Annotated in this window: 45 protein-coding genes and 2 tRNA genes (2 of these 47 cut by a window edge); 16 read left to right on the forward strand and 31 right to left on the reverse strand. The window is 72.4% G+C overall.

The annotated features are described in order from the left end of the window. A protein-coding gene (gene katG, locus ACF1A1_RS14170; RefSeq protein ID WP_391999793.1) for a catalase/peroxidase HPI crosses the window boundary here: on the reverse strand, positions 1 to 1,086 show its 5' end (the start). 1,146 nt of this gene lie to the left of the window's left edge; 1,086 of the gene's 2,232 nt are visible here — the first part of the coding sequence; its start codon is at positions 1,084 to 1,086; the stop codon falls past the left edge of the window. A 248-nt stretch (positions 1,087 to 1,334) separates the two neighbouring features. Here katG and ACF1A1_RS14175 point away from each other — a divergent pair, with 248 nt between their 5' ends. Next, a complete protein-coding gene (locus ACF1A1_RS14175) occupies positions 1,335 to 1,751 on the forward strand; it encodes a Fur family transcriptional regulator (protein WP_391999795.1) in 417 nt (138 codons plus the stop codon). A 474-nt stretch (positions 1,752 to 2,225) separates the two neighbouring features. On the opposite strand, the gene ACF1A1_RS14180 is transcribed toward ACF1A1_RS14175, so the two are convergent. From ACF1A1_RS14180 to ACF1A1_RS14195, 4 genes are all read right to left on the reverse strand, one after another. Beyond that, positions 2,226 to 2,299: transfer RNA gene (locus ACF1A1_RS14180), tRNA-Met, on the reverse strand. 107 nt (positions 2,300 to 2,406) lie between these two features. Next, positions 2,407 to 4,275 (reverse strand): tetratricopeptide repeat protein, encoded by a 1,869-nt coding sequence (locus tag ACF1A1_RS14185; RefSeq protein WP_391999796.1) that lies wholly within the window; start codon positions 4,273 to 4,275, stop codon positions 2,407 to 2,409. 207 nt (positions 4,276 to 4,482) lie between these two features. Beyond that, a tRNA-Met gene (locus ACF1A1_RS14190) sits at positions 4,483 to 4,556 on the reverse strand. Between the two features lie 66 nt (positions 4,557 to 4,622). Further along, entirely contained in the window at positions 4,623 to 7,604 is a 2,982-nt protein-coding gene (locus ACF1A1_RS14195) for a UPF0182 family protein (protein ID WP_392000187.1), read from the reverse strand. Between the two features lie 164 nt (positions 7,605 to 7,768). Between ACF1A1_RS14195 and ACF1A1_RS14200 the strand changes: the two genes are divergently transcribed. After that, positions 7,769 to 8,311 carry a PPA1309 family protein gene (locus ACF1A1_RS14200; protein ID WP_391999797.1) on the forward strand — a complete coding sequence of 181 codons (543 nt, stop codon included), beginning with the start codon at positions 7,769 to 7,771 and terminating at the stop codon, positions 8,309 to 8,311. 33 nt (positions 8,312 to 8,344) lie between these two features. On the opposite strand, the gene ACF1A1_RS14205 is transcribed toward ACF1A1_RS14200, so the two are convergent. The 4 genes from ACF1A1_RS14205 to ACF1A1_RS14220 form a co-directional block, all read right to left on the reverse strand. Further along, positions 8,345 to 9,439 (reverse strand): PDZ domain-containing protein, encoded by a 1,095-nt coding sequence (locus tag ACF1A1_RS14205; RefSeq protein ID WP_391999798.1) that lies wholly within the window; start codon positions 9,437 to 9,439, stop codon positions 8,345 to 8,347. A gap of 81 nt (positions 9,440 to 9,520) precedes the next feature. Continuing rightward, the gene (locus ACF1A1_RS14210) at positions 9,521 to 9,742 is read right to left on the reverse strand and encodes a hypothetical protein (RefSeq protein WP_392000212.1); all 222 of its coding nucleotides are present in this window, start codon (positions 9,740 to 9,742) and stop codon (positions 9,521 to 9,523) included. Between the two features lie 71 nt (positions 9,743 to 9,813). After that, entirely contained in the window at positions 9,814 to 10,275 is a 462-nt protein-coding gene (locus ACF1A1_RS14215) for a molybdenum cofactor biosynthesis protein MoaE (protein ID WP_391999799.1), read from the reverse strand. Positions 10,276 to 10,424: 149 nt separating this feature from the next. Then, positions 10,425 to 11,534, reverse strand: a complete 1,110-nt coding sequence (locus ACF1A1_RS14220) for an SDR family oxidoreductase (RefSeq protein WP_391999800.1) — start codon at positions 11,532 to 11,534, stop codon at positions 10,425 to 10,427. Positions 11,535 to 11,727: 193 nt separating this feature from the next. Between ACF1A1_RS14220 and ACF1A1_RS14225 the strand changes: the two genes are divergently transcribed. Beyond that, complete coding sequence (locus ACF1A1_RS14225) at positions 11,728 to 13,176, forward strand: zinc-dependent metalloprotease (protein WP_391999802.1); 1,449 nt, start codon at positions 11,728 to 11,730, stop codon at positions 13,174 to 13,176. Further along, positions 13,173 to 13,694, forward strand: coding sequence for an NUDIX hydrolase (locus ACF1A1_RS14230; protein ID WP_391999803.1), 522 nt, complete (start codon positions 13,173 to 13,175; stop codon positions 13,692 to 13,694). Before ACF1A1_RS14225 ends, ACF1A1_RS14230 begins: the two co-directional genes overlap by 4 nt. A gap of 72 nt (positions 13,695 to 13,766) precedes the next feature. Here ACF1A1_RS14230 and ACF1A1_RS14235 read toward each other — a convergent pair whose 3' ends face one another. From ACF1A1_RS14235 to ACF1A1_RS14250, 4 genes are all read right to left on the reverse strand, one after another. Next, complete coding sequence (locus ACF1A1_RS14235) at positions 13,767 to 14,522, reverse strand: AIM24 family protein (protein ID WP_391999804.1); 756 nt, start codon at positions 14,520 to 14,522, stop codon at positions 13,767 to 13,769. Between the two features lie 17 nt (positions 14,523 to 14,539). Further along, positions 14,540 to 15,220, reverse strand: a complete 681-nt coding sequence (locus tag ACF1A1_RS14240; RefSeq protein ID WP_365466131.1) for an AIM24 family protein — start codon at positions 15,218 to 15,220, stop codon at positions 14,540 to 14,542. An 11-nt stretch (positions 15,221 to 15,231) separates the two neighbouring features. After that, positions 15,232 to 16,941, reverse strand: coding sequence for a TerD family protein (locus tag ACF1A1_RS14245; protein WP_391999806.1), 1,710 nt, complete (start codon positions 16,939 to 16,941; stop codon positions 15,232 to 15,234). A gap of 136 nt (positions 16,942 to 17,077) precedes the next feature. Continuing rightward, positions 17,078 to 17,674: a M48 family metallopeptidase gene (locus tag ACF1A1_RS14250; protein WP_391999808.1), complete on the reverse strand. Its 597-nt coding sequence runs from the start codon at positions 17,672 to 17,674 to the stop codon at positions 17,078 to 17,080. A gap of 241 nt (positions 17,675 to 17,915) precedes the next feature. On the opposite strand from ACF1A1_RS14250, the gene ACF1A1_RS14255 reads away from it, so the two are divergent. Together ACF1A1_RS14255 and ACF1A1_RS14260 are read left to right on the forward strand one after the other, a co-directional pair. Further along, positions 17,916 to 19,142, forward strand: coding sequence for a TOMM precursor leader peptide-binding protein (locus ACF1A1_RS14255; RefSeq protein ID WP_391999810.1), 1,227 nt, complete (start codon positions 17,916 to 17,918; stop codon positions 19,140 to 19,142). After that, positions 19,135 to 20,505, forward strand: a complete 1,371-nt coding sequence (locus ACF1A1_RS14260) for an ABC1 kinase family protein (protein ID WP_391999811.1) — start codon at positions 19,135 to 19,137, stop codon at positions 20,503 to 20,505. Before ACF1A1_RS14255 ends, ACF1A1_RS14260 begins: the two co-directional genes overlap by 8 nt. Positions 20,506 to 20,587: 82 nt before the next feature. On the opposite strand, the gene ACF1A1_RS14265 is transcribed toward ACF1A1_RS14260, so the two are convergent. The 5 genes from ACF1A1_RS14265 to ACF1A1_RS14285 form a co-directional block, all read right to left on the reverse strand. Further along, complete coding sequence (locus tag ACF1A1_RS14265; protein WP_391999813.1) at positions 20,588 to 20,800, reverse strand: hypothetical protein; 213 nt, start codon at positions 20,798 to 20,800, stop codon at positions 20,588 to 20,590. 135 nt (positions 20,801 to 20,935) lie between these two features. Continuing rightward, positions 20,936 to 21,259, reverse strand: a complete 324-nt coding sequence (locus ACF1A1_RS14270) for a hypothetical protein (RefSeq protein WP_391999815.1) — start codon at positions 21,257 to 21,259, stop codon at positions 20,936 to 20,938. Further along, positions 21,256 to 21,624: a WhiB family transcriptional regulator gene (locus tag ACF1A1_RS14275; protein WP_019072119.1), complete on the reverse strand. Its 369-nt coding sequence runs from the start codon at positions 21,622 to 21,624 to the stop codon at positions 21,256 to 21,258. The genes ACF1A1_RS14270 and ACF1A1_RS14275 overlap by 4 nt, the downstream gene beginning before the upstream one ends. A gap of 176 nt (positions 21,625 to 21,800) precedes the next feature. After that, positions 21,801 to 22,127, reverse strand: a complete 327-nt coding sequence (locus tag ACF1A1_RS14280; protein ID WP_391999816.1) for a hypothetical protein — start codon at positions 22,125 to 22,127, stop codon at positions 21,801 to 21,803. Between the two features lie 167 nt (positions 22,128 to 22,294). Beyond that, on the reverse strand, positions 22,295 to 24,559 hold the full coding sequence (locus tag ACF1A1_RS14285) for an ATP-dependent DNA helicase UvrD2 (RefSeq protein ID WP_391999818.1): 2,265 nt from the start codon (positions 24,557 to 24,559) through the stop codon (positions 22,295 to 22,297). A gap of 171 nt (positions 24,560 to 24,730) precedes the next feature. Here ACF1A1_RS14285 and ACF1A1_RS14290 point away from each other — a divergent pair, with 171 nt between their 5' ends. Beyond that, positions 24,731 to 24,988 (forward strand): mycoredoxin, encoded by a 258-nt coding sequence (locus tag ACF1A1_RS14290; protein ID WP_391999819.1) that lies wholly within the window; start codon positions 24,731 to 24,733, stop codon positions 24,986 to 24,988. 295 nt (positions 24,989 to 25,283) lie between these two features. Further along, positions 25,284 to 25,904, forward strand: a complete 621-nt coding sequence (locus ACF1A1_RS14295) for a LysE family translocator (protein WP_391999820.1) — start codon at positions 25,284 to 25,286, stop codon at positions 25,902 to 25,904. Between the two features lie 285 nt (positions 25,905 to 26,189). Here ACF1A1_RS14295 and nudC read toward each other — a convergent pair whose 3' ends face one another. The 5 genes from nudC to ACF1A1_RS14320 all read right to left on the reverse strand — a co-directional run bounded on the left by nudC (position 26,190) and on the right by ACF1A1_RS14320 (position 36,856). Next, complete coding sequence (nudC, locus tag ACF1A1_RS14300) at positions 26,190 to 27,134, reverse strand: NAD(+) diphosphatase (protein ID WP_391999821.1); 945 nt, start codon at positions 27,132 to 27,134, stop codon at positions 26,190 to 26,192. 155 nt (positions 27,135 to 27,289) lie between these two features. Continuing rightward, positions 27,290 to 28,702: a dipeptidase gene (locus ACF1A1_RS14305; protein WP_391999823.1), complete on the reverse strand. Its 1,413-nt coding sequence runs from the start codon at positions 28,700 to 28,702 to the stop codon at positions 27,290 to 27,292. 10 nt (positions 28,703 to 28,712) lie between these two features. After that, positions 28,713 to 32,414 (reverse strand): UvrD-helicase domain-containing protein, encoded by a 3,702-nt coding sequence (locus ACF1A1_RS14310; RefSeq protein ID WP_391999824.1) that lies wholly within the window; start codon positions 32,412 to 32,414, stop codon positions 28,713 to 28,715. A 108-nt stretch (positions 32,415 to 32,522) separates the two neighbouring features. Then, on the reverse strand, positions 32,523 to 36,203 hold the full coding sequence (locus tag ACF1A1_RS14315; protein ID WP_391999825.1) for a UvrD-helicase domain-containing protein: 3,681 nt from the start codon (positions 36,201 to 36,203) through the stop codon (positions 32,523 to 32,525). Positions 36,204 to 36,469: 266 nt separating this feature from the next. Then, positions 36,470 to 36,856 carry an MGMT family protein gene (locus ACF1A1_RS14320; RefSeq protein ID WP_391999827.1) on the reverse strand — a complete coding sequence of 129 codons (387 nt, stop codon included), beginning with the start codon at positions 36,854 to 36,856 and terminating at the stop codon, positions 36,470 to 36,472. Between the two features lie 185 nt (positions 36,857 to 37,041). Here ACF1A1_RS14320 and ACF1A1_RS14325 point away from each other — a divergent pair, with 185 nt between their 5' ends. The 3 genes from ACF1A1_RS14325 (at position 37,042) to ACF1A1_RS14335 (ending at position 43,299) form a co-directional block, all read left to right on the forward strand. Next, positions 37,042 to 39,747: a YbhN family protein gene (locus ACF1A1_RS14325; RefSeq protein WP_391999829.1), complete on the forward strand. Its 2,706-nt coding sequence runs from the start codon at positions 37,042 to 37,044 to the stop codon at positions 39,745 to 39,747. A gap of 278 nt (positions 39,748 to 40,025) precedes the next feature. Beyond that, a complete protein-coding gene (locus tag ACF1A1_RS14330; RefSeq protein WP_391999830.1) occupies positions 40,026 to 41,570 on the forward strand; it encodes an alpha/beta hydrolase in 1,545 nt (514 codons plus the stop codon). 163 nt (positions 41,571 to 41,733) lie between these two features. Next, the gene (locus tag ACF1A1_RS14335) at positions 41,734 to 43,299 is read left to right on the forward strand and encodes an alpha/beta hydrolase (protein ID WP_391999831.1); all 1,566 of its coding nucleotides are present in this window, start codon (positions 41,734 to 41,736) and stop codon (positions 43,297 to 43,299) included. Positions 43,300 to 43,364: 65 nt separating this feature from the next. Here ACF1A1_RS14335 and moeZ read toward each other — a convergent pair whose 3' ends face one another. From moeZ to ACF1A1_RS14370, 7 genes are all read right to left on the reverse strand, one after another. Further along, positions 43,365 to 44,543 carry an adenylyltransferase/sulfurtransferase MoeZ gene (gene moeZ, locus ACF1A1_RS14340; RefSeq protein ID WP_391999832.1) on the reverse strand — a complete coding sequence of 393 codons (1,179 nt, stop codon included), beginning with the start codon at positions 44,541 to 44,543 and terminating at the stop codon, positions 43,365 to 43,367. A 63-nt stretch (positions 44,544 to 44,606) separates the two neighbouring features. Then, entirely contained in the window at positions 44,607 to 45,365 is a 759-nt protein-coding gene (locus ACF1A1_RS14345; protein ID WP_391999833.1) for a spherulation-specific family 4 protein, read from the reverse strand. After that, on the reverse strand, positions 45,353 to 46,315 hold the full coding sequence (locus tag ACF1A1_RS14350; RefSeq protein ID WP_391999834.1) for an NAD-dependent epimerase/dehydratase family protein: 963 nt from the start codon (positions 46,313 to 46,315) through the stop codon (positions 45,353 to 45,355). Before ACF1A1_RS14350 ends, ACF1A1_RS14345 begins: the two co-directional genes overlap by 13 nt. A 249-nt stretch (positions 46,316 to 46,564) precedes the next feature. Further along, positions 46,565 to 47,884: a hypothetical protein gene (locus ACF1A1_RS14355; RefSeq protein ID WP_391999836.1), complete on the reverse strand. Its 1,320-nt coding sequence runs from the start codon at positions 47,882 to 47,884 to the stop codon at positions 46,565 to 46,567. After that, positions 47,881 to 49,680: a DUF3492 domain-containing protein gene (locus ACF1A1_RS14360; protein WP_391999838.1), complete on the reverse strand. Its 1,800-nt coding sequence runs from the start codon at positions 49,678 to 49,680 to the stop codon at positions 47,881 to 47,883. The genes ACF1A1_RS14355 and ACF1A1_RS14360 overlap by 4 nt, the downstream gene beginning before the upstream one ends. Positions 49,681 to 50,000: 320 nt before the next feature. Continuing rightward, entirely contained in the window at positions 50,001 to 51,212 is a 1,212-nt protein-coding gene (locus ACF1A1_RS14365) for a DUF3152 domain-containing protein (RefSeq protein WP_391999840.1), read from the reverse strand. Between the two features lie 200 nt (positions 51,213 to 51,412). After that, positions 51,413 to 52,444, reverse strand: a complete 1,032-nt coding sequence (locus ACF1A1_RS14370; RefSeq protein WP_391999842.1) for an alpha/beta fold hydrolase — start codon at positions 52,442 to 52,444, stop codon at positions 51,413 to 51,415. 197 nt (positions 52,445 to 52,641) lie between these two features. Here ACF1A1_RS14370 and ACF1A1_RS14375 point away from each other — a divergent pair, with 197 nt between their 5' ends. From ACF1A1_RS14375 to ACF1A1_RS14390, 4 genes are all read left to right on the forward strand, one after another. Next, complete coding sequence (locus ACF1A1_RS14375) at positions 52,642 to 52,857, forward strand: hypothetical protein (protein WP_391999844.1); 216 nt, start codon at positions 52,642 to 52,644, stop codon at positions 52,855 to 52,857. Positions 52,858 to 53,049: 192 nt separating this feature from the next. Then, positions 53,050 to 53,691, forward strand: coding sequence for a TetR/AcrR family transcriptional regulator (locus tag ACF1A1_RS14380; protein ID WP_189934265.1), 642 nt, complete (start codon positions 53,050 to 53,052; stop codon positions 53,689 to 53,691). Between the two features lie 166 nt (positions 53,692 to 53,857). After that, positions 53,858 to 54,085, forward strand: coding sequence for a DUF3107 domain-containing protein (locus tag ACF1A1_RS14385; protein ID WP_030784015.1), 228 nt, complete (start codon positions 53,858 to 53,860; stop codon positions 54,083 to 54,085). Between the two features lie 170 nt (positions 54,086 to 54,255). Further along, positions 54,256 to 54,525: a hypothetical protein gene (locus ACF1A1_RS14390; RefSeq protein WP_391999846.1), complete on the forward strand. Its 270-nt coding sequence runs from the start codon at positions 54,256 to 54,258 to the stop codon at positions 54,523 to 54,525. Positions 54,526 to 54,613: 88 nt separating this feature from the next. Here ACF1A1_RS14390 and ACF1A1_RS14395 read toward each other — a convergent pair whose 3' ends face one another. Then, complete coding sequence (locus ACF1A1_RS14395; protein WP_391999847.1) at positions 54,614 to 55,351, reverse strand: ferritin-like fold-containing protein; 738 nt, start codon at positions 55,349 to 55,351, stop codon at positions 54,614 to 54,616. A 508-nt stretch (positions 55,352 to 55,859) separates the two neighbouring features. On the opposite strand from ACF1A1_RS14395, the gene ACF1A1_RS14400 reads away from it, so the two are divergent. Beyond that, positions 55,860 to 57,671, forward strand: the 5' portion of a protein-coding gene (locus ACF1A1_RS14400) for a DEAD/DEAH box helicase (RefSeq protein WP_391999849.1). Its footprint extends 696 nt past the window's final position; the window shows 1,812 of its 2,508 coding nt (coding positions 1-1,812); the start codon lies at positions 55,860 to 55,862; the stop codon falls past the right edge of the window.

Below are 57,671 nucleotides of genomic sequence, written 5' to 3' on the forward strand. Positions count from 1 at the left end.
GCCGGCCCCGTCCTTCGCCACCCACTGGTGGGCGCCGGCGGGGCTCTTGGTCAGCTCCCACTCGTAGCCGAACAGGTTCTTGAAGAAGCCGTGGCTCCACTGGGCCGGGGTGCTGGTCCACGTCACCTCGAGACCGCTGGTGATCGTGTCACCGCCCTTGCCGGTGCCGTAGGTGCTCTTCCAGCCCAGGCCCTGCTCCTCCATGGAGGCGGCCTCGGGGTCGTTGCCGACGTGGTCAGCCGGGCCCGCGCCGTGGGTCTTGCCGAAGGTGTGACCGCCCGCGATCAGGGCGACCGTCTCCTCGTCGTTCATCGCCATCCGGCGGAAGGTCTCCCGGATGTCGCGGGCCGCGGCCAGCGGGTCCGGGTTGCCGTTCGGACCCTCCGGGTTGACGTAGATGAGGCCCATCTGGACCGCGCCGAGGGGCTCCTCCAGCTCACGGTCGCCCGAGTAACGCTGGTCGTCGAGCCAGGTGGTCTCGGGACCCCAGTACACGTCCTCGTCGGGCTCCCACACGTCCGCGCGACCGCCGGCGAAGCCGAAGGTCTCGAAGCCCATCGTCTCCAGGGCGACGTTGCCGGCGAGGATCATCAGGTCGGCCCAGGACAGGTTCTGGCCGTACTTCTTCTTGACCGGCCACAGCAGACGGCGGGCCTTGTCGAGGTTGGCGTTGTCCGGCCAGCTGTTGAGCGGGGCGAAGCGCTGCTGACCGGCGCCGGCGCCGCCGCGGCCGTCGCTGATCCGGTAGGTGCCCGCGCTGTGCCAGGCCATACGGACCATCAGCGGGCCGTAGTGCCCGAAGTCGGCCGGCCACCAGTCCTGGGAGGTGGTCAGCACCTCCGCGATGTCCCGCTTCACGGCCGGGAGGTCCAGGGACTTGAAGGCCTCGGCGTAGTCGAACTCCTCACCGAGCGGGTTCGCCACGGCGGGGTTCTTGGCGAGGATCTTCAGGTTCAGGCGATCCGGCCACCACTGACGGTTTCCGCCGCCCTGAGTGGGGTGCGGGGCGCGCCCGTGCGCGACCGGGCACTTGCCTGCCTCCGCCGGCTTCTCGTCAGTGACGATCGCGTCATGGTTCTCGGTCATGGGGGAATCCTTTAGGGGGCTGGGCGGATCACGGGGCTCAGGAACTGCGGGCGGGAAGGCCGGGGCGCACACCCCGGCGGGCTCTCGCTGGTGGTGCCGACTCACTTCTGCCAGGTGCTGACTTCTGCCTGTTCCTGTCGCTTGGCCGAAGCCGAGGTCGATCCTACAATGGACAATGTCTAAGTCAAGTGAGACTCCAAAGTCACACCCATTCGGGACCTGGTCCCCCTGCTGTTAGGCTGATTCGTATGAGTGACCTTCTGGAACGGCTGCGCGGTCGCGGATGGCGGATGACCGCGCAGCGGCGCGTCGTGGCCGAGGTCCTCGACGGCGATCACGTCCATCTGACGGCCGACGAGGTGCACGCCCGGGCCGTCGCCAAGCTGCCCGAGATCTCGCGGGCGACCGTCTACAACACGCTGGGTGAGCTGGTCTCGCTCGGCGAGGTGCTCGAGGTCGCCACCGACAAGCGCGCCAAGCGGTACGACCCCAACGCCCACCGCCCGCACCACCACCTGGTCTGCGCCCAGTGCGGCGCGATCCGCGACGTCCACCCGAGCGGCAACCCGCTCGCCGACCTCCCCGACTCCGAGCGCTTCGGCTTCACGGTCTCGGACGTCGAGGTGACGTACCGCGGCCTCTGCCCGAACTGCGCGGCGGCGTGAACCACACGGCGTAGACACCCACGCCCGAAAGCCCCGGCACCCCACAAGGGGGCCGGGGCTTCACGCTGCCACCCGGCGGGACGGGGCACCCGATCCATGGCCGGACATGCATGGATCGCCCGGCGAACGGGCCACGCCGCGGACGGGTCACCCGGCGCACCGATCGCCCCACCCATGGGTCGCCCTGCGCAGAAAGCCCTCGGCGCACGGTTCGCCCGACACCCGGGCCGCCCGGCCGCGGATCGCGCGGCACACGGAAGCGGTCGGCGGTCACCGCCCAGCACGCGATCGCGCCAGGGCATCACGACGGGCTCACCCCTGCCGGAGTCCAGGACGGTGGACTGGCTCCCGTACGAGGAGGCGGTGGGTCACCGGCCCGGCCGACCTGGGCCGGACACGTCCCGGCACGCGCCGATACGCCCCGACACGCACCGAGGGCCGGAACCCTTTCGGATTCCGGCCCTCGGCCTTCAGTAGCGGGGACAGGATTTGAACCTGCGACCTCTGGGTTATGAGCCCAGCGAGCTACCGAGCTGCTCCACCCCGCGTCGTTGAATGCAACGTTACGTCAACGAGGACCAGCGAAGCAAATCAATACCGGGACGCCCAGGCGAGACGCCCCGTGACCGGGAGGTTCCCGGCCCCGGGGCACCCACTAGGCCGACAGTTCCTCACGCAACGCGTCCCGCAGCCGCGCCGCCCGCGCCGCCACCTCCCCCGGCCCCAGCGACACCGCCCGGTCCGCCCAGCGCTGTCCTTCGGCCAGCTCGCCCCGACGCGCGTAGACCAGGGCCAGCCGCAACGCCGCCCGACCGTGCCCGGCATCGGCGGCCCGCGTCCACCACACGGCCGCCTCCGGCTCGCTGCCCTCCCGGGCCAGCAGCAGCCCCAGATTGAAGGCACCGTTGCGCGACCCGGCCTCGGCGGCCTCCCGGTACCACCGGGCCGCCTCCACCACATCGCCGCGCGCGGCGGCCAGCATCCCGACCCGCACCTGCGCCCGGCGGTGCCCCTGGGACGCCGCCCGCTCGTACCACTCCTCGCACTCGGTCTTCTCGTGCGCCGACTCCCCGAGCTCGTGCGCGGACGCCGGCGGCCGCCGCGCGTCGAGCACGGCCGCGAGCCGGTACGCCGCCTCCGCGCTCCCCCCGCCCGCGGCACAGCGCAGATGCCGTTCGGCCTCCAGCTCGTCCCCGTCCCGCAGCCGCGCGATCCCGACCTGGAGCGCGGCCTCGGTGTGCCCGGCCGCCGCCGCCCGCTCGTACCAGCGCAGCGCCACGTCGTCCTCGCCCCGCCCGGCGAACAGGATCCCCAGGTTGAACGCGGCGTCGACGCTCCCCGCCTCGGCGGCCTTGGAGAACCACGGCTCGGCCCCGGCCGTGTCCCCGCCCTGCAACAGCAGGACGGCGAGCGCGTTGGCGGCCTCCCGGTGCCCGGCGTACGCGGCGCGCCGGTACCACTGCTCGGCCTGCGCGGTGCGGCCCTGCTCGGCGCAGAGCAACCCGAGGTTGTAGGCGCCGTTGACGTCACCGGCGTCCATCGCCGCCCGGTACCAGCGCTCGGCGGTCTGGGTCTGGCCCCGCTCGGCGTACAGCGCGCCCAGCGCGTTCGCCGCGTTGCCGTCGCCGTCCTGCGCCGCCCGCAGCCACCACACGGCGGCGTTCTCGGTGTCCCCGGCGTCGCGCAGCAGGAACCCGAGCGCGCAGGCGGCCCGCGGCTCGCCGTCCTTGGCGGACGTCAGGTACCAGCGCCCGGCCTCCTTGAGGTCGCCCCGCTTCTCCAGGATCGCCCCGAGGTGCAGTGCGGCCCGCCGGTGGCCGCGCGCGGCGGCCTGTCTGTACCACTGCTCGGCCTCCGCGGACGCGGAGCCACCGGTGTCGGCGGCACTCCTGTCGCCGTCGGCGCCTCCCGTCTCCCGCCGGTCGAGGGCGCGCGCCAGCCGGTACGCCGCCTCCCGGTGCCCGCGCTCGGCAGCGGCCCGCAACCACCGCTCGGCCCCGCCGTCCCCCCGGTGCTCCAGCAGGTCGGCGAGGGCGTACGCGCCCAGCACGTGCCCCTGCTCGGCGGACTGGCGCAGCCAGTACTCGGCGGCCGGCTCGTCGCCGCGCTCGCGGTGGTGGCGGCCCAGCGCGTGCGCGGCGGCCGCGGAACCGGCGACGGCGGCGACCCGCCACCATCCAGCGGCGTCGTCGGAGTAACCGCGCTGGTGGAGGAGGACGCCCAGGTTGTTGGCGGCGGCCCGGTCACCGGCGGCGGTGGCGGCACGCAGATGGGGTTCGGCTCCGTCGAGGTCGCCGCGGCGCAGCAGCATGGCCCCGAGAACGCTCATCGCCTCGACGTCGCCGGCCTCGGCGGCGAGCCGTCGGCGGGCCTCCTCGACGGCCTCCCCCGTCTCGTCCCCGTTCTCTTCCCGACTCTCGTACGGAGTGTCGTCCGGGGTCCCCTCCGGGGTCGCTTCCTCACTGGAAGGCTGCACAAATCGCCCTGTCTCGAACAGAGTTGCCTTGTCCCCCATAACGTCCATCGTCGCACCACCTGCAACCCGGGTACACCTGGTATACCGCAGCCCGTGAGGTCACTTCAGCGTTTTGTCGACATGCCCACAGAGAGACAAGTCAAACACAGTTCCCCCCAACTCCCCGAGGCGGCGCGGCGATCCGGGGCCCGAGCACATGCGTTCGCACACCACGAAGGCCCGGATCCTTTTCAGGATCCGGGCCTTCGCTTTCAGTAGCGGGGACAGGATTTGAACCTGCGACCTCTGGGTTATGAGCCCAGCGAGCTACCGAGCTGCTCCACCCCGCGCCGTGTTCGACAACCGTACCACGGCGCGGGCCGGCCTTGATCAGCCGCCGGAGTCAGCGCCCTCGGTCAACCGCTGGGACTGCTGCTCGGAGTGGCACTGGGACTGCTGCGAGGTGTGCCGCTCGCGGCCGGGCCGGTGCCCGGGCTGGCGCTCGGACTCGGCTTGCTGCCGCCGCTTCCGCTCGCGTCCGCCGCGGCCTGGGCCTCCGCGGCCCGCTGCAGCGCCGCCTCGAGTTCCTTCTGGGCCTTGGCGTACGCATCCCAGTCGGGCTTCTTCAGCGCTTCCTGGCCGGCGGCGAAGGCCTCCTGGGCGTCCTTCAACGCCTCCTCGACCGTCGGGTTGGTGGACGTCGGCGGCGGGGTCGTGGTGTCGCCGTCGTCCGGCGGCGGCGTCGGGGCCGTGCCCGCCGTCCCGAAGACCTTGTCGAGGGCCTCCTCGAGGGTGTCCTCGAAGGCGGTGTTGCCTCCGTAGGTCACCAACACCTTGCGCAGCAGCGGGTACTTGAGTCCACCGCCGCGTACGTAGACCGGCTCCACGTAGAGCAGTCCTCCGTCGAGCGGCACCGTCAGCAGGTTGCCGTACTCGACCTCCGAGTCGCCGCCTCTCAGCAGCCTGATGGACTCGGCGATGTCCTGTTCGGAGTTGAACTGGCTCTGGACCTGCTTGGGTCCGTCCACGGTCGTGCTCGTCGGCAGTTTGAGAACTCTGATCTTGCCGTAGTCGGGCGTGCCCGCCTCGGAGTCGACCGCCATGAACGCGCTGAGGTTGTCCCGGCCGTTGGGCGTGAACGTCGTCGTCAGCGAGAACGCCTGCGCCTGCTGGTCGGGCATCCTCATGCTCAGGTAGTACGGCGGCACCGCGTCACCCGACTTGTTGGTCGGGTCGTCCGGCACCTGCCACACCTCGCTGCCGCTGAGGAACGTCGTCGCGTCCTTCACGTGGTAGCGGGTGAGCAGCTCCCGCTGGACCTTGAACAGGTCCTGCGGATACCGGAGATGGGCCATCAGCGACGCGGAGATCGCCGACTTCTTCTCCACCGTGCCGGGGAACGCCTTCATCCAGGTCTTCAGGACCGGATCCTGGGTGTCCCACTGGTAGAGCTTGACGTCGCCGGTGTACGCGTCGACGGTCGCCTTCACCGAGTTGCGGATGTAGTTGACCTGGTTCTGCTGGGCCACCACCGCGCGGTTGTTGTTGGTGGCGGTCAGCGAGTCGGCGGTCGTGTCACCGAGGGTCGTACGCGAGGCGTACGGGTAGCCGTTGGTGGTCGTGTACGCGTCGACGATCCACTGGATCTTGCCGTCCACGACCGCCGGGTAGGCGTCGCCGTCGATGGTCAGCCAGGGAGCGACCGCCTCGACGCGATCCTTGGGCGTGCGGTTGTACAGGATCCGCGATCCCTCACCGATCGCGCCCGAGTACAGGATCTGCGGCTCGCCGAACGCCGCGGCGTACGCGGCCCGGTTGACGGGGTTGGAGAGGTTGACCCCGCTCTTGCCCTTGTAGCTGGTGGTCTTCTCCCCCTCGTCGTCGGAGTAGTCGATCTCCTTCTGGGGACCGCCGACGATCGAGTACGTGGTCGTCTTCTCGCCGTAGTAGATCCGCTGCTCGTACTGCCCGAGGACGCCCTTGGACGGCAGGTCGGACTCGGTGAAGGCCGGGCGGCCGTCGGCGTCGGCGGTGGTGCCCTTGGCGGCGACCACGCCGTAGCCGTGGGTGTAGCGGAAGTGGTTGTTGATCCAGTTCTGCTTGTCGACGCCCGCGAGGTTCAGCTCGCGCAGACCGATCACCGTGTCCTGGTCCGAGCCGTCCACGCTGTAGCGGTCCACGTCCAGGTTGTTCGGGAACGCGTAGTACTTACGGATCTGCTGGAGCTGCTGGAACGTCGGCGACACGATGTTCGGGTCCAGGATGCGGATGCTCGCCGCGGCGTCGACGTCGTCGCGCAGCTGCGTCTTGTCCTCGGTCTTGCTCGTCCCCGAGTACTCGGTGACCTGAGCGCCGTCGATGCCGTAGGCGTCACGCGTCGCCTTGAGGTTCTTCGCGACGTACGGCGCTTCCTTGGCCTGCTCGTTCGGCTGGACCTGGAACTTCTGGACGATCGCCGGGTAGAGGCCGCCGATCAGGATCGCGGAGAGCACCATCAGGCCGAAGCCGATCACCGGCAGCTGCCAGGTGCGCCGCCACAGGGTGGCGAAGAACAACAGGGCGCAGATGACGGCGATGCAGAACAGGATCGTCTTGGCCGGCAGATAGGCGTTGGCGTCGACGTACCGCAGGCCGGTCCAGTTGTCGGTGGCCTTGAAGTCGCTGGACTTCACCGCGAGGCCGTACCGGTCGAGCCAGTACGCGACCGCCTTCAGCGCGACGAAGAGGCCCAGCAGCACCGACAGGTGCCCGGTGGCCGCGGCCGTGGCACGCGCGCCGGGGCTGGTGACGCGCAGCCCGCCGTACAGGTAGTGGGTGAGCGCGGCGGCGATCAGGGAGAGGATCGCGGCGGCGAAGCCGAAGCCGAGCAGGAACCGGTACCAGGGCAGGTCGAAGGCGTAGAACTTGACGTCGAGGCCGAACTGCGGGTCCTTCTGCCCGAAGGGCACGCCGTTGACCCACATCAGCCAGGTCCGCCACTGCCCCGACGCCGAGGCTCCGGCGATCAGCCCCACCAGAGCGGTGATCCCGAACAGCAGCCACTTCTTGTACGGAGCGATGCCCATCCGGTAGCGGTCGAGGCTCTGCTGCTCCATCGACATGGCGCTCAGCGGCGGGCGCAGCCGGTGGGCCAGCCAGATGTTGAAGCCGACCGCGAGCGCCATCAGCAGACCGAAGACGGAGAAGAGCCCGATCTTGGTCCACAGGGTCGTCGTGAACACCGACGAGTAGTTCACCGACCGGTACCAGAGCCAGTCCGTCCAGAATCCGGCGAACATGGTGAACGCCATGCCGAGGACGGCAAGGACGCCCAGGGTCATGAGCAGGGTCCGGACGCGCCGGGACGGGCGGCCCACTCTGATCCGTGGCCCCGTCGGGCCTCCGCCGCGGTCCGGCATCTGGAAAGCCAAGGTGGCACCTCGAAAGTCGCTGTTGAGTCCGTCAGGCCCGCGTGTTCGTGGACCGTGGGTGGCCCCCCGTGATCGTGGGCCCACACCTATGCAACTTACTCACCGCTTACTCGGTTCCCGATTCCGGCCGGGAACGAGGCAGGATTGTGACCATGTCCAACACTCCCATGGCGGCGAGCCCGCTCACCCGGGCCGTGCTCGAGATCGACGAGTACGCCTCCGGCCTCGGCTGGGACCAGCCCGCCCGCCTCTTCGCCCTCGTAGACACCGCACGGCTGCGGGCTGAGGAACCCTCGCTCGCCGCCCAGCTCGGCCTGGAGGACGAGCCCGAGACCACCGGTCTCACCCCGATCGAGCAGGATGAAGTGCCAACGGACAAGCCGCTCGACGAGTTCCTGGCCACGATCGCCTGGCCCGACGCGGTGGTCGGCTGCGCGCTGACCGTGGAGCGCCTGATGCTGCCCCCGTCCGCCGAGGCGCAGGTTCCGCAGGGGCTGAGCGAGGCGAAGCTGGCCCAGTGGGTGGCGGACCACCCCGAGCGCCAGGAGGTCCGGATGACCGTCGCGGTCCTGCGCGACGGCAGCCGCGAGTCGGCCCTGCGGCTGCGTGAGAAGGACAGCCCGACGGAGGTCCTCACGGGCGGCGCCCTGGTGCCGGGTCTGGCGGAGGCGCTGTCGGCGACCTTCGAGGAGTAGTCAGCCCGGCTGCGTGGCCGGCTGCGCGTCCGGCTACTCGGCCGTGCACTTCGGCAGGTCGGCCGTGTCGCCGCTGCGGATGTCCTTCAGAGCGCCGAGGGCGTCGTCGATGGTGTTCACCTTGACGAGCGTGAGCCCGCTCGGGGTGTCCTCGGCGGCGGCCGCGCAGTTGTCGGCGGGCGTGAGGAAGTACTGGGCGCCCTTGCTGCGCGCGCCGACGGTCTTCATCTGGATGCCGCCGATCGGCCCGACCTTGCCGTCGTCGTCGATCGTCCCGGTGCCGGCGACGAACTTCCCGCCGGTCAGGTCGCCCGGGGTGAGCTTGTCGTAGATGCCGAGCGCGAACATCAGCCCGGCGCTCGGCCCGCCCACGTCGGCGAGCTTGATGTCGATGGTGAAGGGGAAGGTGTGGTCGGTCCCCGCGGAGATCCCGACGATGGCCCGCTTCGCACCGCTGTCGTCGGAGGCCGCCGTGGTGATCGTGACGGTCTGGGTCCCGGTCGCCGCCCTGTTCTCCTTCTCGGCGGCGGCCTGCTCCTTCGCCGGAACGATCGTGAAGACGACCTTCTGGCCGGGCTTGTGCTCGGTCACCAGCTCGGCGACGTCGGCGGGCTCCTTCACCGCCGTACCGTCCACGGCCTTGATCACGTCACCGGCGTGCAGCCTGCCCTCGGCCGGCGAGCCCTTCACCACGGTGGAGACGATCACCCAGGACTGCACCGGGATGTCCAGCTCCTTCAGGGCGGCGACCTTGGCGCTCTCCTGGGACTGGCTGAACTCCTCCGCGTTCTCCTGGGTGGACTGCTCCTCGGTCTTGCCGTCCGGGTACAACGTGTCGTGCGGTACGACCTTGTTGTCGTGCGCGAGCCATCCGTAGACGGCCTCGACGAGGTTCATCCGGTAGTCGGCGCTGGTGACCCGCACGGTGGTCATGTTGAGGTGGCCGCTCGCCTCGTAGGTCTTGCGGCCGGAGATCTGCAGCACCGGCTCGCCGTCGTGCTCGCCGAGGGTGTTCACCGTCGGCCCCGGGGACATCTCCGAATACGGCACGTTGATGAGTACTCCCGCGCACAGGAGCGCGATCAGCATCAGGGTGGAGGCGAGCATCGTCGCGGTGCGGCGTGGCATGCCTCGACAGTACGGGACGCCTCTGTCAGCACACCGTCAGGGCCACCGCCCTGATCACCTGCCTCAGGCGCCTCGGATCGCTCACGTACCGGACTGGGGCTTCTCCATGGCCGCGCAGAACCTCGCGTACCCGTCGAGCTCGGGACCGTCGCCGCGGACCCTGCGGGTCCGGCTGGCCCAGCCGCCCCACAGTCCGGCACCGATCGCAGCCACCAGCGGAATCAACAACCAGGCGAGCGCCGCCATGCCGACCTCCCAACCCCAATTGAGCGACCGCAACTGACTGATCAGCAGATTAACCATCCGCACTGACAACGCTCACGGCAGGGGTGCGGTTACGCAACCGGAGGCCGCTCAAGGACGGGCCCCGGGACTCAGCAGGCGCCCACCCACTCCTCGGTTCCGTCGGAGAACTTCTGGTGCTTCCAGATGGGTACTTCGTGCTTGAGGTCGTCGATCAGCTTCCGGCAGGCCTCGAATGCCTCGCCCCGGTGCGGACACGACACGGCGACGACGACGGCGAGATCGCCGACCGCCAGGTCGCCCACCCGGTGCACGGCCGCGAGCGCCCGCACCGGATACTCGGCGACCACCTTCTCCGCGATCCGCCGCATCTCCGCCTCGGCACTGGGGTGGCAGGAGTACCCGAGCGAGTCCACGTCGGCACCTCCGTCGTGGTTGCGCACGGTGCCCACGAACAGCGCCGTCCCACCGGCCGCGTCGTCACCGACGGCCGTGAAGACCTCGTCCACGGAGAGCGCGGTGTCGCGCACCCCGATCAGCTTGATGGGGTCCTGCGCCGTCCGCTCGCCGGGGTGATCGTTACTGGGTGCCATACCTTCATCGTGCCGCACGCCGGGGACGGGACGGAATAGCGTCATCACCCGGCACGCGCGCGTGGCCGTTCGGAGCCTTCTACAAAAGGGGCGGGCGGGGGCGAACCCCCGGGAGGGCCACTCGGCCGTCGCCCACCGCCACCGCTCCCCTACCTGCGCCGAGCCTTCCGAGCCCGCCGCACCACGGCAGCCGCGCCCAGCAGGGCGACCGTCGCTCCCGCGGCGCCCGCGGCCGTCGCGTCCTTGCGCCCCAGCCGGCGCCCCGCGACCGTGTGCCGCCCGGACACCTCCTCCAGCAGCTCCGCGAGCACCTCCTCGTTGGTCCACTGCGGCCGCCACCCGGCATCGTGCAACCGGCTCCCGCTCACCACCCACGGGTACATCGTGTACGCGAGGTCTCCCGCCGGAGACGGCGTGAGCCCGATCCGGTGCAGCCGGGCCGCAGCGCCCAGCGCGACCGCCGACGGCAGTTCCATCCGCCGGATCCCGCTGAGTTCCTCGACCTCCTCCTGCTCCAGCCACCCGTCGCATCCGACGGCCAGTTCCCCGTCGACCTTCTCCAGGACGGCGTACTCCAGAGCACCGCACAGGTCCTCGACGTGGCAGAACTGCCAGGCCGGCCGCGAACCGGCGACGACGAGGAGCCGGGGCGACTCGAAGTAGCGGGTCAGCGCGGTGTCCGTACCGCCCACCAGCACCGCCGGCCGCACCACGGTGACGTTCAGCCCCGGATGCGCCCGTGGAGCGCGTCGCGCCAGCCGCTCGATCTCCAACAGGTCGCCGACCCCGGTCGCCTCGGCCGTCGCCTTCAGCTCGGCGTCCTCCGACAGCGGCAGCTCGTTGTCCGGCAGCGCCCCGTAGACCATCGCGGAGGTGCACAGCACCACGCGGTGCACTCCGGCCGCCGCGGCGGCGGTCAGCACCGTCTGCGTTCCCCGCACGTTGTACGCCGTCCGGGCGGCACTGTCACTCCCCAGGTCGAGATCGAGTGCGAGGTGGACGACGACGTCCGCGCCCCGCAGCTTGTCGGCGATGGCCGGGTCGCGGACGTCGAGGATGTGCCACTGCGCGGCGTCGCACTCCCCCCGCCGCTCGTCGATGGCGACGACCTGCTTGATCTCGTCCGACGCGGCGAGACGCTCGGTGAGCAGCGCGCCCACCCCGGTCGCGGCGCCGGTGACGGCGACGACGGGCCCGCGCCCACCGGCCGGGGTTGATTGGTTTCGCGCTGCGCGAACCTGCGGATCTGGGGAACTCACCAGGTGTCTCCAGCGGTTGTTTTCCATACGGGCGCGAGTGACGCGTACGTACCAGGTGGCATCCATCCTGCCGCAGGCCGAGAGTCGGCGAAGCACCGAGGCCCTATCGAGCCGGGGTGTCTACGCTGGGTGGTGTTGCAGGGCAGCCGCGCCGCCGGACGAGAGCCGGTGGCCTTACCAGCCGAGGAACCCCGTGAGTGACACCCCATTCGGATTCGGCCTTCCGCCGGAGGAGCCGGACGACGGCGACGAGGGCAAGAAGAAGGACCCGCAGGGCGGCGGTGGTCAGGGACCGGCCAACCCGTTCGGCTTCGGCGGGCTGCCCGGCGGAGGCTTTGGCGGCCCCGGCGCCGACAATCCGCTCGCTGCCATGTTCGGCTCGCTGAACCCCACCGACCTGGGCGCCGCGTTCCAGCAGCTGGGCCAGATGCTCTCGTACGAGGGCGGCCCGGTGAACTGGGACATGGCCAAGCAGATCGCCCGCCAGACGGTTTCCCAGGGCACCGCCGACGGCGTCAAGGACACGAGCGTCGGCTCCTCCGAGCGCACCGCGGTACAGGAGGCCGTCCGCCTGGCCGACCTGTGGCTGGACGACGCGACGTCCCTGCCGTCCGGCGCCGGCTCGGCCGTCGCGTGGTCGCGCGCGGAGTGGGTCGAGGCGACGCTGCCCGCGTGGAAGGAACTGGTCGACCCGGTCGCCGAGCGTGTCGGCGCGGCCATGGGCGACGTCCTGCCGGAGGAGATGCAGGCCATGGCCGGCCCGCTGATCGGCATGATGCGCTCGATGGGCGGCGCCATGTTCGGCTCGCAGATCGGGCAGGCCGTCGGCGTGCTCGCCGGCGAGGTCGTCGGCTCGACCGACATCGGCCTGCCGCTCGGCCCGGTCGGCAAGGCCGCGCTCCTGCCGGTCAACGTCGAGGTGTTCGGCAAGGACCTGGGCGTGCCCAAGGAGGAGGTGCGGCTCTACCTCGCCCTGCGCGAGGCCGCCCACCAGCGCCTCTTCGCGCACGTCCCGTGGCTGCGCTCGCACCTCTTCGGCGCGGTCGACGGCTACGCGCGCGGGATCAAGGTCGACACGGCCAAGCTGGAGGACGTGGTCGGCCAGTTCGACCCGCAGAACCCCGAGCAGTTGCAGGACGCCCTCCAGCAGGGCATGTTCCAGCCGGAGGACACCCCGGAGCAGAAGGCGGCCCTGGCCCGTCTGGAGACGGCGCTGGCCCTCGTCGAGGGCTGGGTGGACGCGGTGGTGCACGCCGCCGCGAAGCCGCGCCTGTCGTCCGCGGACGCGCTGCGCGAGACCCTGCGCCGACGCCGCGCCTCGGGTGGTCCCGCGGAGCAGACGTTCGCCACGCTGATCGGCCTGGAGCTGCGCCCGCGCCGTCTGCGCGACGCCTCCCGGCTGTGGGCCTCGCTGACGGACGCGCGCGGTGTCGACGGCCGTGACGCCCTGTGGGCCCACCCGGACATGCTGCCGACGGCCGCCGACCTGGACGACCCGGACGGCTTCGTGCACCGCGAGCAGATGGACTTCTCCGAGTGGGACAAGATGCTCGGCGAGGCGGCGAGCGGCGGCCCGGGCGAGAAGCCGAACCTGAAGAAGGACGACGGCACGGACGACGGCAAGGGCGACGACACCGAGTGAGCCTGCATGACGACGCGGTCCTCGTCCTGAAGGGGTACGAGGACCAGGAAGAGCTGCGCCAGGTCTACCTGGAGCATCTGGAGGCCCACCCGGACGGGATGTGGAAGGCCTGCGGGGCCGGGCATCTCACGGCGAGCGCCCTGGTGATCGACCCGGAGCACGGGCGCGTCCTGCTGACCCTGCACAAGAAGCTGCGCATGTGGCTCCAGATGGGCGGGCACTGCGAGCCCCAGGACACCTCGCTGTCGGCGGCCGCCCTGCGGGAGGCCACCGAGGAGTCCGGCATCCCGGGGCTGACGCTGCTGCCGGGCGGCCCGGTCCGGCTGGACCGCCACCCGATCCCGCCCCCGTGCCACTGGCATCTCGACGTCCAGTACGCGGCCGTGGCCCCGCCCGGTGCACTCCAGGCCATCAGCGACGAGTCCCTGGACCTGCGCTGGTTCCCCTACGACGCGGTCGCGGAGGTGGCGGACGAGTCGGTCGTACGGCTGCTGGAGGCGACGCGGGCGCGGCTGTGAGCGGGGACGCGTAAGGGGCGACCTTTCTTGTGGCCGCCCCTTACGTCTGCTGCACGTCCGCTTCCTGGACGGTCAGCTCCAGGCGTTGCCCTGGTTCTGCCCGCGCGCCCCCTGCTGGCCCATCCCGTACTGGGCTGCGAGACCGGAGCCCACCTGGGCGTTCTGCGGCGGGAGCAGTTCACTCGGCTGGACGAGTGCGAAGCCGGTGCCCATGAAGCTGAGCTCCCAGCCCTCACCGGTGTTGCCGCGGCGCCGCCACACCCCGGAGGAGTGCGTCTGTGCCTGCATCTGCACCCGCAGCCCGGTGGACCAGGCGACGATCGCGTCGGCGTCGCAGTTGACGTACTTGTCGGGCGTGACCTGAAGCATCAGCGGGGCGCCCGAGGTCATCAGGGCGACCCGGCCACGGCCCGTGATGTTGAGCTGGTACTTCCCGGAGCCGGAGATGCCGTAGAGGCTGTCGACGGCGATGACCTCGTGGTGCAGCGAGGAGTCCATGGCGAGGACGTAGCTGCTGTCGACGGTCAGGCCGTCCTGGTCCACGTCCACCAGGTGGACGTGCTGGGCGAGGTTGGCGAGGTAGACGGTTCCCTGGCCGTGACAGCGCATCAGGTCCAGGCCCTCGCCGGTGTGCGCCCGCGAGCGTGACTGGCCGTTGCTCTGGAACTCGGCGTCGAACTCGACGAGTCCCTGGTAGGCGACCATGGTGCCCTTGCGGGCGAGGATGTCGTCGTGACCCTCCAGGGCGACGCGGAGCATCTGCTTGTTCTGCAGGCTCCAGCGCTCCTGGGTCTGCTGGTCGTTGTAGGCGAAAAGCGGGCTCTGCATGTGACTCTGGCTCCCCCTCAGCCCCGGATCCGGAGGCGGTCGGTGCTGTCCTCGCTGGGCTGGACGACGACGATGCCCTCACCGGAGAAGGCCATCTGGTAGGCCTCGCCGCTGCCCCGGCCGATGAGCGACTGTGCCCTGAAGCTGCGCTTGCCCTTCACCTTGAGGTTCGGGGACCAGGCGACGAGCGCGTCGGGGTCGACGTACGTCTCGTTCTCGCCGCCGCCGCAGTCGACGACGATCGGCTTGCCCCGGGAGGTCAGCGCGACCCAGCCCTGCCCGGAGATCTTGGTGTTCCACAGGCCCTGTCCGGCGAACTTCGCCAGCCCCTTGACCCGCTCCACGCCCCATGTCAGGTGGGCGTCGAAGGCGAGCAGGTTGGTGGCGTTGACGGAGATGCCGTCGCCGTTGAGGTTGATCACGACGACGTTGGCGCCGTAGTCGGCGAGGTAGAGCAGGCCGTCGCCGGAGCACTTCATCAGGGGCGCGCCCTCACCCGTCATCCAGTCGCGCGCTACCTGGCGCACGGCGGGCGGGTTGGGCTCGTACTGGATGAAGCCCTCGTAGGCGACCATCGAGCCCACGCGCGCGAAGAGGTCGTTCCCGGTCTGCAGGGCGACCTTCAGCATGTGGTTGCCGTGGTTCTCCATGCGGGCGGTGACGGGTGCGGGGGCGTAGCCCGCGAGCGGCTGGTTCATGACGGGCTCCCTCAGACCTCGTACGGCTGGACGACGATGAAGTTGCCGGGCGCGCCCCGGAACTGGAGGTTGACGCTCTCGCCGGTGTCGCCGGGGTAGGCGTTGCGGCGCATCCGGACCTGGCTGGAGACGACGACCTGGGAGGCGGCCGACCAGGCGACGACGGCGTTGCAGTCGGCGAAGGTGGTGGGCGTGACCGGCAGGACGACGGGGGTGCCGTGCGTCTTCACGACGATCGTGCCGGTGCCCGTGAACTGCATGGTGAACAGCGCGCCGCCGGGGATGCCGTGGCCCTCGATGCGACGGACCTCATACTGGAGGCTCTCGTCGAACGCGAGGACGTTCTCCGCGGAGACGCAGATGCCGTCCCCCTGGAGCTCGATGGGGTGCAGCATCGTGGAGTTCTCGGCGAGGAACACCTGCCCCTGGCCGGTACAGCGCATCAGCTGCATCTCCTGGCCGGTCGCGTTGCCCACGATCCGGCCGGCGAATCCGGCGCCCTTGTAGCTGAAGTCGACCTTGCCCTGGTAGAGCACCATGCTGCCCTGGCGGGCGAGCACGGGCTGGCCTCCGACGCCGAGGTCGACGCGGACCATCTTCCGGGTCTGCTGCGTCCAGCGCTGCCCGGTGGGCGTCTCCTTGAACTGCTGGAGCGCGGCTGCCACACCGGCGCCACCCTGGGGCGCGCCCTGCGGCACGCCGTACGTCTGCTGGCCCGGGCCCTGCCCGAACGGGGGCTGCTGGCCGTAGCCCGGCGGCGGGGTCGGCTGCCCGTAGCCGGGTGCCTGGGGTGCCTGGGGCTGGGTGTAGCCCGGGGGCAGCGGGGCGGTGGGGGCGGCGGCCTGGCCGTAGGGCTGCTGCTGGGGCGGCTGGCCGTACGGCTGCTGGCCGGGCTGGCCGTAGGGTGCGGGAGCCGGGGCCGGCGGCGGGACCTGGCCGCCGCCGGGCGGAGTCATGGGCGCGACGACGGTCGGCGCGGTGTGCACCGGGGGCGGGGTCGCTGCCGCAGGTGCCGCCGGCGGGGCGAAGCCCTGCGCCGCGGGCTGCGGCTGCTGCGGTGCGGGCGCCGGGGCCGGAGCGGGCGCGGGGGCGGACGGGGCACCGAACGCGGGTGGTGCGGCGGCCTGCGCCGGCGGGGCGAAGCCGGGAGCGGCACCGGCCTGCGACGGCTGCGGGGCGGCGGGCGCCTCCTCCTCGGCGACCTCGCCGCCGAAGTTCTTCAGCAGCGCGTCCAGACCGCCGTCGAAGCCCTGGCCGACGGCCGCGAAACGCCACACGTCCTTCAGGTAGAAGTCGCCCAGCATCACGGCCCGTTCGGTCGAGAACTCCGACCCGTCGAACGCGTACCTGGCCACCTCCTCGCCGCCCGCCACGATGCGGAGGTAACCGGGGTTGATCTGGGACATCTGGCCGGCGCCGTCGATGGTCGCCGTGAAGGACAGCTTCTGGATCTGCGGCGGTATCCGGTCCAGGGTGACGCGGAAGGACTCCGTGTCACCGGCCTGGGCGCCCAGGAGCTGGATGGACTCCTCGGGGGACTTCGGCTGGTTGAAGAAGACGAAGTACCGGTCGTCCGAGAGCCGTTCGTCGGCGTCGAGGCCGAAGCAGCTGATGTCGAAGGTCAGGCCGGGGGCGGAGATCTGCACGCCTACGTACAGATCCGTGCCCGCCGTGAGGTCACTGATCCTGGCCTTGTGGCCGCGTTGGAATTCCCTGGGCATGCGTAACGACCGTCCCCCATCCCGAATGCGAGTGCGTCGCGCCAGGCTAACGGCAAACTCGGACACCGGACGAAGTCGGTACAGACCCGGTACACAACCCGTGCGGGACGGTGTCGGACGACCCGCGCGGGCGGCCTCACTCGTCCCGTGCGCCGGGCGGATGCGGCAGGCGCGCGGCGGCGACCACGCCTTCGAGATAGCCGCGGGCCCGCTCGGTGCGCGGGTACGCCTCCAGCAGCCGCCAGAAGTCGGGACCGTGGCCGGGCACGAGCAGATGCGCCAGCTCGTGCGCGAGGACGTAGTCGATGACGTACTCGGGCATGCCCTTCAGCCGGTGCGACAGACGGATGCTGCCCTCGGCCGGGGTGCACGAGCCCCAGCGGGTGTTCTGGTTGGTGACCCAGCGGACCGAGGCGGGGCGGGCCCGGCCCTCGAAGTACTGGGCGGACAGCCGCTCGGCGCGCTCGGCCAGCTCGGCGTCACCGGGTACCCGCCGGCTCTCCTGGGCGGCCAGCTTGTCGAGCATGACGGTCACCCAGCGTTGCTCCTCCGCCTCGGACATCCGGGCGGGGATGAGCACGACGGTGCGATCGCCCTCGCGGTACGCGGAGACCGTGCGACGTCGACGGGCGCTCCTGCGCACCTCGATCGCGCTCGCCCGTGAGCCGCTCGGCGGCTGGCTCGTCGTGCTGCGCTGTGGCGTTCCGGCGCGGTGCGGTGGGTCGGCGGACACGCCAAGACGTTACCCGCTGCACACGGCGGAAGTCCCGCCCCCGGGACGGTCGGGTTCCGATCCCCCACCTCGCGTTTGCCTCGTACGACGGATTTGTACGATGAATCCCCCGGCCTGTGGACAACTTTCGGCGCCGCTCGGCGGGGCCCGGCATGCTGGCACTCGCCGGCGGTGCGAGGTCGCCCCCACGCCCCCGCTCCGCCGGTGTACCGGGGGGTTTCCAGACGGACGGGGGTCTTCGATGCATCCGATGGTGAAGCCCGCGCTGCGGCGCGGCTGGCGGGACCTGAACACCGCGCAGTTCGGGATGACACCGGCGCACGCGATGACGCTGGGCCCGGTGGACACGGCGACGGTCCGTTTCCTGGACCTGCTGGACGGCACCCGCGGGCCGGCACTGCTGCGTGAGGAGGGGTGCCGCATGGATCTGCCCGACGACCAGGTCGACCGGCTGGTGGAGCGGCTGACGCGAGCGGGCCTGCTCGACGACGCGCGCGGCGGCGGACCGGACGCCGACGCCCTGCGGGAGAAGAAGGACGTCCTGGACCGGCTGCGCCCCGACCTCGCGTCGCTGTCGCTGACCACGTCGGAACCGGGCGCGGCCCTCGGGCAGCTGGCGGCCCGGCGCCGGCTGCGGGTGCAGGTGCGGGGCGCGGGCCGGGTGGGCGCGCTGCTGGCCGCACTGCTGGCGGGCGCCGGGGTCGGCGACGTGGACGTGCGCGACGGTGGCCGGGTGGAGCCGGGGGACGTCGCACCGGGCGGGCTGCCCGCCGAGGCGATCGGCGAGCGCCGGGACGAGTCCGCCCGCCGCGTGGTGCGCCGGGCGGCTCCGGACCGCCCACCCCGCGCAAGCACCCGGTCATCGGCCGGTACGGACACCCCCGGCTTCTCCCTGGTGATCCTCGCCCCACGGGACGACGTGTCCGTGCACGCACCCCCTCCGGCAGCCGCCGAGCCCTTGATCGCCTCGGGCACACCGCATCTGTACGCCGGAGTCGTGGAGGCGACCGGCGTGGTCGGCCCGCTCGTCCTGCCCGGCGAGACGGGCTGCGCCGGCTGTCTGCACCAGACGCGCACCGACCGGGACCCGGCCTGGCCTCGGCTGGTCGCGCAGTGGCACTCCGGCAGGCGCCGCTCGGCCCCTGCCTGCGATCTGGCGCTGGCCACGACGGTCGCCGGACTGGCGGCCGCCCACGCGCTCACCTTCCTCGACGGCCGGCTCCCGTCGAGCTGCGGGGCCCGCTGGGAGGTCTCGCTGCCCGTCCTCCAGTGGCATGCGCGACCGGTGTGGGCCCACGCCGCGTGCCCGTGCGGGGCCGCGGAGCAAGGCAGGGAGAAAGGTAAGAAGGAACACACCCCCGAGGACACGTTGTCGCGCGCGACAATGGCGGAGCAACGGCATTCGAAGGAGTTACGCCGTACGGCAGACGCGACGCGGCGGGCTGGGACTTGGAGGGCGCATGTCTGATCTTCCCCGGAAGGCGGTCACCCGGACCGCCAAGCTCGCCGCGCTCCCGCTCGGCTTCGCCGGCCGGGCGACCTGGGGCCTGGGCAAGCGGATCGTGGGCGAGTCGGCGGAGATCGTCGGCCGTGAGCTGCAACAGCGCACGGCGGAACAACTCTTCAAGGTCCTGGGCGAGTTGAAGGGGGGTGCGATGAAGTTCGGGCAGGCCCTGTCCGTCTTCGAGTCCGCCCTGCCCGAGGAGGTCGCCGGTCCCTACCGCGCCGCCCTCACCAAGCTCCAGGACGCGGCACCGCCCATGCCGACCCGCACGGTGCACTCCGTGCTCGCGGAACGGCTCGGCGAGGACTGGTCCGAGCTGTTCCTCGAGTTCGAGGACAAGCCGGCCGCGGCCGCCTCGATCGGCCAGGTGCACCGGGGGGTGTGGCACGACGGGCGGGAGGTCGCGGTCAAGGTCCAGTACCCCGGGGCGGGCGAGGCCCTGCTCTCCGACCTCACCCAGCTCAGCCGCTTCGCCCGCCTGTTGGGCCCCCTCATTCCCGGCATGGACGTCAAGCCCCTGATCACCGAGCTCAGGGACCGCGTCTCCGAGGAGCTGGACTACGACCTGGAGGCGCGGGCCCAGCAGGCGCACGCGGAGGAGTTCGCCGACGACCCCGACGTCGTGGTCCCGGCGGTGGTCCACCAGTGCGACCAGGTGCTGATCACCGAGTGGATCGACGGGGTGCCCCTGTCCGAGGTGATCTCCGGTGGCACCCGGGAGCAGCGGGACCGCGCCGGCCAGCTGCTGTCGCGCTTCCTCTTCTCGGGTCCGGCCCGCACCGGTCTGCTGCACGCCGACCCGCACCCCGGCAACTTCCGTCTTCTGCCCGGCGGCCCCGAAGGTGAGGACGACTGGCGCCTGGGCGTCCTCGACTTCGGTACGGTCGACCGGCTTCCGGGCGGCCTGCCGGTGCCGATCGGCGAGTCCCTGCGGATGACGCTCGACGGCGAGGCGGACGAGGTGTACGCCCTGCTGTGTGCGGAGGGTTTCGTCAAGGAGTCCATCGAGCTGGACCCGGACGCGGTCCTCGACTACCTCCTGCCGATCATCGAGCCGGCCCGGGTCGACGAGTTCACGTTCACCCGTGACTGGATGCGCAGCCAGGCGGCCCGGATCGCCGACCCCCGCTCCCCCGCCCACCAGCTGGGCAAGCAGCTGAACCTGCCCCCGGCCTACCTTCTGATACATCGGGTGACGCTCAGCACGATCGGGGTGCTGTGCCAGCTCGGTGCGACGGTGCGGCTGCGGGAGGAGTTGGAGGAGTGGCTTCCGGGGTTCGTCCTGGAGGACGAGCTCGAGGCGGAGGACTCGGTGGCGGAGGCGTGACCGATCGGTGGGCGCGGCTCACCACGGCGTGACCGATCGGTGGGCGCGGCTCACCACGGCGTGACCGATCGGTGGGCGCGGCTCACCACCAGGGCGAGTCCAGCCGCCCTTCGATCGCCCTGAGGTTCTCGCGGGAGCAGGTTTCGCAGAAGTGGCGCCGGACGCCGTTCTCGACGGAGCAGGTCCAGGTGACAGGCAGTGATCGCCCGGCAGGGGTGCCGCAGCGGGCGCACACAAGAGGCCTGCGCTCCGTCGGGGAGTCGCCGTGGTCGCCGCCTCCGGGAAGACTCGTCACCCCCGGACCATAGCGCCGCGGCCGGTGGATCCACGGGCGCAACGCACCGCGGGGGCCGGTCCGTTCGGACGGACCGGCCCCCGCGGGGAGAGCTTCGCCTCCCTGCCGGGAGGCCACCGCTTCAGGTGGGAGTGGTTACTGCATCACGGCCATGGCGAGCGCCCGGCGGGCACGCAGCGAGGCGCGCTCCGCCCGGCGCTGCATCCGCCGGGCGGTCGCCAGGCGCAGCGCCCGGCGTTCCCGCTCGGCCTCGTGCAGTCGCTCGTGCATATGCGCACGAGCCAGGGCTTCGTGGATGAGTTGCATCTCTCGGGTCCTGTTCTGACGCGAGTCGATCGCGCCGGTGGTGGTGACGTCTTCGGTGCCGGAGCCAGCGGGCTCGTTGGTGGACGGCTTCATCGGGGCCTGCTTCTTGGGGTCGTGCGTGAGGGGGCGGTCGATCGTTCCTGCGGTGTTCATGCCGTGACCGGGTTCTTGCGCGGGCGGCCACGCGGCCGCTTCCGGGCGACGACGACGCCCTGGACGAACAGCTCGCCGCCCCAGACGCCCCAGGGCTCGCGCCGCTCCTTGGCGCCGGCGAGGCAGGCCTCGATCAGCGGGCAGGTGCGGCAGAGGGACTTGGCGTACTCGACGTCCGCGGGCGACTCGGCGAAGAAGACCTCCGGGTCGTAGGAGCGGCAGGGGACGGGTACGCCGAGGTTCTCGATGGCGTCGTCGAGCGCGGTGAGCGCGGTGAGCGGGGTCAAGGTGGAGTCCTCCGTGAGGCCGGGCGGGGGGATCGTTTCGGAAGGCGGTACGGACGGGGCGTGCGCTTCGAGTTGCACGGGTCGTCTTCCTCGTCTGGTCGTTCCGGCCTGTTGGGCCGGGTGGCGGCTGGGTACCGGGTTCTTTTCTTGTCCCGAGGCCCCTTCGCTCCGTCATCCCCGTTGGAGGACAAACAGAAGGGCCGCGGATCCCGGATGGGGTTCCGCGGCCCTGAAGGCGCCGGCCTGATCGACGATCAGGCTGGATCACTCCAGGGTTCTGGCCCACGGAAGGCCCACATCAGGTGGTGGTGCGTCGTCTGCTTCCGGAATCCGGCACCGGTCGCCGTAAAGGCATAGGCCTTCGCCTGTGCCGCTACTGCCGCTTCCAGTGCCTTGGTCGGTCGCTCGCTGCGCTCGCGGACGGGAAGGCCCACGGGGGCAACGGAGGAGGACGCCGGCCGGGCGGCACGAATGCCGGACAGACCGGTGCCCAGGTTCGAGGCGCCGAGCATGCACAGGGAGACGATCGAGCGATCGGTCAGTTTGGCGGTGCTGGTGGAGCTGATGTTGTTGATGATCACTGGAATCGCCTCCTCTCGGCGTCTCGGGGGACCGGGGGTGAACCCAGTCCGTCGGATGTGCAAGTACAGCACGGGAGCAGGGCCTTGGAGAAGGCCTCTGTTCTCGTGCCTAAGAACCTATGGGGATTGCTGGGGCATGCGCAAACTATTTTTTCCACGAGTTCGCGTCAGTCTTCCTCTGCCTGCCCGCTCAGGTCCTGGCCTGCGCAGATGGCCAGGACATCGGCTCCGTAACGGTTGAATTTGCGCATGCCGACCCCCGGGATCCGCGCGAGCTCTCCCGCCTCCTCCGGGACGGTCTCGGCGATCGCCATCAGCGTCTTGTCGGTGAAGACGCAGAAGGCGGGCTGTCCGTTGCGCCGCGCCTGGAGCGCGCGCCAGGACCGCAGCCGCTCGTAGAGCCCTTCGTCCATGTCGGACGGGCAGTCCTCACAGCGCATCAGTTTCATCTCGCCGGCGTCGGTCAGCGTGCGCCCGCAGACCCGGCAGCGGGCCGGGACGCGCCGCGTGCGCCGCGGCACCGCGAGGGCACCCCCCGCCACCGCGCCCGGGCGGCCCCGCTCGACGCCTCCGGTGGCGGCGGTGCCGGCCCGGCCGGCGGCGGCGCCCGTGCCGGGGCGCAGGCCATCGAGGAAGCGGCTGGGACGGCGGTTGGGGCGGCCGCCGGGCGAGCGGGACAGCGCCCAGGAGAGGTGGAGCCGCTCGCGGGCCCGGGTGACCCCGACGTAGAGGAGGCGGCGCTCCTCCTCGATCTGCTCGTCGGTCCTGGCGTAGGTGATCGGCATCATGCCCTCGGCGACGCCCACCAGGAACACGACGTCCCACTCCAGGCCCTTGGCCGAGTGCAGGGAGGCGAGGGTGACGCCCTGGACGGTCGGGGCGTGCTGGGCGTTCGCCCGCTCGTCGAGCTCGGCGACCAGGTCGGCGAGGGTGGCGCCGGGCGTGGCGGCGGCGAAGTCCTGCGCGAGGTTGACCAGGGCGGCCAGCGACTCCCAGCGCTCTCTGACGGCCCCGGAGCCGGCGGGCGGCTGTGGGGTCCAGCCCTCGCCGGAGAGGACGGCTCGCACCTGGGAGGGCAGGTCGACGGTGTCCTCGAGGAGGGTGTCGTTGCCGCCGAAGCGGGCCGCGCCGCGCAGGGCGATGCCGGCCTTGCGCACCTCGGGGCGGTCGAAGAACCGCTCGGCGCCGCGCAGCTGGTAGGGGATGCCGAGGTCGGCGAGGGCCTGTTCGTAGGTCTCGGACTGGGCGTTGGTGCGGAAGAGGACGGCGATCTCGGCGGCCGGGACGCCGGCGTCGAGCAGTTCCCGGATGCGGCGGGCGGCGCCCTCGGCCTCGGCGGGTTCGTCGGTGTACTCGGTGTAGACGGGCTCGGGTCCCGGGTCGCGCTGGGAGACGAGCTCCAGGCGGTGGTCGGCGGCGCGGCCGCGGGCCTGGGCGAGCAGGCCGTTGGCGAGGTGGACGACCTGGGGGGTGGAGCGGTAGTCGCGGACCAGCTTGACGACGGTGGCGCCGGGGTGACGGGTGCGGAAGTCGAGGAGGTGGTCGGGGGTGGCTCCGGTGAACGAGTAGATGGTCTGGCTGGCGTCGCCGACCACGCACAGGGTGTCCCGCTCGCCGAGCCACAGCTCCAGCAGTCGCTGCTGGAGGGGGCTGACGTCCTGGTACTCGTCGACCACGAAGTGCTGGTACTGGGCGCGGACCTGCTCGGCGATGTCGTGGCGGTCCTGGAGGACGGCGACGGTCAGCAGCAGGACGTCCTCGAAGTCGATGACGGCCCGCTCGCGCTTGAGGTCTTCGTAGGCGGAGTAGAGCTGGGCGATCTCGGCGGGGTCGCGGGGGGCTTCGCGGCCGGCCTTGGCCGCGGCCAGGGGGTAGTCGGCGGGGACGGTCTGGGTGACCTTGGACCACTCGATCTCCGCGGCGGCGTCCCGCAGCTCGCCCCGGTCGAGTCGGATGCGGCAGACGGCCGCCGCGTCGGCGACGAGCTGGATCTTCCGGTCCACGATCCGGGGCAGGGAGCCACCGATCGCTTTCGGCCAGAAGTACTGCAACTGCCGCAGGGCCGCGGAGTGGAACGTGCGGGCCTGGACGCCCTGGGCGCCGAGCTGGCGCAGTCGGCCGCGCATCTCGCCGGCGGCGCGGTTGGTGAAGGTGACGGCGAGCACGCTGGAGGGTTGCAGGACGCCGGCGCGCACGCCGTAGGCGATGCGGTGGGTGATCGCCCGGGTCTTGCCCGTGCCGGCTCCCGCCAGCACGCACACCGGACCGTGCAGGGCGGTGGCCACCTCGCGCTGCTCGGGGTCGAGCCCTTCGAGCACCGCGTCGGCCGTGTCCGGTACCCGCGGGAAGAGGGTGGAGTGCGTTGCTGCTGTCACACAGCCATGCTGCCAGGTCGCCGGAGACGGGCGAGCCGGTTGTCCACAGGCGGGCACCCGCAGTCGTATTAATGCGGCGGGCGTCACGTCCAGCCCCTGCGGCACGGTCGCCCCGCTCGTGCGGCGGACGTCACGACCCGCCGGATACCCCGGGCGGGAATGGCGGCCGGTTCGCGGACGTTCCTCCCCTGGACGACTTCCCCGAGCTGCCAGAGGAGCGCGAGCGAGATGCAGGGCACTGTGACGATGTACAGCACCACGTGGTGCGGCTACTGCCGCCGGCTGAAGAGCCAGCTGGACCGCGAGGGCATCGCGTACACCGAGATCAACATCGAGCAGGACCCCGAGTCGGCCGCGTTCGTGGAGAAGGCGAATGGCGGAAACCAGACGGTCCCGACGGTTCGGATAGTTCCCGCCACCGGTGGAGGCGAAGTCGTGATGACGAACCCGAGCCTTGCCCAGGTGAAGCAGGCTCTCGCCGTCTGACGCTGCCCAGCGCCTCGCCCCCTCCGGTCAAGGTCACCGGAGGGGGCCGCTCTGTATGTAGGGGAAGCGGGCAGCGAGCCGCATCCCGGCCCGTGAAGCCCCGCGCAGGGCCAGTCACCCGCCGGCAGGACATGCCGCCGCGCGCCTGTGCGGCGCCTCGCCGGGGTACTTCATGCGACATCGTGCAGACCCACGAACGTGCGTGAACGGCCGGGCGTGCCCCCCGTACGGTCGTGCGCGAGGACCTGTCCGTGCCGCTGTGCGCCCGTCTCAGGTGTCCTGCGAGACTGGGCCCATGCTTGTCCAGCTCCTTGCGGCCACGGGTGTGCTCGCTGTCCTGACCATGGTTCCCGGCCCGGACATGGCGGTGGTGACGAAGCGAGCCATCGCGTCCGGCTGGCAGGACGGTCTGCGCACGGTCGGTGGTATCGCGGCGGGACTGCTCGTCTGGGGTGTGCTGACCGTGGTCGGCCTGGCCGCTGTCCTGGCGGCGTCCGCCACCGCCTACACGATCGTCAAGCTCGCCGGGGCCGTCTACCTCGGGTTTCTGGGTATCCAGGCCCTGCTGCACAGTCGGCGCAGCCATTCGGCGGCTTCGGAGGTGAACGCCCCGTCTCCGTCCGGCAACCCGTGGCGCACGGGACTGGTCAGCAACGTTTTCAACCCGAAGATCGCGGTCTTCTACACCGGCCTCCTGCCCATGCTCGCGCCGTCCGGCTTCTCGCCGCATGGGGGGATGACCCTGCTGGTCCTCATCCACGCGGCCCTCACGCTCGTCTGGCTCGGCGGCTACGTGCTGGTGCTGGCCAAGGCCCGCGCCTTCTTCGAGAAGCCTGCCGTACGACGCACCATGGATCGCATCACAGGTGTCGTCCTGATCGGCTTCGGGGTCAAGGTCGCCACCTCTCACCCCTGAAACGCCGTTGGAACCGCCGCTCCGCGAACGGGGCGGGGTGGCGGCCCAGGCCGCCTGCGCGGCGACCGCCGCCTCGGCGGCACGCCGGCCGTCGGCCAGGGCCGCGTCGGCGACCCGGCACAGTTCCCGTTCCGCTCCTCGCCAGGGTGGCCCGCCGCCACTCGAACGACGGTGGCACACGGCCAAGGATCGATGGCACGGGACTTCAGGCGCTCTCGCCGAGATGGCGGTAGGACAGCCGGCGAAGGGGTGGCCCGGACGGGGGCGGCCACCCCTTCGTCGTGCTCAGACGAAGCCGCGCGTCGGCAGGGGCTTGCCGTACCAGAGCTCGATCAGGCGGGCCGCGATGGAGATGCCGTAGGGCGGCAGGACCTCGCCGGACTCGAACGCGGCGCTCAGTTCGTCGCGGGAGAACCAGCGGGCCTCGTGGATCTCGTCCCCGTCGACGTCGATGTCGGTGGAGGTGGCGCGGGCCATGAAGCCCAGCATCAGGCTGGACGGGAAGGGCCACGGCTGGCTCGCGACGTACTCGACCTGGCCGACGCTGATGCCGGCCTCCTCGAAGACCTCGCGGCGCACCGACTGCTCGATGGACTCGCCCGGCTCGACGAAACCGGCGAGCGTCGAGAAGCGGCCTTCGGGCCAGTGGACCTGGCGGCCGAGGAGGATGCGGTCCTCCTCGTCCGTGACGGCCATGATCACGGCGGGGTCGGTGCGCGGGTAGTGCTCGGCGCCGCAGGCGGGGCAGCGGCGGATGTGGCCGGCCGCCGCGATGACGGTGCGTTCGCCGCAGCGGGAGCAGAAGCGGTGGGTGCGCTGCCAGTTCTCCAGTCCGACCGCGTGCACCATCAGGCCCGCGTCGCGCGGCGACAGCAGCAGGCCCGCCTCGCGCAGGCCCGCCGGGCGCGCGGACTGGTCGATACGGCCGGGCAGGGCGTCCTTCTGCAGGGCGAAGTAGCTGACGCCGTCCTCGTCGATGCCGAGGAAGTAGCGGTGCGCCTCGGTCAGGGGGGCCTCGAAGGAGGGGGTCATGACGAGCTCGGTGCGGCCGTCCGCCGTCTCGTCGATGAGGACCTGGCCGCCGGAGACCACGAAGCAGCGGGTGGTGGGGTGGCTCCACGCCGCGGCGAGCCAGGCCTCGTCGAGCCGGTGGTGGGCGGCCCGGTCGATGCCGCTCGGCGCGGTGAGTGAGATGGGTCGGTCGGCGTTCTGGTCGGTCCAGGTGGTCACGGGTGCTTCCAACTCCCCCGGTGGAACGGTTGTTTCGGCGGGCGGTTCAGCGGGACGTGCGGCAGAGGGCGACCGGGTCGGGTGCGGTGTCGCGGTGCGGGGCGGTCTGTCCAGTGTGCCCCGCGCGCGGTGTCGCTCCGGACCGAGCGGGGTCGTCAGGGCGCATGGCTCCAGGTCTCCGCGAGGTCGCCCCAGAGGTACGCGGTGGTCTCGACGCCCTTGAGGAGGAGGTCCAGCTCGACCTTCTCGTTCGGGGCGTGCCAGCCGTCCGAGGGGACGGAGATGCCCAGGAAGAGCACGGGGGCGCCGAGGACTTCCTGGAGGTCGGCTGCCGGGCCCGAGCCGCCCTCGCGGGTGAAGCGGACGGGGCCTTCGAAGGCGCGGCCCATGGCGCGGACCACGGACTGCAGGGCGGGGTGGTCCAGCGGGGTCAGGCACGGGCGCGTGGCCGGACTGAACGTGATCTCGTGCCGGATTCCGGCAGGCACCCGCTCGTCGGCCCAGGCGCGGACGGCCTTCTCGATGTGGTCGGGGTCCTGGCCGGCGACGAGCCGGAAGGACAGCTTCACGAAGGCCGAGGACGGGATGATCGTCTTGCTGCCGGGGCCCTGGTAGCCGCCGCCGATGCCGTTGACCTCCGCGGTGGGGCGGGCCCAGACGCGTTCCAGGGTGGTGTGTCCGGCCTCGCCGTGGGTGGCGTGCGACCTGGCGGTGCGCAGCCACCGCTCCTCGTCGAACGGCAGTTCGGCGAAGAGCTCGCGCTCCCGGTCGGTGAGCTCGACGATGCCGTCGTAGAAGCCGGGGACGGCCACGCGCGCGTGCTCGTCGTGCAGGGCGGCGACGAGACGGGCGGCCGCGGTGGCCGGGTTGGGCACCGCGCCGCCGAAGGAGCCGGAGTGGATGTCCTGGTCGGGGCCGTACAGCCGGATCTCGCACTCGGCGAGGCCGCGCATGCCGGTGCACACGGTGGGGGTGTCCTCGGACCACATGCCGGTGTCCGACACGATCACGGCGTCGGCGGCGAGCCGCTCGGCGTGCTCCTCGACCAGGGCGCGGAAGTGCGGGGAGCTCGATTCCTCCTCGCCCTCGATCAGCAGCTTGAGGGTGACGGCGGGGGTGGTGCGGCCGGTCGCGGCGAGGTGGGCGCGCACGCCGAGGGTGTGGAAGAACACCTGGCCCTTGTCGTCGGCCGCCCCGCGCGCGTAGAGGCGGTTCTCGCGGACCACGGGCTCGAAGGGGTCGCTGTCCCAGCCGTCCTCGAGGGCGGCGGGCTGCACGTCGTGGTGGCCGTAGACCAGGACGGTGGGTGCCTCGGGGTCCTCGGACGGCCACTCGGCGTAGACGGCGGGTGCGCCGGGGGTCTGCCAGACCTCGGCGGTCGGGAAGCCGGTCTCCTTGAGCTTGGCGGCGAGCCAGTCCGCGCTGCGGCGTACGTCGGCCGCGTGGTCGGGCCGGGCCGACACCGACGGGATGCGCAGCCACTCGGCGAGGTCGTCGAGGAAGACGGCGCGGTGGCGCTCGACGTACGTGCGGACGGCGCTGACCACACTGTCAACGGGATGGCTCATGGTCACGAGCCTATCGGCCCGTGGCGACATCCTCGCCGGGTCCTTCCGCGGGTTCCTCCGGCCCGGCCGGTGCCCAGAGACCGTCCGCGGACGTCTCCTCCTGCGTCAACAGGCGCTCCAGCGCGGCGCGATCCGGCAGGCCGCCGGGCCGCACGACCTCACCGGTGCGGACGTACAGGAACGCCGCTGTGACGGATTCCACGGGTACGCCCCGCTGCTCGGCCCAGGCGAGCCGGTACAGCGCGAGCTGGAGCGGGTCGGCGGTGCGGCCCCGGTTGGTCTTCCAGTCGACGATCTCGTACGTCGCCGTCTCACCGTCGCCGTCCTTGTAGACGGCGTCGATACGGCCCCGTACGACGCGGCCGGCGAGGGTGAGCTGGAAGGGGGCCTCGACGCGGTAGGGCGTGCGGCGGGCGTACTCGGTGCGCTCGAAGGCCTCTTTGAGGGCCTCCAGGTCGTGTTCGTCGGCGATCTCCACGTCCTGCCCGGGGAGTTCCTCCGGCTCCAGCAGCGGAAGGGTCAATTCCTCGAAGCGGGCCTCCACCCACGCGTGGAAGCGCGTGCCCCGCCGCGCGGCCCGCTGTGGGGGACGCGGCATGGGGCGCGCGAGTTCCTGCGCGAATCCGTCGGGGTCGGCGGCCAGGCGCAGCAGTTGCGACGCGGTCAGCGTCGTCGGCAGGGGGACGTCGGTGAGGTGCTGCCGGGCCCGCAGGAGTTCTCCGGTCAGCGCGTCGAGGTCGCGGTCCCAGGAGGCGATGGTCCGGGCCTCCTCGGGGGTGAGGGGGCTGCGCCGCGGCTCGGGCGGACGGGGGCGCGCGGCGGGGGGCTCGGGGGCCCTGGCCTGGTGCGGGACGGTCGGGCGGGTGGGGGTCCGCTCGTCCCGGTCGGTGGGGGCTTCGGCCGGGAAGGCGGCCGTGGGCGCGTGGTCCTCGAAGGGGTCGGTGTCACCGTAAGGCGGCCCGTCGTACGCGGCTTCTCCGTACGGCGGCTCGTCATGGGCGGAGTCCGGGTACGGCGGCTCGGCGCGCGAAGGGTCCCCGTACGGCGGCTCGGCGTGCGAAGGGTCGCTGTACGGCGGCTCGTCATACGGGGAGGGCTCGTAAGGCGGCTCGTCGGGGAAAGGCTCGTCCTCGTCCGGCGGTGGGGGCCAGTCCGGGTCGGCGTAGGTCTCGGGGGCGTGCGGGGTGGCGGGGTGGCCGTCCTCGGGGGAGGCGAGTTCGTCCAGGTGGGCGAGGACGGTCTCGGCGGCGGCGCGGCGGCGGGCGAGGGCGGTGTCGTCCAGGGGCAGCGGCCACACCCGGTCGGCGGCGACCTGGTGGAGGACGGGGTTCTCGGCGCCCTCCTCCGGTTCCTCCGCCCAGGCCTCGATCTCGCCGTGGCCGGCCGCGCAGTGGTCGTACAGGGCCTGGAGGAAGGCGGAGGGGCCTCGGGGTTTCTTCTGGGTGGGCCCCCACCAGTGGCCGGAGCCGAGGAGCAGGGAGCGGGGGCGGGTGAAGGTGACGTAGCCGAGGCGGAGTTCCTCGGTGTGCTGGTGGTCCTTCATGGCCTCGTGGAAGGCCTTCATGCCGCGTGCGTCCCAGGCCTCGATGTCGGGGAGCGTGTCGGCGTCGCCGCGCAGTTCGTGCGGCAGCACCTTGGCCTGGGCGGTCCACTTCTCCCGGCCCTGGCCGCTCGGGAAGGTGCCGGTGACCAGGCCCGGGACGGCCACGACGTCCCACTCCAGGCCCTTGGACTTGTGCGCGGTGAGCACCTTGACGGTGTTCTCGCCGCCGGGCAGGGCGTTGTCGAGGCCCTTCTCGTACTGGGCGGCGGTGCGCAGGAAGCCGAGGAAGGCCAGCAGGCTCGCCTCGTTCTCGTTGGCGGCGAAGGAGGCGGCGATGTCGAGGAAGTTCGACAGGGTCTCGCGGCGGCGGGCGGCGAGGGCGTGCGGGGAGGCCGACAGTTCCACCTCGAGGCCGGTGACGGCCAGCACGCGGTGCAGGACGTCCATCAGCGGGTCGGCCAGGGAGCGGCGCAGGTCGCGCAGTTCGGCCGCGAGGCGGGCGAAGCGCACGCGCGCGTCCGGGGAGAAGGGCAGCCCGTCGTCGTCCCCGGCGCCGTCCAGCGGGGTCTCGAGGAACGTGTCGAGGGCGTCCGCGAGCGATATCACCTCGGCCGGGTCGACCCCCTCGACGGCCTCGGCGAGCCGCCGGTCCGGGTCGCCGGCGTCGTCCCCGCGCGCGTGGGACACCAGCAGCCGTGCCCGCCGTCCCAGGAGAGCGAGGTCACGCGGTCCGATGCGCCAGCGCGGGCCGGTGAGCAGGCGGACCAGCGAGGCGTTCGCCCCGGGGTCCTGGAGGACCTCGCAGACGGCGACGAGATCGGCGACCTCGGGCAGGTGCAGCAGGCCGGAGAGGCCGACCACCTCGACGGGGACGTCCCGGGCGACCAGCGCGCCCTGGATCTCCGCGAAGTCGGTGGCCGTCCGGCACAGCACGGCGATCTCGCCGGGCGCCTTGCCGGTGTCCACCAGGTGGGTGATGGAGTCGGCGATCCAGTCGATCTCCTCGGCGTGGGTGGGCAGGAGGGCGCAGCGGACCACGCCGTCGCGTTCGGCGCCGGGCGCCGGGCGGAGGGCCTCCACGCCCGCGTGCATGGCGCGCAGCGGCTCGGCCAGACCGTTGGCGAGGTCGAGGAGGCGGCCGCCGCTGCGGCGGTTCTCGCTGAGCGCCTGACGGGTGGCGGGGCGGCCGTCGGCGCGGGCGAAGTGCTCGGGGAAGTCGTCGAGGTTGGCGACGGAGGCGCCGCGCCAGCCGTAGATCGCCTGGCAGGGGTCGCCGACGGCCGTCACCGGGTGGCCGGTGCCGCCGCCGAACAGACCGGCGAGGAGGATGCGCTGGGCCACCGACGTGTCCTGGTACTCGTCCAGCAGCACCACGCGGAACTCGTCGCGCAGGACGCGGCCGACCTCGGGGATCCCCGCGAGCTGCGCCGAGAGGGCGATCTGGTCGCCGAAGTCGAGCAGGTCGCGTTCGCGTTTGGCGGCCCGGTAGCGCAGCACCAGGTCGGCGAGTTCGCGCCGGGCGGCGGCGGTCTCGGGCACCTTGCGCAGGTCGGCGTTGGTGAGCTTGGCGCCCTCCAGGGTGCGCAGCAGTTCGGCGTCCCACGCGCGCAGGTCCTCGGGGCGGACCAGGTGCTCGGCGAGCTCGGCGTCGAGGACGAGGAGGTCGCTGACGAGGTCGGCGAAGGAGCGGGTGAGCGCCGGGTAGGGGCCGGGTGCCTGGCGCAGCACGCGCGCGGCGAGCTGGTAACGGGTGGCGTCGGCGAGCAGACGGGAGGTCGGCTCCAGGCCGATGCGCAGGCCGTGGTCGGTCAGCAGGCGGCCCGCGAAGGCGTGGTACGTGGAGATCACCGGCTCGCCCGGGGGGTTGTCCGGGTCGATGGCGTCGGGGTCGGTGACGCCCGCCTTGATCAGGGCCTTGCGGACGCGCTCGGCGAGTTCTCCGGCGGCCTTGTTGGTGAAGGTCAGGCCGAGGACCTGTTCGGGGGCGACCTGGCCGGTGCCGACCAGCCACACCACGCGTGCGGCCATCACCGTCGTCTTGCCCGACCCGGCTCCGGCCACGATCACCTGCGGGGCGGGCGGCGCGGTGATGCAGGCCGTCTGCTCCGGGGTGAACGGGATACCGAGGAGCTCTTTGAGCTGCTCGGGGTCGGTGATACGGGCGGGCATGTCGGAGAGGCTAGCGGCGGTCACTGACAGTCGATGCCGAATCACCCGCCCGGTCCGGAGGAAGCGCAGGTCAGCGCGTGTGGTGCGGTCCGTCACACACGGTGGCGCTCACTCGACGACGTGCCGCCCCTCCGGCCGCGCGCTGCACGACGCCCGGAACGCGCAGTGCGTGCAGTGCTGCCCGGCGGTGGGCGTGAACCGCTCGTCGAGGACCTTGCCGGCCGCCGTGGCGAGCAGTTCGCCGACCCACTCCCCCTCCAGCGGCTGCTGCGCCTGCACCTTGGGCAGGCTCTCGCCGCCGTCCCGCTTTGCCGCGCCCTGCCGCAGCTGGACGAGTTCGGCGCCGCCCGGCTCGGGGCGCACGCCGTCGAAGACCTCGTCGACGGCACCCTCTCGGACGGCGAGCTGGTAGACGGCGAGCTGCGGGTGACGCTCCACCTCGCGCGCGGTGGGCGCCTGTTTGCCGGTCTTGAAGTCGACGACGTACGCGCGGCCGTCGCCGTCCGCCTCGACGCGGTCCATCTGGCCGCGGATGCGCACCTCGTAGTCGCCCGCTTCGAGGGTGACGTCGAAGTCGTGCTCGCTGGCGACGGAGGTGCGCCCGGTGCGGTCCATGACGTGCCACTTCAGGAAGCGTTCGAGCGCCACGCGCGCGTGCTCCTTCTCCTGCGCCGACTTCCAGGGCGCGTCGAAGGCGAGCGCGTTCCACACGGAGTCGAGGCGCTCCATGAGGACGTCGAGGTCGGCGGGGGTGTGCCCGGAGGCGACCTCGTCGGCGAGGACGTGCACGACGTTGCCGAAGCCCTGGGCAGCGGTGGCGGGCGCGTCGGCCTTCACCTCGCGGCCCAGGAACCACTGCAGGGCACAGGTGTTGGCGAGCTGGTCCAGGGCGCTGCCGGAGAGCACGACGGGCTGGTCGCGGTCGCGCAGCGGCACCTTGCTCTCGGTCGGCTCGTACATGCCCCACCAGCGGTACGGATGCGCCGACGGCACCAGCGGCCGGCCGTCCTCGTCGGCGAGGGCGGCGAGGCGGGCGAGGCGGCGCGCCGCGGCCTCCCGGAGCGGGGCGGACGCGCGCGGGTCGACCGTCGTGGCGCGCAGTTCCGCGACGAGCGCCGCCACCGACAGGGGGCGTCGCGGGCGGCCGGTGACGTCCCTGGGTTCGACGCCGAGTTCGGTCAGGAACCGGGAGGGCTGGTCGCCGTCGTCGGCGGGCGCCTTCACCGCCGTGACGACGAGACGGTCGCGCGCGCGCGTCGCGGCCACGTAGAACAGGCGGCGCTCCTCGGCCAGCAGGGCGCCCGGGGTGAGCGGCTCGGCGAGTCCGTCGCGGCCGATGCGGTCGGCCTCGAGGAGGGAGCCGCGGCGGCGGAGGTCCGGCCACAGCCCTTCCTGAACGCCGGCCACGACCACGAGGCTCCACTCCAGGCCCTTGGCGCGGTGCGCGGTCATCAGGCGTACGGCGTCGGGGCGCACGGCGCGCCGGGTGAGGGTGTCGGCGGCTATGTCCTCGGCCTCGATCTCGGCCAGGAAGTTCAGGGCTCCCCGGCCACCGGTGCGCTCCTCCGCGCGCGCGGCGGTGGCGAACAGCGCGCACACGGCGTCGAGGTCGCGGTCGGCGTTGCGGCCGGCCGCGCCGCCGCGCCGGGCGGCCCGCTCCAGGCGCGCGGGCCAGGGCGTGCCCTCCCACAGGTCCCACAGCGCCTCCTCGGCCGTACCGCCGCCCGCGAGCCGCTCACGGGCCTTGCGCAGCAGCGCGCCGAGACGCTGGGCACCGCGCGCGTACGCCGGGTCGTGCGTGACCAGGCGTTCCGGTTCGGCCAGTGCCCGAGCGAGCAGTTCGTCGGACGGGGGCGGGAGCGGGTTGCCCGCGGCCCGCTCCTCCTCGCGCAGGGCGCGTCCCAGACGGCGCAGATCGGCGGCGTCCATGCCGGCGAGGGGCGAGGCGAGGAGCGTGAGAGCGGTTTCCGTGTCCAGCCAGCAAGGGCCCGCGACGGCGGGCGCGGAGTCCTGGCCGCCCGCGACGGCGGGACCGGGCTCGTCGTCCCCCGCGACGGCGGGAGCGGAAGTTTCGTCCTCCGCGACGACGGGGGCGGAGTCCTGGCCGCCCGCGACGGCGGGACCGGGCTCGTCGTCTCCCGCGACGGCGGGAGCGGAGGCCGCATCCCCCACGTCAACGGGACCGGGCTCCTCGTCCTCCGCGCCAACGGGGCCGGGCCCCTCGTCCCCCACGGCAACAGCGGATCCGGCGTCTGCGTCAGCAAGGACACCGCCGTCTGCGTCGGCAGCGGCACCGGCGTGCTCCTCCGCAGGGGCGTCAGCCGCCTCGCCGTCGGCCTCCGGCCGCAACGCCGCTTCCGGCGGCCGCACCGCCGCTTCCTCCGGCCGCACCGCCGCCTCCGCCGTGGCCACCGCCCGGAGGGCCGTCAGCAGGGGTGCCACCGCCGGTTCGTGGCGCAGGGGGAGGTCGTCGCCGTCGATGTCGAGGGGGACGCCGGCGGCGGTGAGGGCGCGGCGGACCGTCGGGATGGTGCGGGAGCCGGCGCGCACCAGGACGGCCATCTCACGCCAGGGAACGCCGTCCTCCAGGTGCGCCCGGCGGAGGATGTCGGCGATGTTGTCCAGCTCGGTGCCGGGCGTCGGGTACGTGTAGGCCTCGACGCGCCCGCCGTCGCGCACCGGGGCGAGGTCGCGGTGGGCGCGGACCTTCTCGGCCGGCAGGCGGGTCAGCGGCATGCGCTGGGTGAGCAGCCGCGTGGCGGCCAGCAGGGCGGCACGGGAGCGGCGGGAGGTCCGCAGGACCTCGACGGGGGCCGGGCGGCCGTCGGGGCGCGGGAAGGCGCGCGGGAACTCCAGGATGCCGTTCACGTCGGCGCCCCGGAAGGCGTAGATCGACTGGTCGGGGTCGCCGAGGGCGACCAGGGTGCGGCCGCCGCCGGCCAGGGCGTGCAGCAGCCGTACCTGGGCCGGGTCGGTGTCCTGGTACTCGTCGACGTACACGGCGTCGTACTGCGCCGCGAGCCGCTCGGCGGCCTCGGGGCGGCGCGCGAGGAGGACCGCGCGATGGACGAGTTCCGCGTAGTCGATCACGCCGTGCAGGTCGAGGACGTCGAGGTACTCGGCGAGGAAGGAGGCCGCGGCGCGCCAGTCGGGCCGGCCGATGCGGCGGGCGAAGGCGTCCAGGGCTTGCGGGTCCAGGCCCAGTTCGCGGCTGCGGGCGAGCACCGCGCGGACCTCGTCGGCGAAGCCGCGCGTGGTGAGGCAGGCGCGCAGGTCGTCCGGCCAGCGGACGTGCGCGAGGCCGAGCCGTTGCAGGTCGAGCTGACCGGCGAGCAGGTCGCGGACGGTCACGTCCTGTTCGGGTCCGGACAGCAGTCGCAGTGGTTCGACGAAGAGGTCGCTGTCCTGGTGGGCGCGGACCAGGGCGTAGCAGTACGAGTGGAAGGTGGTCGCCTGGGGCGCGCGGGCGGCGCCCATGCGCAGCGCCATCCGGTCGCGCAGCTCGACGGCGGCCTTGCGGCTGAACGTCAGCACCAGGATGCGCGCGGGGTCGGCGCCGCGGGCGATCCGGGCGGCCACGGACTCGACGAGCGTGGTGGTCTTTCCGGTGCCCGGACCTGCGAGGACGAGCAGCGGGCCGGTGGCGTGGTCAACCACGGAGCGCTGCGCGGCGTCCAGACGAGGGGGATCCACCCGCTGCGGCGGGGTACGTACCAGCCGGTAAGCGCCACGGCTCCCCTGCCGTCCCTGCGGGGGCGGCAGGCGCCTGGTGGAGGAAGAGGAGCTCACGTGGTTCGCCGGTCCTGGTGGGTGTGCTGGTTGGCGGACGGCCGCTCATGGCGGGCGGTGGTCGGGGGATGAGGGAGACGCGTGACGGCGACGCTACGCCGACGGGAAGTCCGGAAGGACGGCTTCCGATTCTTCCCTCAGGTCCCCTGCGACCCGCCGGCCACGCATGCCCCTCGCCCCTCGAACGTACGCCATGTCACGAACGTGCCCCTTTTCCCCCGTACGGGCCACAGGTTCCCGCTGGGCGGGTCCGATGGCGGAAGCTGTCAGGTGTGACCCTCCGCGCGTCCGCCGCCGTCCCATCGCGCGCGTCTGATGTCCAGGCGCGGCAGATGGCCCTCGGCGGCCCTGCTCGCCTCCTTCAGGGGCGTGCCCTCGGCGCGGTAGTGGTCGAGGGCCCGCAGCTCGTGGCCCGGCAGCAGCACCCCGTCGGCGCGCACCACGCGCCACCAGGGGACGGCTCCCCCGTAGAGGGCCATCACCCGGCCGACCTGCCGGGGGCCTCCCTCCCCGAGCCATTCGGCGACGTCCCCGTACGTCATGACCCGCCCGGACGGGATCAGCTCGGCGACGTCGAGGACCCGCTCGGCGTACTCCGGCAGCGCGCCGGGGTACTCCGGGCGGGCGTCGTCCGGAAGGCTCTGCTCGCTCATCCGCCCCATCCTGCCCCACCCCACCGACAATGCGACGGGCCCGGGACCGTGCGTGAGCCTCGCCCCCCGACGACGCATCGGGCAGACTGTGCGCCCCGCGTTTGCACCCTGATGCCCCCGTGTGTCGGTGGGGCATGCCACCATCGTGCGGGCGGTGACCGGTGATACGAGATCAAGAAGAGACGATGAAGCAGCAGGGTGTGCATCCTGAGGACGCGGAGGGCACCTCTGACGCTGCGTCGCGCCCGGACACCGCCGACGCGGCGGAACAGGAGTCGGAGCTCGTCGAGGTGACGCACATCGACGAGGTCGAGGGCGACGAACCGCTCCTCCCCGCGCGCGTGCACCGCCCGTCCGACCTGATGCGGCTGCTGGTGGGCGTGCTCGGCGTCGTCGTCCTGCTCGGCATCGCCGCGTTTGCGCACGGAACGACCTCGGGCCTGGAACAGGACATCAACAAGGGCACCGGACAGGCGCCCGACCTTCTCATCAAGATCGCGGGACTGGCGTCCAGCATCGCGATCCTGCTGGTGCCGGTGGCTTTCGCCATCGAGCGGCTGATCAAGCGGGACGGGCTGCGCATCGCCGACGGCGTCCTCGCGGCGGTCCTCGCACACGGCGTGACCCTCGCCACCGACCTGTGGGTGGCCAAGGCCGCCCCGGACTCGATCCAGGAGGCGCTCACCCAGCCCTCCCCCGGCGACGTGCACGCCCTCACCGACCCCGTGCACGGCTACCTCGCGCCGGTCATCGCGTACATGACCGCCGTGGGCATGTCGCGCCGGCCGCGCTGGCGCGCGGTGCTGTGGATCGTGCTGCTCCTCGACGCGTTCTCGATGCTCGTCACCGGCTACACGACACCCTTCTCGATCATCCTGACGGTCCTGATGGGCTGGATGGTGGCCTACGGGACGCTGTACGCCGTCGGCTCGCCCAACGTCCGTCCCACCGGGCGGACGCTCATGGCCGGCCTGCGGCACGTCGGCTTCCGGCCGGTGAGCGCCGCGCGCGAGGAGGTCCCGGACACGGCGGAGACCGGTGACCGGGGCCGGCGCTACTTCGTCACCCTGGAGGACGGTCCACCGCTGGACGTCACGGTGGTCGACCGTGAACAGCAGGCCCAGGGCTTCTTCTACCGCGCGTGGCGCAACCTCACCCTGCGCGGCTTCGCCACCCGCAGCAGCCTGCAGTCGCTGCGCCAGGCGCTGGAGCAGGAGGCGCTGCTGGCCTACGCGGCCATCGCGGCCGGCGCCAACGCGCCCAAGCTGATCGCGACCTCCGAGCTCGGCCCCGACGCCGTGATGCTTGTCTACGAGCACACCGGCGGCCGCACCCTGGACTCGCTTGCGGACGAGGAGATCACCGACGAGCTGCTGCGGGACACCTGGCACCAGGTGCGCGCCCTGCAGTCACGGCGCATCGCGCACCGCAGGCTGGTGGGTGACGCGATTCTGGTGGATCGTTCCGGCATGGTGATCCTCACCGACCTACGCGTCGGCGAGATCGCGGCCGGTGACCTGTTGCTGCGCATGGACACCTCCCAGCTGCTCGTGACGCTCGGCCTGCGGGTGGGTGCCGAGCGCGCGGTCGCCTCGGCGGTGAGCGTGCTCGGCCCCGACGCCGTGGCGGACTGTCTGCCGATGCTCCAGCCCATCGCGCTCAGTCGCTCCACGCGCGCGACGCTGCGCAAACTGGCCCGGGAGCGGGCCGAACGCGAGCGCGAGGCGGTGCTGGAGGCGTCCCGGCAGGCCAAACAGGTTCGCCACGAGGCAGCCGGACCCGACACGGAGCCGGCCCTCGACAAGCCAGGCAAGAAGGCCGAACGCGCGGAGGCGCGGGCCGAGAAGCGCGCCATCGACGAGGCGCTGGAGGAAGCCCGCGAGGAGGATCTGCTGACGCAGATCCGGCACGAGGTGCTGCGGATCCGGCCCCAGGCGCCGGTCGAGCCGGCCCGGCTGGAACGGGTGCGGCCGCGCACCCTGATCAGCTTCATCGCCGGCGCCATCGGCGCGTACTTCCTGCTGACGCAGCTCACCCACATCGAGTTCGGCCCGCTCATCGCCAACGCCGAGTGGGGCTGGGTCGCCGCGGCCGTGCTGTTCTCCGCGCTGAGCTACGTCGCCGCGGCGATGAGCCTGCTCGGGTTCGTGCCGGAACGCGTGCCCTTCCTGCGGACCGTGGCGGCGCAGGTCGCCGGGTCGTTCGTGAAGATCGTGGCCCCGGCCGCGGTCGGCGGCGTCGCCCTCAACACCCGTTTCCTGCAGCGCGCCGGGGTGCGGCCGGGTCTCGCGGTGGCGAGCGTCGGCGCCTCGCAGCTGTTCGGGCTCGGCTGCCACATCCTGATGCTGCTGTCCTTCGGTTATCTGACCGGCATCGAGAAGACGCCGTCGCTGTCGCCGTCCCGCACGGTCATCGCGGGTCTGCTGACGGTGGCCGTGCTCGTGCTCGTCGTGACCTCGGTGCCGTTCCTGCGGAAATTCGTCGTCACGCGCGTGAGGTCGCTCTTCGCGGGTGTCGTGCCGCGCATGCTGGACGTGCTCCAGCGGCCGCAGAAGCTGGTCACCGGCATCGGCGGCATGCTGCTGCTGACCGCCTGCTTCGTGATGTGCCTGGACGCGTCGATCCGCGCGTTCGGCGACGAGACGACGTCGATCAGCATCGCCAGCGTCGCCGTCGTCTTCCTCGCCGGCAACGCGCTCGGCTCCGCCGCTCCCACGCCGGGCGGCGTCGGCGCGGTCGAGGCGACCCTGACGGTCGGCCTGATCGCCGTCGGCCTCCCCAAGGAGGTCGCCGCTCCCGCGGTGCTGCTGTACCGGTTGCTGACGCTGTGGCTGCCGGTGCTGCCGGGCTGGCTGGCCTTCAACCACCTGACGCGCAAGGGCGCCCTCTAGAGCCACGACAGCGGCACCACGGCGGCGACACACCCTCGCGCGCTGGAGTCGCCCTGTGGAGTCACCGACCGGAGGCGCCGAGGCGGCCATGCCTCATCGCCCGTCGCCCGTCGCCCGTCGCCCGTCGCCACGACAGCAGGCACCAGAGGCACGAGAGGCACGAGAGCGGCCGTACCTCCTCCCGCTGGGGAGCCACGAGCCGGAGTCACCGAGAGCGGCCGTACCTCGTACGGAGCGCGCCCCGCGCGCGGGGCGCGGCACGACCCCACGATGGGACCATGCCGAACCCCTCCCGCCTGCGCGCGGCCGCCCTGGCCGGCACCGCCGTCCTGCTGTCCTGCCTGGTCGCCGGCTGCGGCGACGACTCCACGGACGAGGATCTGACGGCACAGGAGCTGGAGTGGAAGGACTGCCCCACCCCGTCCCAGGCGGAGGGTGGCGGCAGCGCGCCGTCCCCCTTGGCGAACGGCGACGAGTGGCAGTGCGCCACCATGAAGGCGCCCCTGGACTGGGACGATCCCCGGGGCGACACGATCGGCATCGCCCTGATCCGGGCGGAGGCGAGCGGCGACGAGAGCAGACGGATCGGCTCGCTGCTGTTCAACTTCGGCGGCCCGGGCGGCTCCGGCGTCACCACGCTGCCCGCCTTCGGCGAGGAGTACGCGGCCCTGCGCACCCGCTACGACCTGGTGAGCTTCGACCCGCGCGGGGTCGGCCGCAGTGCCCCCGTCCGCTGCCGGAACGACCAGCAGCTCGACGCCTACTTCCAGCAGGACATGACGCCCGACGACACGGTCGAGCGCACGACGCTCCTGGAGAACACCAAGGAGTTCAACGAGGCCTGCGAGGAGAACTCCGAGAAGATCCTGCCGCACGTGCGCACCACCGACGCGGCCCGCGACATGGATCTGATGCGCCAGGTCCTCGGCGACCGGAAGCTGCACTACTTCGGCATCTCGTACGGCACCGAACTGGGCGGCGTCTACGCCCACCTGTTCCCCGAGAACGTCGGGCGTGCCGTCTTCGACGCGGTCGTCGACCCCACACAGACGCCGGAGCAGGGCTCGCTCGGGCAGGCCAGGGGCTTCCAGCTCGCGCTCGAGAACTTCGCCGAGGACTGCACGTCGAAGACCGAGGACTGCCCCGTCGGGGACACCGCCCAGGACGTGACGGACCGGATCGCCCGGCTGCTCGAGGACCTCGACCGCAAGCCGATCCCGGGCATCTTCCCCCGCGAGCTGACGCAGAGCGCCGCGACCAACGGCATCGCCCAGGCGCTGTACTCGGAGGACTTCTGGGAGTACCTCACCGAGGGTCTGGAGCAGGCCTACGCCGGCGACGGCAGGATCCTGATGCTGCTGTCCGACTCGATGAACGGCCGCCGGGAGAACGGCGAGTACAGCAACATCACGGCGGCCAACATCTCCATCAACTGCGCGGACGACAAGGCGCGTTACTCCGTCGACCACGTCGAGAGGAGGCTGCCCGCGTTCCGGGCCGCCTCCCGCCTGTTCGGGGACTTCCTGGCCTGGGGCATGCTCGGCTGCACCGACTGGCCGGTGCCGGGCGCCGCCGATCATCCGGACGTGTCGGCACCGGGTGCGGCGCCGATCCTCGTGGTCGGCAACACCGGGGACCCGGCCACCCCGTACGAGGGGGCGCGCAGGATGGCGGCCGCGCTGGGCAAGGGCGTCGGGATCGAGTTGACGTACCGGGGGCAGGGGCATGGCGCGTACCACAGCAAGAACACATGCGTCCGGGCGGCGGTGAACGGCTACCTGCTGGACGGGAAGGTGCCCACCACCGGGACGGTCTGTCCCTGAGGCGCAGAGATGGCACCTGCCTCCGGCCTCATCCCAGCCCACGGGCAAACTTCCAGGTCAGAGGGTTATCCACAGGCTCCGACGGCTGCGGGGTGATCGGCCTACTATGGCCTGACAGCCGTCCGCCGCCCGGTGCGGACGGTCCCGCAAGGGGGGAGTACCCATGGCGCGATTCGTACGGTGGACGGCGCTGAGCGCCGCTGCCGCGCTGCTGGTGGCGGGCTGCAGCAGCGGCACGTCGGACGGGGGCGGTGACGGCAAGGGGAGTACGAAGGACGCGCGGCCGTCGGCCGGCTCGTCCGGGACGACGGGCGCGACGGCGGCCCTGCCCGCCTCACTGGCCGGACAGAAGCCCGACTGGGGGCGTTGCGGGGGCAGCTCGGACGCCCCCGCGCCGAGCAGCGAGTGGCAGTGCGCGACGGTGAAGGCGCCGCTGGACTGGTCGAAGCCGGACGGCGACACGATCGACCTCGCACTGGTCCGCGCCAAGGCCAGTGGCTCCGGGAGCAAGCGGATCGGCTCCCTGCTGTTCAACTTCGGCGGCCCGGGTGGCTCGGGCGTGTCGACCCTGCCGGCCTACGGCTCCACGGTCTCCTCGCTGCGCGAGCGCTACGACCTGGTCAGCTGGGACCCGCGCGGGGTGGGCGCCAGCGAGGGCATCCGGTGCCGCAGCGACAAGAGGATCCAGGCCGCCGAGTCGGTCGACTCCACGCCGGACACCGCGGCCGAGGAGCGGGCCTACCTCGCCGACGCCGCCGACTTCGGCAAGGGCTGCGAGAAGGCCGCCGGCTCGCTGCTGGCCCACGTCTCGACCACCGACACCGCCCGCGACATGGACCTGATGCGCCAGGTCCTCGGCGACACGAAATTGCACTACTTCGGCATCTCGTACGGCACCGAACTGGGCGGCGTGTACGCCCACCTGTTCCCGAAGAACGTGGGGCGGCTGATCCTGGACGCGGTGGTCGACCCGAGCGCCGACTCGGTGGGCCACGCGAAGAACCAGGCGCGGGGCTTCCAGCTGGCTCTCGACAACTACCTGAAGTCGACCGGCCAGGACCCCGAGCAGGGCAGCGCGAAGATCGCGGACCTGCTGAAGCGGATCGACAGCAAGCCCCTGCCGACGTCGTCCGGGCGCGAGCTGACGCAGACCCTGGCGGTCACCGGCATCGTCCTGCCGCTGTACAGCCAGGAGAGCTGGCCCACCCTGACCAGCGCCCTGGAGTCGGCCGAGCAGGGGGACGGCTCCGAGTTGCTGACGCTCGCCGACGCCTACAACGAGCGGGACCCCTCGGGGAACTACGGCACGACGACCCATTCACAGCGGGTCATATCCTGCTTGGACGAGAAGCAGCGGCCGACGCTGGACCAGACGAAGAAACTGCTGCCGGAGTTCGAGGAGATCTCGCCCGTGTTCGGCACCTTCCTGGGCTGGGACACGGCCGGCTGGTGCCACGACTGGCCGGTGGCCGGGCAGTTCGACACCCCGGAGGTGAGCGCGGCGGGCGCGGCGCCGATCCTGCTGGTCGGCAACACCGGGGACCCGGCCACGCCGTACGAGGGGGCGCGGAAGATGGCCGACGAGCTGGGGAAGGGCGTCGGTGTGCTGGTCACCTGGAAGGGCGAGGGGCACGGTGCCTACGGCAGCGGGAGCGACTGCGTCGACTCGGCGGTGGACGGCTACCTGCTGAACGGCACGGTGCCGAAGGACGGCACGGTCTGCTCATGACGACGGCGGGGGCCTCGGGCACCCGTGGTGCGCGAGACCCCCGCCGTCCGGTCAGGCAGGTCGGCTCAGTAGACCGGCTTGCTCGGCTCGATCTGGTTGACCCAGCCGATCACACCGCCGCCGACGTGGACGGCGTCCGCGAAGCCCGCGGACTTCAGGACCGCGAGGACTTCCGCACTGCGGACACCCGTCTTGCAGTGCAAGACGATCTTCTTGTCCTGGGGCAGTCCCTCGAGAGCGGTGCCGAGGAGGAACTCGTTCTTCGGGATCAGCCTGGCGCCCGGGATGGAGACGATCTCGTACTCGTTCGGCTCGCGGACGTCGATGATCTCGATGTTCTCGCCGTCGTCGATCCACTCCTTGAGCTGCTTGGGAGTGATCGTCGCGCCGGCGGCCGCCTCCTGCGCCTCCTCGGAAACGACGCCGCAGAAGGCCTCGTAGTCGATGAGCTCGGTGACGGTCGGGTTCTCGCCGCAGACCGCGCAGTTCGGGTCCTTGCGGACCTTCACCTGGCGGTACTGCATCTCCAGGGCGTCGTAGATCATCAGCCGGCCGACCAGCGGCTCGCCGGTGCCGGTGAGGACCTTGATCGCCTCGGTGACCTGGATGGAGCCGATGGACGCGCACAGCACGCCCAGGACGCCGCCCTCGGCGCAGGAGGGCACCATGCCGGGGGGCGGGGGCTCCGGGTAGAGGCAGCGGTAGCAGGGACCGTGCTCCGACCAGAAGACGGAGGCCTGGCCGTCGAAGCGGTAGATCGAACCCCACACGTACGGCTTGTTCAGCAGCACGCACGCGTCGTTGACCAGGTAGCGGGTCGCGAAGTTGTCCGTGCCGTCCACGATCAGGTCGTACTGGCTGAAGATGTCCATCACGTTGTCGGCCTCGAGCCGCTCCTCGTGAAGGATCACGTTCACGTACGGGTTGATGCCCTTGACGCTGTCACGCGCGGACTCGGCCTTGGAGCGGCCGATGTCGGCCTGGCTGTGGATGATCTGGCGCTGCAGGTTCGACTCGTCGACCTCGTCGAACTCCACGATGCCGAGCGTGCCCACGCCCGCCGCGGCCAGGTACATCAGCGCCGGCGAGCCCAGGCCGCCGGCGCCGACACACAGCACCTTGGCGTTCTTCAGCCGCTTCTGCCCGTCCATCCCGACGTCGGGGATGATCAGGTGGCGGGAGTACCTGCGGACCTCGTCTACGGTGAGCTCGGAGGCGGGCTCGACCAGGGGTGGCAACGACACGGGGACTCCGTTGGTCGGTCAATCACTACAGTTGTTCTCCCAGTAACACTGCCATGGCCATCTTCATTCCGAGACACCCGTTCCGATCCGCGAGACGATGTCGTCCCAGTAGCCGGGCAGGGTCTCCCAGGGGTCGAGCAGACCGCCGCGGTCGGTGCGGTCGGTGAACCAGATCGTCGCCGCCCCCTGCCAGCGGGCGATGCGCAGCGCCTCGTCCAAGTGACCGCGGGGCACCCCGTGCACCAGGTGGCAGAAGCGCTCGGGCGGGTAGGAGGCGGTCCACTCGGCCGCCTGCGACCAGCGGTAGTCGCTCCAGGGCCCGGAGAAGGTGACGAGCTGGTCGGCGTTCTCGGCGTAGCCGGGGTACGGGTGGGTGCCGTGCCCGAGGACGATGTGGGGCGCGCTGTGCAGCGTCCGCAACGTGCCGGCGGCGCGGCGGATCTCGGGGAGGGCCGTGCGCTCCGCCGGGCAGCGGTCCAGCAGGAAGCCGTCGACCCGGTACCAGTCGAGAAACCGCTGCGCGTCGGAGATCACCTCGGCGAAGGCGCGGGCACCGTAGGTGAGGTCGAGATGGCCGAGGACGCGGACACCCGCGTTGCGGAGCCGGCCGACGGCCTCCAGGCAGTGGGGGTCGGGGCGGGCCCCGGGCCCGTCGGCGACATCGAGGACGACCCAGTGCAGGGGCCGGCCGGGGCGGGTGAGCTCGCCCCATTCGGACGGCGCGACGAGGGGGTGCGCGAAGCCGGGGACGCCGAAACCGGTGCGGACGTCGGTGGTCCCGGCGCTCGCGGTACCCGCCGGGGTGCCCGTCAGATACGACACGCCGCCTCCATCCAGATGTCGGCGAGGGACTCCTCCAGGTTGATCCGCGGCCGCCAGCCGAGCCGGTCCCGTGCCGTGCGCACGTCGGCCTGCTGCCAGCTGCCGCACCCGTCCGGGTACGGGTACGCGACCGGGGCCGCGTGGTCGGAGTCGACGCGGGGATGGCCGATGGGCGGCCGGAGGTGGGCGCCGGGCGGGCCGTCGAGTTCGTGGAGGGCGCCGCCGTATCCGGCAACGCGCGCGAGGATCGCGGCGGCGTCGCGCAGACGGACGGCGCGGCCGGAGCCGATGTTGATGACACCCTGTGCGGCGGAGAGCGAGGCGGCGTGCACGGCGCGGGCGACGTCGCGGACGTCGACGAAGTCGCGCTGGGCGCCCAGGCCGCCGAGCTTCAGCTCGCCGTCACCGGACTGCATGGCGCGGCGCATGGCCTCGGCGAGCCGCCCGAGCGGGGAGCCGGCCGGGGTGCCCGGGCCGGCCGGGGAGAAGACCCGGAGCACGACGGCGTCCAGGCCGGAGCCGAGGACCAGTTCCGTCGCGGCGAGCTTGCTGACGCCGTACGGGCCGCCGGGACGCGGGACGGCGTCCTCGGCCGTGGAGGAACCGGGCTGGCTCGGGCCGTACTCGGCGCCGCAGCCGATCTGTACGAGACGGGCGCCGCAGCCGCTGCGGCGCAGGGCCTCGCAGACGGTGGCGACGGCGACGGTGTTGTGCCGGGTCAGTTCGCGGGCGCCGCCGCGGGTGGCGCCCGCGCAGTTGACGACGACCTGGGGATGGACCGCGTCGAGGAAGCGGGTCAGCGCGCCGGGGCTGCCGGTCGCGAGGTCGAACCGGACGTCGGCGTCGTCGCCGCGGCCGAGCGCGGTGAGCTGGACGGCCGGGTCGGCGAGCAGACGGTCGGCGACGAAGCGGCCGATGTAGCCGTTGGCTCCGATCAGCAGGACCCTCATCGTGCGGCTCCCGGGGTGTGCGCTCCGACTGCTCCGACTGCTCCTGCGACCGCGACGGCTCCTGCGACCGCGGGTGCCCCGGTGGCCCCGGTCGCTCCGGATCGGGAGGTGGTCATCTCGTTTCTCCTTCGGGGATTGTGCGTGGGTGGAGGAGCGCATGCGTCGTGCGGTCCGTGCACGGTGGGGGTGGCGCTGCGCGCGGTGGTCGTGGGACGGACGGCTGCCGGAGCGCGGTCGGGTGGCTGCGCGTCAGCACGGCTGGTCCGTACGTGCGTGGGCGGAGGCCCTGGTGAGTGTGCGGGCCGCGTGGACCAGCAGGGTCAGGGCCGCAGCCCCGCAGCAGAGGGCGGGGACGCCCGCCGGGCCGCAGGCGGCCAGGAGGGCGTCGACGGGGGTGGCCAGGAAGCCGCAGCCGGGCAGCCGGCCCGCGAAGACGGTGGCCAGGGCGACCGCCTCGGCGCCGCCGGCGGCCCCGAGGACGAGTGCCGGGGCGTGGGTGAAGCCGTGCACGGTCAGGAGACGGGCGAGGAAGAGGAGCGCGCCCAGGGTGAGGGTCTGGGCATGCCCGGCGGGTTCACCGAGGGCCGCCGCGCACAGGCCGGTCAGTGCCGCGAGCGCACCCAGGAACAGCAGGAACGTGCCGAGCAGCAGCGGCTGCACGGAGGCCGCGAACTCCTCCAGGCCGCGGCTGCTGTCGAGCCTGCGCAGGGCGCGGACGGCGAACAGGTGCGCGCTCCAGGCGGCGGGGGCGCAGGCCAGCGCGAGGGCGACCAGGGGGGCGGTGGCAAGGGGCCACGAGCCGTCGCCGACCCCGGTGGGCACGCCGTCGGGGCCGCCGGCGACGGCGGCGCGCAGGACACCGTCGCCGAGGGCCGCGTAGGCGAGGAGCCAGCAGGTCCGGCCACCGGTCCGGTGCCGTCCCGCGCGGGTCCGGCCGTGCGGACTCAGCGGCCCCCGGCGGAGGGCCGCGCGCAGGGCGAGGACCACGGCGAGGATGCCCGCGATCACCACGAACAGGCGCGTCTGGCCCTCGGTGAGGCGCAGTCCCACGACGGTCCCGGCGCACAGGGCACCCGGCAGCAGCGTGAGCAGCGCCCAGTCCGCGCGCGCCCGGGGGATCACGTCGGGCGCCGCCGGGCGCGGGGGCGTGTCGCCGTCGCGGGGGACGCGGGCGTACATCTCCTCCGCGAGGGAGAAGACGTTCCGGTGCCGGAACCGGGCGGCGGTCCGGTCGGTGACGCCGTGGGCCTCCAGGGCGGCCGCGATCTCCAGGGGGTCGACGGCCCGCTCACACAGTTCGCGGTGGCGGTGCATCAGGCCCTTCACCGGGTCTGCGGCGCCTCGGCGGGCGGTGAGGGGCTTGCGAGAGGGTGCGGCAACCGGGGCGGGCCGGGTGGGGGAAGGCGCGTCCGAGGCCCTGTCCGGAAGGGAGGAACCGCTCCCCTTCTCACGGCTCTCCCCCGCATCGTCCTCGTCCCCGTCCCCCGAGAGCCACCCTTCCGACCGCTCGTCCCACGCCCCGGAGCCCTCCGGTGGGCCGGGCCGGTCCAGTTCACCCAGGCCGCTCATCGCGCCCCCTTCGTCACAACGGCCGGCGGCACGGCCCGTACCGGCGCTCCCGCCGCCCCGCCGTTCCCGCGCGAAGCGGTGGCCGGCCCGCCCAGGCCGGTCCACCGGTCCGGCAGCCACGCCTCCGCCGGGACGGCGAACGGCCGGGGCTCGCCGGCCTCGTCGAGGACGACCCGGTGGACCGGGCTGCGGGAGACGGTCTCCAGGTAGATGCCGTGGAAGGCCGCGACGTTCTGCTCGACCGTGAAGAGTTCGAGGGCGCGTGCGCGGGCGGCCGCGCCCAGGCGCGCACGGCGCTCGGGATCGCGCAACAGCGCCACACAGGCCTCCGCGAGCGCCCGCGGGTTGCGCGGCGGCACGACCAGCCCCGTGCCGCCGATGACCTCGACCACCGCGCCGACGTCCGTCGACACGGTCGCGCGCCCGCAGAACATGGCCTCGACCAAGCCCACCGGGAAGCCCTCGACGACGCTGGACAGGACCACGACGGCACCCCCCGCGTACGCCTCCGCGAGGCCGGGCACCTCCGGGGTGTCGATCTCCTCGAAGGACACGGGGTTGTCGCCGACGGAGTGCGGCCCGTCCGCCTCGTCGGGGAAGAGCTGCGCGGCCAGCATCCGGCAGTGGCCGAGGTACGCCTGCCCCTCGTCCCCGCTCGGCCCGCCGATGATCCGCAGCCGGGTCCCGGACTCCTCCTTGCGGATCTCCGCGAAGGCGTGCAGCAGGGACACCAGGTCCTTGGCCGGTTCCACCCGGCCGACCCAGACCAACGTGCGTGGATCGGCGGTGTCCGGGGTGTCGCCCACCTCGGCGAATCGGGCGGCCTCCATGCCCGGGTAGACGGTGCGCAGCTTGGCGCGGTCGGCGCCGCACCGCTCCTGCCACCGGCGGACGTGCGCGTTCCCGGCCGTGACGCACGCCGCCTGCCGGTACGCCTCGGTGGCGAGCCGTCCGTGGAAGACGGCGAGCAGAGCCCGCACGGCGGGGGCGGATCCCGGGGAGGACGAGACGACCGAGGCGGCCGAGGCGGCCGAAGCTGCCGAAGCTGCCGAAGCTGCCGAGACATCAGCGCCGGCACCGGCACCGGCGGTCAAGTAGTGCGCCCGTAGCCGCACCCCGTACTCCGTCACCACGAGCGGCACCCCGAAGAAGTGCCGCGCCACCAGCCCCGGCAGGGCGGCGGCACCCCCGGACGTGGCATGGCAGAGGTCGACCGAGCCGAGGCCGTCGGCCCCGTCGGCCCCGTACCAGTCGAGCGACAGGAGGCGCAGCTGGCGTTCCAGTCCGGCGGCCACGGCGAGCAGGTCGGATACGCGCGCCTCACGCGCCGTACGCTGCGCGCCGGGCGCTCGGCAGGCGCGCTCCAGGGCGCGCACGGCGCCTTCCGAGCGGAGCGCTCCCACCAGCCCGCCCTCGTCACGAGCGAGGTCGGCGAGTCCGTACAGCGCGTTGCTGAAACGGTCCGCCTGAGAAGCGAAACGGTCCTCGGAGGCGTCGACGGGACCCCCCTCGCACAGGACGGCGACCAACTCGCCGTAGTGCTCGGCAAAGCGCCGGCGCGCACGGCGCCCGTACGCAGCCCCGTCGTCCTCCGCCTTCCACAGCGGCGCCGTACGCACCCGGCCGACCTGCGGTGGCAGCTCGACCCAGCCGGCGGCCTCCTGGTGCTGACTGCGGCTGAGCGCGTAGAGGTCGAACTCGTGCTGCCCCAGTCCGCGCACGAGCCGGTCGCACCAGAGTCCGGCGTCACCGTTCACATACGGATAGCCACCCTCCGTAAGCAGTCCGATGCGCACGTGTGCACCCCCGATCTCCCGTTTGGGGAGCCGTCGTTGACCCGACGGCTCGCAGCGGGAAGAACGTATGCGGACAAGGTGGTGGCGCGACGGACGGTTGTCCGTCGCACCACCAAAAGGGGTGAACGGTCGTAACTTTCCTGTACGGGTCGCGTTTCGTCGCGCTAGGGGATCGCTTGATCGCGAAGCGTTACGACGCATACCCCGTCGAGCGCGGAGAGGGGCTCCTCGTCGAGGACGGCGACGGGGTGGGCCACCGCGAGCGCCCGCGCGATCCGGCGGGGTTCAGGCGCGGGTCGAGGTGACATGTGAGCCGTTGGTCAACTCCTGGGGTACGGCCAGGGGTTGGGCAGACACCGGATCCCGTCGTATTCGAGGAACTTCGTCTGCTGCTGCATGACCGGCGCGAGTTCACCGTTCTTGTCGCAGGTCACGTGGCTGTAGCCGAGCCGGTGGCCGACCTCGTGGTTGATGAGCATCTGGCGGTAGGCCTGCATGGCGTCACCGTAGGTCTTCGATCCCTGCGCCCACCGGTATGCGTTGATCATCACGCGCTCGGTGGCGGCCGAGTCGCAGGAGACGTTGTCCACAGTGGTGTCCAGGCCGGATTTCGCGCACCAGTCGGCGGTGGTGCCGGGGCTGGCGAGCGTGATGACGAAGTCGGGCTTGCCCGAGTAGATCCGTTCGAAGGTCCGTGCGCCGTTGTGGGCCCAACTGCGGTCGTCGTTCAGCGTCTTCTGCACGGCCTGTGCGAACAGTTCGGCGTCGAGCCCCAGCCCCTGCTCCACATCCACGCGGTAGGTGTACTTCCGCCCCTTGCCGGGCGCCTTGTCGATACCCGGCACCGCGTCGAACTTCCCCGGCCCCTTGAGCGTGGCGCTGAGCGCGTACCGCTCGCTCATCTTCTGCTCGTACGTCAGCGGCGTCACGCCGGCCGGCGGGGACGGGCTCGACCGGTCGTCCCCGCGTGTGGCGGTGTCGCGGGCGTCGCGGGCGGCCTGGTCCGTCGCGGACTGCGACTGGGCGGAGTCCGCGTCCCGCGCCTCGGTGACCTGCCCGGCCACCACCACGGCCAGCACGGTGGTGACCGCGGCGGCCGCGATCCCGGTGAACGTCCGCCCCTTGGCGCCCTTGGCGGGGACGGGTTCACCGGCGGGCGGCGCGTCGTCGTCGGCGGCGGGGACGGCCCGGCGGGGGCCGGCATCCCAGTCGGTGACGGAGGCGTACGGGTCGTGCGCGTGCCCCACGGACGCGGCGACGGACACCGGCCTGCGGCGCGTGAAGACGTCGTCGCTCTCCTCCGCGAAGGCGTCGAGGTACTCCTGGCGCGGCGCACCCGGGACCCCGGGCCGCTGACGGGGAATCATGGGACCGGAGCCGGCCGCCGTCCGCCCGCTCAACTCCCCCCAGCCGCCCCCGCCTTCACGCTGCTGGGGATGGCCGCCACGGACCTGGGGGAAGCCGTGGGCGGGGGTGCCGTCGGCCAGCCGGGGCGTGCCGTGGGCCGGCGTCCCGCCGGGAGATCTGGGCACACCGCGAGCGGGCGTACCGTCGGGCAGCCGGGGCACCCCACGGGCCGGCGTGCCGTCGGCGGGCCGATCAGCCCCCTGGACGCGGCCACCTCGCGCATCCCCCTGCGCGGCACCCGGTGAGGCGCTCCCCGTGCCCGTACCGCTCTGCGGCGCGCTCCTGGGCGCGGGCCCTCGTCGACTATGGCGTCCCACGACCCCCCTCAGCTCCCCGCACCGGCGGACCCGCCGGCCCGTTCGGACAACGGCCCGGAGCTCCTGCCGGTTCCCGGACCCGTCCTCGACCTCGTCTCCGCCAGCAGTTCCTTGAACGCCATGGCCACCGTCTCCGGATACTCCATCATCGCCACGTGTCCCGCGTTCGGCAGCGTGAGCAGACGGGAGTCACGGAAACTGCGCGCGGACTTCTGGGCCATGCGGAAGCCGACGAGCTGGTCGCGGCCGCCGTAGACGAGGAGCGTCGGGGCGAGGACGCGCTCGGCCTGGCGCCACAGCCCGTGCTGGCCGCCCAGGGTGTAGGCGCTGACCAGACCGCGCGCGGAGCGCGTCAGCGCGTCCCAGAAGTACGGCAGTCGCAGCCGGCGCTCCATCTCCTCCACCGCGTGGCGGAACGCCTCCGGCGTGATCCTCCCGGGGTCGCCGTAGCACAGGGCCGTGACGCCGCGGACGCGCTGTTCCGCCGTCCACTCACGGGTGAACCGGGTGAAGAGAGGGGCCAGGCCGGGCATGCCGAGGAGCCCCGTCGGGACCGCGGTGCGCTGCACGCGCAACTCGGGCAGGGCGGGCGAGACGAGCGTGAGTGTGCGGACGAGATCGGGCCGGACCGCGGCGACGCGGGTGGACACCGCGCCGCCGAGGGAGTTGCCGAAGAGGTGGACGGGCCCGCGTTCGGACGCGTCGAGGTAGCGGATGACGGCACGCGCGTGTGCCGTGACGGAGTAGTTGCCGTCGTCCGGCGGTGGGGAGTCACCGAAGCCGGGCAGGTCGACGGCCTCGCTCGCGACGACCCCGTCGAGCAGCGCCATCAGCGCGGACCAGTTCTGCGAGGAACCGCCGAGCCCGTGCACGTACAGCGCGGGTTCGAGGCCCTCGCTCGCGGGTGGCCTGGAACGGATCGTCAGGGTGACACCCGGCAGTCCGACCGATCGGAGCCGCTCGCCCTCGGCGACCCTGACGGACTCCGCGTTCGGCAGCACACTGGTGGGCGGCACGGACGGCAGCTCGGTCGAAGACATGCCGCAATGTTACGAGACGATCACGCCCCGACTGGTGTGTCCGCCGTCACAGACACCTGGTCGATCGTGTGGAGATAGCGGCGTGATTCGTGGGCACATCGCATAGCGTCCGAAAAGGGTGTCTCCTAGGCTCGTACAGAGGGCACCCGCGTGTGGCCCCTGCATCTTCAGGGACGTTCGTAGGAAGGGAGCCCGCCATGGCTATCGACCCCACCGACCCCGAGACGTTCGAGGACGACGACGTCGAGGAGTTCGACGTCGAGGCTCCGGAGAACGACGCCGCCGAGCAGCAGGCGGCCGTCGCACCGGAGCGCGACGACCCTTTGGAGGGCGTCGACCCCGCCCGGGCGAACGAGGCCGACCTCGTCGAACAGGCCCGTGTCGTCTCGCTCGACGAGGACGACTACCGCTGACACCGGCGCCGTGCGCCGACCGGGAGCAGGGCCGCATTTTGCCCAGAACACCCCAGTTTCAAACTTTGCATACTACTTCCGTCGCCGTCCGGTCCGTGAAATTCTGCGGCCACAGCGCGCACAGCACGGTTACCGAAAAGTACGATGGCGGCGCGGCGGCACACCGCGATGAGGACGACTTTGGGAGGCGGCGTGACAGCCATCGAGCAGACTGAGGCGGCACGCCCGAGAGGCACGCGCCTGCCGCGCCGCGCCCGACGGAACCAACTGCTGGGCGCCGCCCAGGAGGTCTTCGTCGCACAGGGCTACCACGCGGCCGCGATGGACGACATCGCCGAGCGCGCCGGCGTCAGCAAGCCGGTGCTCTACCAGCACTTCCCGGGCAAGCTCGACCTCTACCTCGCCCTGCTGGACCAGCACTGCGAGTCGCTCATCCAGGCCGTGCGGGGCGCGCTCGCCTCGACGACCGACAACAAGCAGCGCGTCCGCGCGACGATGGACGCCTATTTCGCGTACGTCGAGGACGACGGCGGCGCCTTCCGCCTGGTCTTCGAGTCCGACCTGACGAACGAGCCCGCGGTGCGCGAGCGCGTCGACAAGGTCACCAACGAGTGCGCCGAGGCGATCTGCGACGTCATCGCCGAGGACACCGGTCTCTCGCGCGCGGAGTCGATGCTGCTGGCCTCCGGCCTCGGCGGCCTCGCCCAGGTGGTGGCCCGCTCCTGGCTGCACAGCGACCGCAGCGTCCCGCGCGACGAGGCGGTGCAACTGCTGGCCTCCCTGGCCTGGCGCGGCATCGCCGGTTTCCCGCTGCACGGCACCGAGCAGCACTGAGCCGAGCCCACCGCGGCACCGGGCGCGCACCCGTCGGCCGTTTGTTCCCGCCCGCTGTTCGCTCCTGGCGTGGACGGCCGCGCGATGTCCGTCCCCTCACCGGGCTAATGTGTGCAGCGTACGGCGCGGACGCCCGCGCATCACTGACCGTCGGAGGGACATAGCCGTGGAGGTCAAGATCGGCGTGCAGCACGCGCCCCGCGAGATCGTTCTGGAGAGCGGTCAGACTCCCGAGGAGGTCGAGCGCGTGGTGGCCGAGGCACTGGCCGGGAAGTCACAGCTGCTCAGCCTCGTGGACCAGCACGGCCGCAAGGTCCTGGTCCCGGCCGACCGCCTGGCCTACGTCGAGCTGGGCGAGCCGGCCCCGCGCAAGGTGGGCTTCGGCGCGCTGTAGGCCGACACCACGCGAGAGGGGCCCGACAGCCATCCGCTGTCGGGCCCCTCTCGCGTGTTTCTCCACGGATGGCGCACGACTCGACCCCACAGGAGGATTGCATTCCGCAGGTCACGGGTATGACGGGCTACGACCTGAATGCACAGCCCGGCCGTCTGGGAGGGACTCGCATGATCTTGGAAGCGCTCGGCTCCGCTGTGCTCGGTCTGGTGCTCGCCTGGGCGGCGGTCCACCGGCTGTCCCACCGGCTGCCCACGCCCACCCTGGTGTTCGCGACGGGCGTCGCCGGAGCCCTGTTCGGTGACTTCGTCACCCACAGCGCGCTCGGCCCCGGCTCCGCACTGCTGAGCCTCCTCGGCGCGGCGGTCGTCTCCGCCGCCTCGCTCTCCCTGCTGCTGCGCCCGGCGGGCCGGCTCCGCCGACGATCAGTCACAGCCTAGGACGGCACCCGGCGAGGGGCGCGGGGACGCGCGACACGCCACACACCGCCCGCAGCCGCCCGAGGTTCGGAACCGGCCCCGCACAGCGTTACGCGGCCAGGCCCAGCGCGGCCATCCGCTTGGTGTGCGCCTCGGTGATCCGGGAGAACATCCTGCCGACCTCGGCGAGGTCGAAGCCGTCCGCGACACCGCCCACGAGCATCGTCGACAGCGCGTCGCGGTCCGCGACCACCCGCTGGGACTGCGACAGGGCCTCACCCATCAGCCGCCGCGCCCACAGCGCGAGGCGTCCGCCCACGCGCGGGTCCGCGTCGATCGCCGCGCGCACCCGGTCCACGGCGAAACCGGCGTGGCCGGTGTCGTCGAGCACCGCCAGCACCAGGGCGCGGGTGTCGGAGTCCAGGCGCACCGCGACCTCGCGGTAGAAGTCGCTGGCGATCGAGTCGCCGACGTACGCCTTGACCAGCCCCTCCAGCCAGTCGGAGGGGGCCGTCTGCTTGTGGAAGCCGTCGAGCGCGGCCACGAACGGCTCCATCGCGAGCGTCGGCTCCTCACCGATCTCCGTGAGCCGGTCCCGCAGCCGCTCGAAGTGGTGGAACTCGGCCGACGCCATCTTCGCCAGCTCCGCCTTGTCCTCCAGCGAGGGCGCCAGCTTGGCGTCCTCAGCGAGCCGTTCGAACGCCGCCAGCTCGCCGTACGCGAGCGCACCGAGCAGGTCCACGACCGCGGCCCGGTACTGGGGATCCGTGGAGGCGTTCGCCCAGTCCTGGGCGGCGATACCGGTGGCGGCGTTCTCAGGCTTGTCAGAGGTCGTCATGAAGCGCACAATAGCCCGCCCGCCGCAGGACGGAAGTCCCTGCTCAGTCAGCGTGCTGCCGACGACCCGAAGGACCGGACCCGTCGGTGTGACAACCACAACGTGACCGAATCGGCCATCGCATGTGCGCGATTCCGGGGTATGGTGGTAATGCGCCTGCTGAGTACTTCGACGTATCTCGACGGGCCGCACGTATGAGGATGCCCGGTCGGTGGCCCGATCGGCTCCGACCCGACAGCCCTCCCTGACCGTACGGCACTGTGCGTACGACGATCGGAGGGACCCCCTCAGCGGTACGAGCGCTAGAGCGTCGGCAGAGGTCCCGTGTTCTGACGGCCAGCCCGTGAGGCGGCCGACGTCCCCGCCACGGTCCGACACGACCCCCGCGCTCGCCTCGCACCGCGCACACAGAAGAGGCAGCACCCTGACTACGACGTTCCGAGAGCTCGGGATCCTCCCCGAGACCGCCGAGGCCCTGGAAGCCGTCGGCATCACCACCCCCTTCCCCATCCAGGAGATGACGCTCCCCGTGGCCCTGTCGGGCACGGACGTCATCGGCCAGGCCAAGACCGGCACCGGCAAGACGCTCGGCTTCGGCCTGCCGCTCCTCGAGCGCGTCACCGTCCCCGTCGACGTCGAGGCCGGACGCGCGAAGCCCGAAGACCTCACCGACGCCCCGCAGGCGCTCGTCGTCGTTCCCACGCGCGAGCTGTGCACGCAGGTCACCAACGACCTGCTGACCGCGGGCAAGGTGCGCAACGTGCGCGTCCTCGCCATCTACGGCGGCCGGGCCTACGAGCCCCAGGTCGAGGCCCTCAAGAAGGGCGTCGACGTCGTCGTCGGCACCCCGGGCCGCCTGCTGGACCTCGCGGGCCAGAAGAAGCTGAACCTGAAGCACATCAAGTCCCTCGTCCTCGACGAGGCCGACGAGATGCTCGACCTGGGCTTCCTGCCCGACGTCGAGAAGATCATCAACATGCTTCCGGCGAAGCGCCAGACCATGCTGTTCTCGGCCACCATGCCGGGCGCGGTCATCGGTCTCGCCCGCCGCTACATGTCGCAGCCCACGCACATCCGCGCCACCGCGCCGGACGACGAGGGCGTGACCGTCGCGAACATCTCGCAGCACGTGTACCGCGCGCACAACATGGACAAGCCCGAGATGGTCGCGCGCATCCTGCAGGCCGACGGCCGGGGACTGGCCATGGTCTTCTGCCGTACGAAGCGCACCGCGGCCGACCTCGCCGACCAGCTCCAGCAGCGCGGCTTCGCCTCCGGCGCGGTCCACGGCGACCTCGGCCAGGGAGCCCGCGAGCAGGCGCTGCGCGCCTTCCGCAACGGCAAGGTCGACGTCCTCGTCTGCACCGACGTCGCCGCCCGCGGCATCGACGTCGAGGGCGTGACCCACGTCATCAACTACCAGTCCCCCGAGGACGAGAAGACGTACCTGCACCGCGTCGGCCGTACGGGCCGAGCGGGTGCCAAGGGCATCGCGATCACGCTCGTCGACTGGGACGACATCCCGCGCTGGCAGCTCATCAACAAGGCGCTGGAGCTGAACTTCAACGACCCGCCGGAGACGTACTCCACGTCCCCGCACTTCTTCGAGGAAATGAGCATCCCCCCGGGCACCAAGGGTGTCCTGCCGCGCTCGGAGCGCACGCGTGCCGGGCTGGCAGCGGAGGAGCTCGAGGACCTGGGCGAGCCGGGCGGCCGTGGCGGCCGCGGTCGCGGTGACCGCCGGGCCGCCCGGGACGAGTCCCGCTCCGACGACCGTGAGCGCTCCGCCCGTACGCCGCGCCGCCGCCGTCGTACGCGGAGCGGGACCCCGCTCGACGGGGCGCCGGCCGCCGAGCAGACCCCCGTGGCGGAGGAGACGGCTTCCTCCCGTACGCCGCGCCGTCGGCGCCGTACGCGGGGCGGGGCCGCGCCGGAGGCTGTCGCCGCCGCGCCGGCCACGCCCGTCGAGACCACCGTCCCGGAGGCCGCGGAGGCGGCCGTGACGACGGCGGAGGGCCCGGCCCTCGACACGCCCGAGACCCCGGAGAAGCCGCGCCGTCGCCGCACCCGTCGTGGCGCGGACACCCCGGCGGAGCCCGTGGCGGAGACGGTGACGGAGACCCCGGCCGCCGAGGTCGCCGTCGACACGGCGGAAGCCGTGGAGGCCAAGCCGCGCCGCCGCACCCGCAGGGCGACGGCCCCGGCCGAGTCCGCGGCCGACACCGCCGAGGCCCCGGAGACGGCGCCTGCGGAAGCGACGGAGACCAAGCCGCGCCGCACCCGCAAGACCGCGGCGACGGCCGAGGCAGCCATCGACACCGCCGAAGGC

This window comes from Streptomyces sp. NPDC014995 (assembly GCF_043080745.1).
GTDB lineage: Bacteria > Actinomycetota > Actinomycetes > Streptomycetales > Streptomycetaceae > Streptomyces.

Bases quoted from the DNA above. Each gene is read 5' to 3' on its own strand.
- ACF1A1_RS14175 (WP_391999795.1), top strand. From the start codon at position 1,335: ATGAGTGACCTTCTGGAACGGCTGCGCGGTCGCGGATGGCGGATGACC.
- ACF1A1_RS14185 (WP_391999796.1), bottom strand. From the start codon at position 4,275: ATGGACGTTATGGGGGACAAGGCAACTCTGTTCGAGACAGGGCGATTT.
- ACF1A1_RS14195 (WP_392000187.1), bottom strand. From the start codon at position 7,604: ATGCCGGACCGCGGCGGAGGCCCGACGGGGCCACGGATCAGAGTGGGC.
- ACF1A1_RS14200 (WP_391999797.1), top strand. From the start codon at position 7,769: ATGTCCAACACTCCCATGGCGGCGAGCCCGCTCACCCGGGCCGTGCTC.
- ACF1A1_RS14205 (WP_391999798.1), bottom strand. From the start codon at position 9,439: ATGCCACGCCGCACCGCGACGATGCTCGCCTCCACCCTGATGCTGATC.
- ACF1A1_RS14210 (WP_392000212.1), bottom strand. From the start codon at position 9,742: ATGGTTAATCTGCTGATCAGTCAGTTGCGGTCGCTCAATTGGGGTTGG.
- ACF1A1_RS14215 (WP_391999799.1), bottom strand. From the start codon at position 10,275: ATGGCACCCAGTAACGATCACCCCGGCGAGCGGACGGCGCAGGACCCC.
- ACF1A1_RS14235 (WP_391999804.1), bottom strand. From the start codon at position 14,522: ATGCAGAGCCCGCTTTTCGCCTACAACGACCAGCAGACCCAGGAGCGC.
- ACF1A1_RS14240 (WP_365466131.1), bottom strand. From the start codon at position 15,220: ATGAACCAGCCGCTCGCGGGCTACGCCCCCGCACCCGTCACCGCCCGC.
- ACF1A1_RS14245 (WP_391999806.1), bottom strand. From the start codon at position 16,941: ATGCCCAGGGAATTCCAACGCGGCCACAAGGCCAGGATCAGTGACCTC.
- ACF1A1_RS14255 (WP_391999810.1), top strand. From the start codon at position 17,916: ATGCATCCGATGGTGAAGCCCGCGCTGCGGCGCGGCTGGCGGGACCTG.
- ACF1A1_RS14260 (WP_391999811.1), top strand. From the start codon at position 19,135: ATGTCTGATCTTCCCCGGAAGGCGGTCACCCGGACCGCCAAGCTCGCC.
- ACF1A1_RS14270 (WP_391999815.1), bottom strand. From the start codon at position 21,259: ATGAACACCGCAGGAACGATCGACCGCCCCCTCACGCACGACCCCAAG.
- ACF1A1_RS14290 (WP_391999819.1), top strand. From the start codon at position 24,731: ATGCAGGGCACTGTGACGATGTACAGCACCACGTGGTGCGGCTACTGC.
- ACF1A1_RS14295 (WP_391999820.1), top strand. From the start codon at position 25,284: ATGCTTGTCCAGCTCCTTGCGGCCACGGGTGTGCTCGCTGTCCTGACC.
- ACF1A1_RS14305 (WP_391999823.1), bottom strand. From the start codon at position 28,702: ATGAGCCATCCCGTTGACAGTGTGGTCAGCGCCGTCCGCACGTACGTC.
- ACF1A1_RS14310 (WP_391999824.1), bottom strand. From the start codon at position 32,414: ATGCCCGCCCGTATCACCGACCCCGAGCAGCTCAAAGAGCTCCTCGGT.
- ACF1A1_RS14320 (WP_391999827.1), bottom strand. From the start codon at position 36,856: ATGAGCGAGCAGAGCCTTCCGGACGACGCCCGCCCGGAGTACCCCGGC.
- ACF1A1_RS14325 (WP_391999829.1), top strand. From the start codon at position 37,042: ATGAAGCAGCAGGGTGTGCATCCTGAGGACGCGGAGGGCACCTCTGAC.
- ACF1A1_RS14330 (WP_391999830.1), top strand. From the start codon at position 40,026: ATGCCGAACCCCTCCCGCCTGCGCGCGGCCGCCCTGGCCGGCACCGCC.
- ACF1A1_RS14335 (WP_391999831.1), top strand. From the start codon at position 41,734: ATGGCGCGATTCGTACGGTGGACGGCGCTGAGCGCCGCTGCCGCGCTG.
- ACF1A1_RS14350 (WP_391999834.1), bottom strand. From the start codon at position 46,315: ATGAGGGTCCTGCTGATCGGAGCCAACGGCTACATCGGCCGCTTCGTC.
- ACF1A1_RS14355 (WP_391999836.1), bottom strand. From the start codon at position 47,884: ATGAGCGGCCTGGGTGAACTGGACCGGCCCGGCCCACCGGAGGGCTCC.
- ACF1A1_RS14370 (WP_391999842.1), bottom strand. From the start codon at position 52,444: ATGTCTTCGACCGAGCTGCCGTCCGTGCCGCCCACCAGTGTGCTGCCG.
- ACF1A1_RS14375 (WP_391999844.1), top strand. From the start codon at position 52,642: ATGGCTATCGACCCCACCGACCCCGAGACGTTCGAGGACGACGACGTC.
- ACF1A1_RS14390 (WP_391999846.1), top strand. From the start codon at position 54,256: ATGATCTTGGAAGCGCTCGGCTCCGCTGTGCTCGGTCTGGTGCTCGCC.